Source organism: Mangrovibacter sp. MFB070 (genome assembly GCF_000705335.1).
GTDB lineage: Bacteria > Pseudomonadota > Gammaproteobacteria > Enterobacterales > Enterobacteriaceae > Mangrovibacter > Mangrovibacter plantisponsor.
Map to the genome: position 1 here is coordinate 56,759 of NZ_JJMI01000034.1, position 57,671 is coordinate 114,429.

A 57,671-nucleotide genomic window follows, 5' to 3' on the forward strand; every position below is an offset into this window, starting at 1 on the left:
CTGACGATTTCGCCCATTGTTTCACCCGCGCTTTCAACCAGTACCGAACCGGTATCAACACGTGAAACAGAGTCATCAATCAGCGACTTAATCTCTTTAGCTGCCTGAGCACTACGTTGTGCCAGATTGCGAACTTCCCCGGCAACCACTGCAAAACCGCGGCCCTGCTCACCCGCTCTTGCCGCTTCAACTGCCGCGTTCAACGCCAGAATATTGGTCTGGAACGCGATGCCATCAATCACACTGGTGATATCGGCAATCTTGCGTGAACTGGTGGAAATGTCCTGCATGGTCGACACGACGTTTGCCACTACCTTGCCGCCCTTCTGCGCCGTCTCTGACGCGTTGAGAGCCAGTTGCGATGCCTGGCGGGCATTCTCCGCGTTTTGTTTAACTGTCGCTGTCAGTTCTTCCATACTGGCGGCAGTCTCTTCAAGCGCAGACGCCTGCTGCTCTGTGCGAGAAGACAAATCTGTATTACCCGCAGCAATTTCAGATGTACCGGCATAAATGGCATCAGACCCATGGCGTACTGTTGTGACTGTGCCAATCAGTTCTGTTTGCATATGCCGGACTGTATCCGTCAGTTGGGTTATCTCATTACGGCCCGCCACAACAATTTTGGTGGTCAGATTTCCCTGAGCAATTTCGCGGATATGTTCGATAACCTGGCTGAGTGGTTGTAACAAGATTCGGCGAATACCGAACCACACCAGGACAATCACAGCGATCAGCAATACCGCCAGGGCCACCATTTGCCATTTGGCAAATAAGTAACTCGACTGCCCCTGCTCCCATGCGCTCTGGTACAGGCGGTCATTTTCATCAATGTAGTGGCGGTATGCTTTTTCCATGGCATTCTGGAAACCCTGGGTGGGTTGCGCGAAATAGGCATCCATACGCCCATTCTGTAAATCATCCACCAGTTCAGCCAGTGCCTGATGATACTGGCGATATGTCTCATCCACGCCTGCTACCGCGTTATCCACATCAGGAGCAATGCTGCCAACATTTTTAAATGCTGCGTAGTGCGCTTCCACCTGGGTTAACGCTTGTTTGGCACTTTCCAGCAAGGCGTTTTTGGCACTGCTTTGCTGATTATTGGGATCCATCATCATGCGTGCAGACGAACGGCTCAGGTTAATACGTGTTTGTAGCATTAACACCCACGCCTGGCTGAGTTCAGATTGCTGCTGGCGTAATGCCCGATATGTTGCGAAATCGTCCTGGTTATTTTTTAAAGCAGAAAAGAAAAAGCCACCGGAGATGAACTGCAGGCAGGCAAACACGCCCAAAACAGCCATCAGCAAAGTGACAATACGCATCCGGTTAAACATAAAGCAAACACCCTTTTACATTCTTGTTAAGGGGGTTATCGGCAATGGTGGCGGGAACTTTACGTTAGGGAACAGGGAAAAATACGCGTTCAGTGTGTACGGACAAAGGCTTAGTTGAGATTACTTATCCAGGAATTACTCCCTCTCAGCCCCTGCGTTACAGAGAATTTTCGCCTCCTGCTTACAAAAAGAACAAAACGTAAAAATATGTTGTATAAGTAAGCCTTATACTTCAATTTATATCACTGAAGCAGCATGATTGATTATAAAAACAGCAAAATGTCAGCATGTTGTATTATTGTTAAATATGATGGGGTAAATTTCGTGGCAAGTAGTAACAAACTGACAATGTTTATTGTCCTGTTTATGATTGCGGGCATCCTGTGTGGTGCGGCAGTTCATGAATACGCTTCAAATGACAGCATTACCGCCTGGGCAACCAATATCACTCTGTTTACCGACATTTTTCTGCGGCTGATAAAAATGGTGATCGCACCGTTAGTGTTCAGCACATTAACTGTGGGCATCATGCGTATGGGGGAAACCTCTACCATCAGCCGGGTGGGAAGCAAAGCAATGGTGTGGTTTATCTCCTCATCTGTGCTCTCCATTCTGGTTGGGTTGCTTGTGGTTTCACTGGAACACCCTGGTCGCGGGCTTAACCTGACAGTACCCGCGGGTAGTGTAGAAACGGGCCTTGCGGTCAGTGGCATGAGCCTGAAAAACTTTATTGCGCATTCCATTCCTACCAGTATCGCAGATGCCATGTCCCACAACGAGATCCTGCAAATTGTTGTGTTCTCAATGTTCTTTGGGATTGCCGGCGCATCATTAGGTGAAAAATTTAACGCACCACTGGTTGCCGCGCTGGATGTGGTTTCCCACATTATGCTGAAGGTCACAGGTTATGTAATGCTGGTTGCCCCTCTGGCAATTTTTGCTGCTATTTCCAGTGTGGTGGCGACTCAGGGGCTGGGTATCCTGCTGAACTACGCTTCTTTTATTGGCGGTTATTATGTTGCCATCTTGCTGACTTGCCTGGTGTTGCTGAGCGTCGGTTATATGGTATTGAAAAAATCCACCTTCACGCTGCTGAGCATGCTGAAAGAACCCGTGCTGGTTGCCTTCACTACCAGTAGTTCTGAAGCCGCTTACCCCAAAACTCTTGATGTTCTGACGCGTTTTGGTTGCTCACGCAGTATCGCGTCTTTCGTTCTGCCCATTGGTTATTCATTTAACCTGGTCGGTTCTATGGTGTACTGCTCATTTGCATCCATGTTTATTGCCCAGGCCTACAATGTTCATCTGACTTTCTCAGAAATTGTGGTTCTGATGCTGACACTGATGCTGGCCTCCAAAGGTATTGCCGGCGTTCCCCGTTCTGCACTGGTTGTGCTGGCGGCGACTATTCCCAGCTTTAATATCCCGGTTGCGGGGATTTTGCTGTTAATGGGTATTGACCATTTTCTTGATATGGGCCGTTCCGCCATCAACGTATTAGGGAATGGTATTGCCACTGCAATGCTGTCCAAAAATGAAGGTGAACTGGATGCCGCTGCGGCGAACACCGCCACGGAGCAGGAAACTCAGGTTGAAGCCTGACAGTAAACACTGAACACTGATGACAAAGGGCCGCAATGCGGCCTTTTTTATTGATAAAAAAGAAGGTAAACGTTGGGTTGGTAGCCGAAAATCAATGAATTGATTTCCTGTGTTTTTTGGGTGGCATCTTCTCGTGGCGTGCGCACATGAGGCGCATAAAAGGCCTGCCAATAAAAACAAGCCCCCCGGGCACTAAAGCACGGAGGGCTATGCAGGCAGCCAGTACCAAGTGTTATCAGGCAACCCGGGCGGCAGCGTTATCCAACAGCGCCATTTCTTCGCTGTTAAGCAGTTTCTCGATATTCACCAGAATCAGCATACGCTCGCCTACTGCGCCCAAACCGGTGAGATATTCGGTTGACAAGGTCACAGCGAATTCAGGCGCCGGGCGAATTTGGTCTGATGTCAGTGACAGCACATCAGAAACACCATCCACCACGATACCTACCACGCGTTGCCCCAGTGTCAGAACAATAACAACGGTGTTTTCGTTGTAAACAACATCGGATTTGGCAAATTTAATCCTCAGGTCAACGATAGGGACAATCACACCGCGCAGGTTAGTTACCCCTTTGATGAACGGTGGTGTATTCGCGATACGGGTCACCTGGTCATAACCACGGATTTCCTGCACCTTCAGAATATCAATGCCGTACTCTTCATCACCTAAGGTGAAGACCAGGAATTCCTGCCCCGAAGGTTCGCCATCCAGGTTTGTGACATTATTTGTTTCGGCCATGTTGGTACCTTTCTCTAAGCCAGTGGAAATCAGGCGGCAGTTTGCGCCACACGTTGTTCACGGTTTAACCCTTGCAGCGCTGAAACATCAACAATCAACGCTACGCTACCATCGCCAAGAATTGTGGCTGCGGAAATACCAGGAACCTTGCGGTAGTTACTTTCAAGGTTTTTCACCACAACCTGGTGCTGACCAATCAGTTGGTCCACCAACAACGCATAGCGGCGACCTGCGCTTTGCAGAATAACGACGATGCCTTCCGTTGCTTCCGTTTTCGCATCATCAACTTCAAATATTTTCCACAGTTCAACCAGCGGCAAATATTCACCGCGTACTTCCAGTACCCGCTCACCACCAGCAAGTGGGTAAAGGTCTTCTTCCCGCGGCTGGAGAGATTCCATAACCGCATTCAGCGGCAGAATAAACACTTCGCCACTCACTTTAACGGACATGCCATCAAGAATTGCCAGCGTCAACGGCAGTAAAATACGAATTGTCGTTCCGGAGCCCTGTTTCGATGCAATCTCAACATGGCCGCCCATTTCCTGGATATTTCGCTTCACGACATCCATACCCACACCACGCCCGGACACATCAGTAACCTGTTCTGCGGTGGAGAAACCGGGTGCGAAGATAAGCATACCAACTTCTTCATCAGACATATTATCGTGAACAGGTAACCCGGAAGATGCCGCCTTCGCCAGAATACGCTCACGGTTCAGGCCCGCACCATCATCGGTCACTTCAATACAAATATTACCGCCCTGATGCTCAGCAGATAACAGCAAGTTACCCATCACAGGTTTACCTGCCGCCACGCGTTTTTCAGGTGACTCAATACCGTGGTCAAGACTGTTACGCACCAGGTGCGTTAATGGGTCGATAATGCGCTCAATCAGGCTCTTATCCAGTTCAGTAGAACTACCAGAAAGTGTCAACTCAACTTGTTTACCGAGCTTACCGGCCAAATCACGTACCAGGCGAGGGAAACGGCTGAATACATATTCCATCGGCATCATACGGATGGACATAACCGATTCCTGCAAGTCACGCGCATTGCGTTGTAACTGACTCATACTGGTTATCAAATCACCATGGATAACCGGGTCAAGTTCGGTGGAACGCTGTGCCAGCATAGATTGAGTGATGACCAGTTCACCAACCAGGTTAATTAACTGGTCCACTTTTTCAACTGCTACACGAATACTGCTATTTTCACCGCGAGCAGCGGGTTTGGCACCCGAATCTGCTTTCGCCGCCGCACGGGGGGCTGGCGCTTTTGCTGCTTCCACTGGCTTAACCACAGGAGCAACGGGAGCCGGAGCCGGGGCAACAACTTCTTCTGCCACGGCAGTCTCTGATCCAGACGAGGCTTCAACCTTGATCTGGTCCGTATCAATCACAAAACAGAGTACCGCGACGATGTCGTCTTCACTGGCTGTGGTGTCCAGCACCACATTCAGTACATCACCTTGCTGTTCGCTGTGAACCACTGTCCCCAGATTGCCCAGTTCCTCAAGCAACAACTCGTGTTCTTTTTCTTTCAACTTGCTCAGAACAATGTGAAGACCTGCTGGTTTACCCGCGGCCGCCGGAGTACTCTCAGCAGGCTGCCCTGAGTCAGTTTCGACAGATTCGGCCGGGCTTGCTGCCGGGGCGGACAAACCTTTAGCTTCCAGCGCTAACTGGCGCAACGCCTGGCAGATATACTCGAACGAGGCGGCATCAGGCTCCTGGGAGCTTTTATAAGCGTCAAGCTGTTCCTGCATAATATCTTTGGTTTCCAAAAACAGGTTGATGATATCGGTGGAGAGTTGCATCTCACCACGTCTCGCGTCGTCCAACAGGTTTTCCATTAAGTGGGTCGTTTCCTGCAGGATTTTGAAGCCAAATGTTCCCGCGCCCCCTTTAATAGAATGTGCTGCCCTGAATATGGCATTCAGCTGCTCGGAATCTGGCGCCTCAGGCGACAATCCCAGTAAATGCTGCTCCATATCCGCCAGTAACTCATCGGCTTCATCGAAGAATGTTTGATAAAAATCGCTGATATCCATACTCACGCTATCACCTCGTACCTGATTGTGGTGGTATTGAGTTCGCTGCAGGAACCGCCGTTGTTGGTCCAGTCGCCGCCGGTGGTGCTGCCGGTGTCGGGGCCTGCCCCGCTGCCACAGGTTGCGTTGCCGCTCCTTGTGGTGATGCACTTTCCTGCGCGCCAGGTGGCACCGCAGGTGTTGCTTCAACCGGTGTTGTTGGCGCAGCATTTGGTGATGCTGTGCCAGCCTCTGGTGTTGCCTGTTCCTGTGGCGGCGTTTCCTGCTGTTTCAGAACACTTACTGGCGCATTCTGGCTCTCAGCGTTCTCATGAAGAATCGACTGTTCAGTCTGTTTATTCAGAACTAACAGGCTGATTCGACGATTCATTGCATCCCCCGCGGTGCTGCCAGGCAAACGCATTGTTGCGGCCATACCCACCACACGTAAAACCTTACCTTCATCCAGACCTCCTACAACCAATTCACGCCGGGATGCATTGGCGCGGTCGGCAGAAAGCTCCCAGTTACTGTATCCCCGTTCACCCTGCGCATATGGAATATCGTCGGTGTGTCCGGAAATACTGATCTTGTTCGGGATTGAATTCAGAACCGGGGCAATACCACGTAAAATGTCCCGCATATAAGGCTCCACTTCTGCACTACCCCGCTTAAACATCGGCCGGTTCTGGCTGTCGATAATCTGAATTCGTAACCCTTCCTGCACGAGGTCAATCTTCAAATGTGGACGCATCGCTCTTAGTTTTGGATCAGCATCAATCAGTTGGTCCAAATCGCCTTTCAGCTTCAAAAGACGGCTGCGTTCCATCTTATTTTTCAGTTCGTCGATGTTTGGTTCTTTTTTTACTTCACCCTGTTTTTGAGTGACATCATCACCACCCCCGGGAATCGGACTGGAGCTGTCAGCTATACGTTGACCTCCGGTAATTGCCTGCGCCAGCGGTGTTCTAAAGTATTCGGCAATCTGCGTCAGCTCTTTAGGGCTGGATATTGATATCAGCCACATAACCAGAAAAAAAGCCATCATGGCGGTCATGAAGTCGGCGTAAGCAATCTTCCAGGAGCCGTGAGAACCTTCATGACCTTTATGTTTTCGTTTCTTAACGATAACAATCGGATGCTTATCATGCTTCATGCGTCTTCAGTCGCTTTTTGTTGGTTAGGTGAACGCACTGCACGCATATGTTCATCCAGCTCAACAAAGGATGGCCGCTCAGTGGAATAGAGTGTTTTACGCCCAAATTCCACCGCGATTGGCGGCGCGTAGCCATTGAGGCTGGATAACAATGTCACTTTTACGCATTGCAGCATTTTTGTTGTTTCGGCACTGCGCTGGCGCAACACACTCGCCAGAGGCGAGATAAACCCATATGCCAGCAAAATCCCAAGAAACGTCCCTACCATCGCATGAGCAATCAAAGCCCCCAGTTCCGCAGCAGGCCGGTCAGCCGAGGCCAGCGCATGCACCACCCCCATCACCGCCGCGACGATACCAAAAGCCGGGAAGGAATCACCCATTGCAGCAATACTGCCTGCCGGCACGTCACTTTCCTGCTCATGCGTTTCGATTTCCTCATCCATCAATGCCTCAATTTCAAAGGTATTCATGTTGCCGCTGATAATCAGCCGGAGGTAATCGACAATGAAATCTAACATGACGTGATCAGCGAGAATCCGTGGATAACTGGCAAAAATCTCACTCTCTTTGGGGTTTTCAATATCGCGTTCCAGAGAAAACATGCCTTGCTGGCGTGATTTCGCCATCAGCCGGTACAGCAGTGCCAGCAGATCCATATACATGCTTTTGGTGTATTTAGAACGACTGAACAGGAGCGGCAGTGCCTTTAGAGTGCCTTTAATTGCTTTGCCGTTGTTGCCGACAATGAATGCGCCGACCCCTGCCCCACCAATGATAATAAACTCAGAGGGCTGGTACAGTGCGCCGAGGTGCCCACCCGTCATGGCGTAACCTCCAAAGACGGTACCAAGCACAACAATATAACCGAGTATAATTAGCACGACATCACCTTTCCGCTGTGTTAAAAGTCAAGGATAACAGTAGGTTGCGCTGCATTCAGGGTAAAAAAAAGCAGCGGCACTTTCGTGTCCGCTGCTGGATTTACTAGCCTGTTCCGTTACACAGCCTGTCCGATCTGTTCATCCAGCAGTTGTGGAATAATATCGGCAGCATTTTCGGAAAGTTTACGCCTTTTTACTGCTCTGGAAGGCGGTTGGCACAGGCTGCACACAAAGCTGCCCACTGGCTGATGCGCATGGGTGATAAATTTCCCTTTGCAGCAATTACAATGGGATAGCTCTAACATACCGCTTTCAACAAACCGCACTAATGTCCATGCACGAGTCAATGCAAGTAATGGGCCATTTTCATCCTGAGGACATTGCTCCAGGTACAAACGATAAGCCTTAATGACAGCATCAACACCATTACACAACCCGGTTTTGAGCAAATACTGCCATGCGTTACAAAACATAGACGCATGAATATTTTGCTCCCAGGTCATAAACCAGTCGGTTGAGAAAGGCAGCATTCCCTTGGGAGGCGGGCTACCACGCAACTCTTTGTACAACTTGATAAGGCGACCCCGGCTCAGGGTCGTTTCGCTTTCCAGCATCTGAAGACGCGCGCCGAGCGTGATAAGCTCCATAGCCAACTGAATTTCACGCGCTTCCTGGACAATACTTTTATCACCCATAATCAGGCCCTTCTTTTCCGGGCTCCGTCTTCACCGGAGGCCTCACTCAGCAAACGGCTCGAAAGCAAAATTCCAGTGTGGACTTGTTGTAAATCATCGACACGTGAATCCTGGGTAAGACGCGTGATTGTGCTGTGATCGCTGAAGCGGAACTGGCACACCAGTTGGTTGGTTTCAGCCAGCTTGACCATTTGTGGCAATGTCAGCTCTCCCAGAGTTTGGGCCATTTCCTCGGTTACACCGAGACGGAACATTGCAGAAGCTTTGTCCTGGGCTATCAAACGCTGAGCAAGCAGCAGATAGGATAAGTTGATATCGTAGATATGTTTCAGCAACTCGGATGTATGCATTTTTCCCATCCCGAATAACCAATTATTATGTTATGCGGTAAATCCGCACCCCGTGATGTCGCCGGGTAAACCCCGGAAAAATAAAAAAAATATAAAAGGCTAAAATGCATTTATTGAATCAGGCTCTGACACCGCGCTCCCAGGTTGAAAACACCTGCCTTGCAGAGTGCGCTTCAGCCATCTTAGTTCGCTCCGAAAAGAACTAAGAATTTTCCTAATCCAAGGAAACTGTACTCGTCAGATTCCAATCACACAATCTGACTTGAGGCTACTTTTGAAAAAAATGTGACACACATCACACTTTTTATCTTAATATTTACAATAAATCAATCAGCATCACTTTTATGTTGCTCAACAAATAACCAAAAATATTTTTCAACTCACGCAATTCTGCGAATACCCATTCACCTCTGTGTGCAGTGCGTCATAAAAAATTAATTGAATAAACATCCGCCGTTAACGCTTAGCAGGCATATTTTTACCCTGGATATTAACTTCTTTTATTAGTAAATCCATTTTTAATCAGATAGTTAAATCACTACTAACGGTACCATTCTCAAACGATATACATTTTCATTTATCTATTACAAGAAGGCATGTAAACGGTTAACGGAGGTTTATGGTCACTCTTTTTATGCAGAGCAATAAAAGCCATTTCATAAGAAACATTAATGTTTACACCATAAATTCACTTTTTGCGTAAAATGCGCAGTTGAAATTTCGAATTGAAAAATAGTATTGCTCAGCAATGCCATACGTAAACGTTTGCGTCCACCCCAGACAGAAACCAGCTGGTAACAATTCCCCCGCAGGCAGCATGGCGTGCACAGTGAGTCTCTATGCCCACTTGTTGATGCCCCGCACTTAAGTGCAAAGCGAAGCAATACATAGCCAGAAGCAGCGTCATAAAGGAGAATTAACAGGCGAGACCGAATACAGGGTAGTAAAACAACGTGGAAGAGCCTTCCCTGGCTCGCGGTAAATTAACTCAGGCGTTGAACAGCCAGTGATGCTGGAGTGGAATCATTCTGCGCACTACGTGTCTTTACTTGCTTTAGATCCCGAATAAAGGCCTCCTGCCAGGCGTTAATGTCCTGGTGACGTAACACAGCCATCATTTCGCTGTGCCGCGCAATACGTTCTTCTTTGGGCATAATCAGTGCCCTGTGCAACGCGTTGGCGACGTCATCGCGGTCATAAGGATTCACCAGCACCGCAGCAGAAAGCTCATTAGCCGCGCCGGCAAATTGAGATAAAACCAGCACGCCAGGATCACGCGGATCCTGAGCCGCAACATATTCTTTCGCTACCAGGTTCATGCCATCACGCAGCGGAGTGACCAGGCCGACGTTGGTGTGACGGAAGACTTTCAGCAGCACTTTGCGGTCAAAATGTTGGTTGAGATAATAGAGTGGTGTCCAGCCAAGCTGGCCAAACTTACCATTGATTCTGCCTGATTCTGTTTCGAGTTGGTGGCGAATATCCTGATAGGCCTGCACATCCCCTCGCGAAGTTGGCGCTATCTGGGTATAACGAATTTTCCCAATATGCTCAGGGTACTTTTCCAGTAAAGTTTCAAATGCCAGGAAACGCTCTGGCAGCCCTTTAGAGTAATCCAGACGCTCTACAGAGAAAATATTCTGTACCCGCCCCAGTTCAGCTTTAAGCTGCGCCAGCCTGGCAGGTAGCGGCCCTTTGGCCTGCTCGATGACATCTTCCGTTTCAATCCCAATCGGGTAAACATGGGTCTGGAAGGATTTTCCCCCCGCCATGTGGTGGCCATCCATGTAGGTTGTTACCTGGGTTTGTAACCCCAGGCTGTCGATAAACGCCTGGCGGTCGGCTTCAGTCTGGAACCCTAACAAATCATAATCAGTCATTTGTTCCAGCAGGGTTTTACAAGGCGGCAACGCCGTGAATATCTCAGGCGTCGGGAAAGGAATATGTAAAAAGAAACCGATACGGTTATTAACCCCCAAACGGCGCAGTTCACTGGCCAGTGGCAACAGGTGGTAATCATGGATCCAGATAATATCACCGCGTTGAACCAGGGGTGCCAGTTGCTTTGCCATGGCAGCATTCACTCGCAGGTAACCTTCCCAGGCCTCACGGGTAAAGTCCACCAAATCCAGCCGGTAATGAAAGGCCGGCCAAAGAACCCCGTTTGAGAACTGGCAATAATACTGTTCGTAATCCTCTTCACTGAGGTTGAAGGTCGCCCATTGAATGTTACCCTGGCTAACCTTCTTTAGCGGGTCACCAATCTCCCCGGTTTCACCGCTCCAGCCAAACCACACTCCGCCTGAATTCTTCAATGCCCCAAGGATACCGACAGCAAGCCCACCTGCCCCATTTTTCTTCCCATCAGGCAAAGCGACCCTGTTAGAGACTACGACCAAACGACTCATAATCAGTCCTCCTCGACGTTATTGCTCGTTGTTGTTCAAAATAAGCGACCTGGCCTGATAACCAGGACCAGACAGCGGGTACGTCTTCCAGCCGCCAGCGCGCACAGGTTGCTTCCTGACCAACTTTGATGCTGACACCATGATACTGATTGACTGCGTCAAACCCGGCTTCATCGGTTAAATCATCACCCAGAAAGACAGGTATCCGCCCCGAAAACGGTGGCTCAGCCATAAACTGGTGCACCGCCTCGCCCTTATTAACCCTCCCAGGTTTAATTTCCACCACACACTTACCCTGTTGCAGAGTCAAATCGGCGTACTGCGCGGTAATAGCCTGTGCGCAATTATGCACCAGAGGCTCACTGCCGGGCGCGTGCCGGTAATGCAATGCAAAAGCCATCGGTTTTTCTTCAATTTGCACACCATCAATATCACCTAATGCGGCCTGCAATTTCTGGCGGATTGCATTCATCTGGTTTGCAGGAAGTGAAAGTGTGAATTGCTGACCATTGATATCACGACGTTCCGCACCGTGAACCCCTGCGAGCGGGTAGCGTTCAGGTTGAGTGAACTTATCCAGTTCGTTGATTGAGCGCCCTGAAATCAATGCCAGTGCACCATGGCTAAGATCAGCCAGTTTGCGTAAATGATACTGTACGTTATCCGGAAGTGAGACTTGACTGGGATGAGGTTTCAGTTTGGCCAGCGTGCCATCAAAGTCGAAGAAAAATGCATACTGGCCGGTCAGTAATGGCGGTTTATTTAATGCAGCTTCCACCCTCTGCCCTCCTTTTAGCTGTTAGTACCTTTTATATTCCAGACTACTTTTTGTGCTTTGCAGCCACACCTGCAGACTGGATTATTAGCGGTATGAAATTTATGCGTATTTATCACCTGTATAAATGATTAGCCATGTAAGTATAGCCAGCATGATGAGAAATGCCACCGGGTGAGTAGCTGCCCCACCCGGTAACGGTGCGAAACAAGGTCAGATGAAACCCGCAACCAGTGCGGAAATCGCAATGCAACCCATCAGCAGAACAAACAGGTGGCTTTTACCCTGACGCCAGCGCGACATAGCAGGAACGGTATAGAGTGCATAGACAGGCATGATAAATAAAATAGCGGCTATCACTGGCCCACCCAACGATTCAATAATACTTAAGATCCCCGGATTGAGCGTTGCCACCAGCCAGACCGAACCAAAGAAAAACAGCACAATCGCGCGCCGGATAATAGTTTCATTGATACCCACGCCACGCAGCTGAGCCAGTTTAACAACCACCCCATGCAACCCCTCACGCGCCCCCAAATAGTGCCCAAAAAACGAGCTCGAAATGGCAAGAATTGCAACCAGAGGGCCAAAGAATGAAATTAACGGGTTATCAAACTTATTCGCCAGATAACTGAGCATAGAGATATTTTGCGCTTTTGCCGCTGCCAGGTCATCGGGAGTGACACTCAGTACACAGCTGAACACAAATAACATAACAAACAGCAGCAAAATACCCGATGTATTGCGCAATATGCGGCTGGCCTGTTCATCTGCTGTGTCCGGGTATTCCTTCCCCGCCGCCAGAGAAAAAGATGAAATAGCCGGTGAATGATTAAACGCAAACACCAGTACCGGGATTGTCAGCCACAAAGTTACAGAGAAGTCCTGTAACGCAGGCACCTCTTTAATAGCAGCCAAATTCCAGTGAGGGATAAGATACAGAGAAAGGAATATCAGAATGGCAACCAGTGGGTAAACAAGCCAGGTGGTAATGCGTAACATCCGCTGCTCATCAAGTAGCATCACTGACATCAGCAACCCGACCAGCACAAAGGACAGCAACGCTCTTGGCAAAGATGCCATTCCTAACTGGTTCACAATTAGCGAATCAACGGTATTAGTAATACCCACCCCATAAATAAGCAAAATGGGATAAATAGCAAAGAAATAGAGCAACGTGATTAGAATACCGGCACGCTGGCCAAAATGGGCTTCAACCACCTGTGTAATATCACGGCCCTGGGTTTCAGAAGATAAAACAAACCGGGCGAGACCACGGTGTGCAAGCCATGTCATTGGCCCAACCAGCAACGCTATCACCACTAACGGCCAGAAGCCTCCCATACCAGCATTAATAGGGAGAAACAGCACACCAGCCCCTACAGCTGTGCCAAACAGACTTAACGTCCAGGTGCGTGCAAAACGGTGTTGGGGGGGTTGTGTTGAAGGGGGGTTTTGATACTCGAGTTCCTGAGTCATTGAAATATATCTCCATGTAAAATATTGCATGCGGAAATTTATTTCAAAACAAATAAATATAACGTGATAAAAAACTAGTTTCTCACCAAAAATGCAGAATTAAAGCAATGAAAAACGCCAGCTGTTTAGCTGGCGTTAATCCAAAGATATGCCACTACTATACCACTACTGTGCCACTACTCAGGATGCGCGTTGAGACTTCTGTTTGTAACGGTCAAAAATAACCGCCGCAAGCAGAATCAGGCCACGAACCACATACTGTGCGAAAGGAGAAATGTTCAGCAGGTTCATGGCGTTTTCCACTGTACCCAGTATCAACACCCCCGCCACCACAAACGAAATTTTACCAATCCCACCTTTCAGTGAAACCCCACCCAGAACACAGGCTGAGATAACGATCAATTCATAACCAATTGAAGTCATTGGCTGCCCACTGGTCATACGGGATGCCAGAATTATCCCTGCGGCTGCCGAAACCAGGCCAGACAACACGAAGATGATAATTTTGGTGCGAACTACAGGTACCCCGGCAAGGCGGGCCGCATCTTCGTTGCCACCAATAGCCAGTGTGTTACGCCCAAATGTGGTTTTATTCAGTAAGAAACCAAACAACACAAAGCAGGCAATGGTTATCCAGATAGGTGCCGGGATCCCAAGCCAGTTAGCGTAACCCAGTTCGAAGAAACGCTCATCTTCAATCCCCACCGCTTTACCATCAGAAATGATATAGGCAAGGCCGCGGACTATCTGCATTGTGGCAAGTGTGGTGATCAATGCATTGATCTTCAAACGGGCGATAACAAAACCATTCACAAACCCACTGACAGCACCCAGCAACAGACCCGCAAAAACCCCGATCCACAGGCTTTCGGTCAGGTTAATCACCACAGCGGTGGTTACACCGGCGCAGGCAATAACCGAAGCTACGGATAAGTCAAAATCACCTGAAGCAAGGCAAAACAGCATACCGCAGGCCACCATACCTGACATCGATACAGCAAGTCCAAGGCCTTTCATATTGATAAAGGAGGCAAAATTAGGCACAAAAATCGCACATGCCAGAAACAGCACAGCAAATACCACCAGCATTCCATACTGATCCCAAATCCGGGAAACTGACAACCCGGTGCGACCGGTTCCTGATGTAGTTAATGAAGACATAAAAAAACTCCTCAATTAGGCAACGGCCTGGCTGGCTTTCGGCATAGCAAGGCTCAGCGCCTGCTTTTCCGTCGCCTCATCATGTGTTAACTCACCCGCAATCTCGCCTTCACACATCACGATAATGCGGTCTGCAACGCCCAGAACTTCAGGCAGGTCACTCGATGCAAACAACACCGCCACTCCCTGAGAAGCCAGGGTATAGATAACGTTGTAGATTTCATGTTTTGCGCCAACATCAATCCCGCGGGTGGGTTCATCAAGCAGGATCACTTTCATCTCCTCAGACAACCAGCGGCCGAGGATGGCCTTTTGCTGATTCCCGCCAGAAAGATTCATGATCAGTTGATCAGCACCAGGGGTTTTAATATTGAGCGCTCGAATATGGTGACCTGCGTTTTCACTTTCCCAGAGTTTATTGATAAGGCAGCCAATACTGATATGCTTGCGCCGTGCACTGATATTGATGTTCTCCTGCACCGAGTGCACAGCGATAATGCCGTCTGCTTTGCGGTCTTCAGGGCACAACATCATGCCTGCTTTTATGGCATCTGAAGGCTCGCGAATCGTGACCGGATTGCCGTCAATCAGCACTTCCCCGCCGGTAATGCGTGTACCGCCAAACAGCCCTTTCATCAGTTCGCTGCGCCCCGCGCCTACCAGGCCAAACAAACCAACGATTTCGCCACTTTTCACCGTTAAATCGACCGGTTTGCGTACACCCGGCGCTTTAACATTATTAAGTGCCAGGCGAACCTCGCCATAAGGCCTTGGTTTCCAGCCATAGATATCGCCAATATCACGGCCAACCATCGCCTGTACCAGTGCGTCATGGTTGACCTTCTCCATATCATCGAAGGTGCATACATAACGCCCATCTTTAAACACCGTGATGGCGTCACTCAGTGCAAAAATCTCTTCCATGCGGTGAGAAACATACAAAATGACCCGGCCTTCTTCACGCAGTTCACGAATAACCCGGAACAGGTTTTCGATTTCGCGCGCAGACAGTGAACTGGTTGGTTCATCAAACGCAATAACCCGGGCATTGCGAGCCAGCGCTTTGGCGATCTCCACCATTTGCCACTGGCCTATCGATAAATATTTCAACGGCGTTTCAGGGTCGATATCCAGACCGAGATGTTCCAGTTGTAAACGTGCCTCGTAGTTAAGGAGCGACCGGTTTACAAAGCCGCCTTTGTGCGGGAGCTGACCAAGATAAATGTTCTCAGCCACACTCATTTCCGGCACTAAATGGAGTTCCTGGTATATGATGGCAACGCCTGCGTCCAGCGCTGCGACCGTATTGGCAAATGTAACTTCCTGGCCTTTTAAGGTAATAGAGCCGGTTGTTGGCGCGTAATTACCACTCAGAATTTTTAATAGTGTGGATTTCCCTGCGCCGTTCTCCCCCATCAGCGCATGCACCTGGCCGCTGTAGCAGTCAAAGCTGATATCCTGTAGCGCTTTCACGCCCGGAAATGTCTTTCCAATACCACGGAACGAGAGATACGGTGTTTGTTGTTGCATATAGCCTCCAAACCTTCCCCGGTAAACGGGCGTGCAGCACGCCCGTTATCTACCTGGAACAATTACTTGCCGCCCAGGCCTTTTTTAGCCAGTTCTTCTTTGAAGTTGTCGCGTGTAATCAACACAACATCGGTGACTTCGGTAAATTTCGGTGGTTCAACACCTTTGGTAACCCAGTTGTAAAGCATTTCGCTGGATTTATAACCATGCACATCCGGGCTGGGTAACAGGGAGCCGTAGAAACCAGTCGCTTCTGCTTTTGACAGTTCGTTGACGGCATCAACCCCATTGATACCAATACCAATTACATCATTCGCTTTGAAACCCTGGCCTTCAGTTGCACGCACACCACCCAGTACTGTGTTGTCGTTCATCCCGACAATCAGCCAGTGTTTAACTTCCGGGTGTTGTACCAACAATGAGTTACCGGCATCAAAGGCTCCCGGGATGTCATTGGATTTTGTTGGCACCTGGTAGATTTGTTTGGCAGGGAACCCTGCAGCTTTGAGCGCTTCCATTGAACCTGAGGTTCTGCGGCGTGCGGTATCCAGTTCATTAGCAGTGATTGCCATCACCCCAGTTTTACTGACATCCCAGCCACGTTTTTGCATCTCTTTGTACAGTTCTTGCCCCTGACGCTCACCAATTTTGGTTGCCGCCATCATCACCAATGGTACAGAGTCCATCGGTTTACCTTTGGCATTAACAAACTGGTCATCCACAGCAATCACTTTCATCCCGTAGCCGCGTGCTTTAGCAACAATGGCAGAGCCGAGCTTGGGATCCGGGGTACAAATAACAAAACCTTTCGCGCCATTTGCTGCCAGGCTGTCAATCGCATTCAGTGTTTTCTCGCCATCAGGCACAGCAATTTTAATCACATCAAAGCCAAGATCCTTGCCCGCCTTGTCTGCAAAACGCCACTCAGTCTGGAACCAGGGTTCTTCAGGTTGTTTAACCAGAAAACCCAGTTTCAGATTTTCCGCCATAGCGGATTGTGACATAACAGCAGCAAGGCCAATTGCTGCCAGCGCTTTAGTAAATTTGTGCATGGTAAACTCCAGCATTTATTTTCTTGTGTGCAGGGTAGTGAACAGAAAATGTTCTTTATTTCAAACGTTAACAGCAAACCAGGGTTTTTATGCCCAAAATACTGAGAACGCAAAATAGTTTTAGCGGGAAATTAAAAATCCATAGGAGAGCAAAATCACACGGCTGAATTTTAGTAAATCTGTGCATAGATTCAGCAAATAAAGGCATAAAAAAGTGCTAATATGTATGATGAATCAGAACAGGATGAGCAGAAAAATCCATATGACCAGCAACCAAATCCTTGTTAAGTGATCGCCTCACACCAGGAGTAATCTGCTGCTTGTCTAAGATGAGGTTTACCGGCAGTTGGCCGCCAGCGGGTGGGAAATCTGTACAAAGATACATCTCAAAAATATTTAATAAAACTGTCACAGTCAGGCATCTCTGATACATTCCTAATCATTTTCGATTCATTATATTTTTTATCAACAGCCTTTCTGTTTCATTTTATAAGAAAAACACTACAACCCGGTTCCGGTCTCATACAGAATAATAATGTTAACCAGACTGAATTCGTTAATTACAATGGCTAAATCATGTTAATAATAAATAAACAACAAGTAATATCCTGACTAAATACTCAGGAATACTTTGACCAGAAAGCAAAGAAAGTAAACCACATATCAATAAGATAGCAATCCCTTCATCAAAGTCTTTTTATGTTCATTTATTAGCCAGCAAATAGTACACTGAATCAATAAAGTAAGTAAGCGTAAAAATTTTCACTAAGAGTATCCTTATTTTTATTCTGGTTGTATGCTAAAAATAGTTAACAAGGAATAACTGCGGGTAAACATTGCACAGTTATGTTGGAAACAATGCTATTGAGAACGGTTACGTTCCAAACAGTATTGTTTAATACAATGGAGTTCATGGCACGGTGTTTAAAACAGTGCCGTACAAAATAGATACAGGCTGGTGATAAGTTTGCAGCATTTATTCAGTTTCTTCGTGAATTAACAAAATCACAGGTTTCCAGAAAATAAGGATATTGTTATGGCCGTAACTGATATTGTTTCGAAGTTGAATGTACAAATGAACCGAGAGTTTTACTCATCTAACCTCTACCTGCAATTAAGTGCGTGGTGCATTGAGCACAACCTGCACGATACCGCGCACTTCCTGCGAACGCAGGCCCAGGGGACAGTAACACTGATGATGCGTTTTTTCGATCATTTGAAAAAAATGGGAGAAAACCCGGTCGTGCAACCACTACAGAATGGCCTGACGCCTGGTTGCAACTCACTGGCTGTGTTGTTTGAGAAAATGTTGAATGACTACCGTTTTCGTGCTGAAAGCCTGATTCAATTGCAGGATGAAGCAATCAGCATCAATGATTTGTCCACACTGTTATTTTTACAGCAAATTGAAAAAATCCAGCGTAAAGATGGTGCCGTATTAGTAAAAATGCTGGAAATGGTACGCGAAGCCGATGCATCAGGGATGTGTCTCATGCAAACTGACCATATTCTGGCTAAAGCTGCAACAGCGTGATGCCAGGCCAGTAAATTCCTGCCCGCAAAGCGTAAAGCAGCCCTTCACTTAATCCTGGCAGGCCTTCCCCGCTGAAATATTGGGGTTGGCCTGGTTACTTCCCACCAACCCTCTGTACCAAAGGCCGTTAGTGAGCGTCGTTTTGGCGGGTAAATTTCAGCTCAATCAATGCAACGGCCTTTTGTACCGCACGCAACGTAACCGGATCAGCTGAAGGGTGGCCGGCAAAGTCAATAGAACGGAGTTGGGTTGCCATTTTCTCGCGAACTTCCACCGGAGCGATAACATCAATGACATCCAGTATTTGTTTAATCACTAACTGGCATGCAACCACATCAGAGACCAGCTCATCTTCCTTGCTAAAGGATCCGGACATTTTTCTCTCCTCATCAAAAACGCATATGGTACCGGGATACAGCCCGGAACGGTAGCCCGGCGGGAGAAATCCATGTAAAAGCTGGCTTCCGATGGTATTTGTTTGAAGCAGTTCGCTAAAAAGTGTGTGGAATATCGGTATCTTTTATTCCCTTAAAAACTAAAAACACGTATCGCTACTATATCTTTGAAATAAAAAAACTCAGCACACGTCTCATATTCATCACTTCTTTACGTAAAAAATGACTATTAGTGACACCCTTCACATTTCAATACACAAATTCAAATTATAAGAACCGTAATATCTAAAAAAATGAAACAGAGGTTCAAAATGAATTCTGGTAAAACGTCTCCCCTGAACATGACGGGGCAGCGGCAGGTCAGTTTGCGGCATCAATTGGCCTACGGTGGGGGAAACTTACTCGGTAGTGGCGCGCTGGCAATTAGTGGGGCATGGCTGCTCTATTTCTACACAACTTTTTGCGGCCTGACACTGATTGAGGCTGCTTTTATCTTCTCTGTTGCCAGTATTATTGATGCCATCAGCAACCCACTAATGGGTTATTTGACCGATAATTTCGCCCGGACGAAACTGGGTAAACGCTTTGGACGCCGCCGCTTTTTCTTAATGCTCGGCGCACCATTGATGATGTTTTACCCTTTACTTTGGGTTGAAGGTTTTGGTTTTTGGTACTACCTGGTAACTTATGTCACCTTCGAGCTTATCTATACGTCTGTGATGGTCCCTTACGAAACTCTGGCAACAGAGATGACAGACAATTTCACACTGCGTTCTAAACTGACCGGATACAAAGCAATTTTCGGGAAGCTGGCAAATTTCCTCGCTGCCTTTATTCCCGGCCAGTACATTCTTATCTTTGGTAAAGACTCTGCTCAGCCGTTCTTCCTGACTGGCCTGACTTACGGGGTCATTCTGTTTGTCGCGATTGGTTGCCTTTACACCAGCACCTGGGAAAAAAGTAACCCGGCGGAACAGGACAACAACGATAATGCACCACGGACAGTGACCGGTACATTACTGTCACTGGCAAAAGATATGTCCTCAACATTCCATTTACGGGTTTTCCGTAAACACCTCGGCATGTACTTATGTGGATTTGGTGCAGAATGGTTGTTTGCATCGATATTTACTTACTTTGTGATTTTCGTATTACAACATGATCCAGCAATGGTTGCCGGGCTGAATAGCCTCAACTCAATTCTGCAACTCTTCTCCACCGCGCTGTTTATTGGTGTATGTGTTAAGTATGGTTTCAGCCGCCCGTATATTATGGCGCTGAGCGTGGTTATGGTGGCTGTGCTGTTTTATACCGCACTGTGGTTTTTCCACTTACCGGTACACAGTGCCACTATTCTGATGTTTGCTATTACCGTTCTGTTTGGCCTGGGCACTGGTGGTGTGTATTACATCCCCTGGACGGTGTATACCTTCCTGGCTGATGTCGATGAAGTATTTACCGGCCGTCGCCGTGAAGGGATCTATGCTGGCGCGATGACATTTGCCGGGAAAATACTGCGTTCGGCAATTGTTTTTGTGATGGGCGCGATTCTGAGCTACTACGGTTTTCAGTCTAAAGCTCACACTCAACCAGACAGTGCAGTAACTGCCATTGCAGTTGTCTTCTGCGTTGGTGTGATTATTCTGGCTCTGGCAGCCGTAATATTCAGTAGCCAAATGAAACTTAACCGCCGCACACATCTGGTAGTTCTGGAAGAAGTAAGCCGCGTGAAAGCCGGTGGGAAACTTGAAGATATCAGCCCGGAAGCCCGCCGTGTAATTGAAGAGCTTGTTGGTCACCCTTATGAAAATTGCTGGGGTAACAGTAAATTGTTCAGTAAAGACAAGGCGGATACAACGGATTCTGCAGTCGTTGCTGCACCGGCTGCTTCAACACGCCATTAGTACCGCACGCTGTACGCCGGACATAAAAAAACCTGCTTCGTTATGGAGCAGGTTTTTTTTATCAAAACATTGCGCCCGGCGGGACGTCTTTGAATGTTTTGCAGTAGTTTTCAAACATGCTTTTCAGAATGCGACGCAGTTTCATGGTCAAACCTCATGTATGTTATGCAGGTGTTGCTCAACTTGGGTATATAATATGACCACCATCACAAAAATCAACTGTTTTGTGAGCTGCATCGCAAAATAATCCTGGTAAATTTAAAATTTTGTTAATAAGCAACGTATTGTAACCCTCTCCTCTGCAGCTTTTTGCTTGCCACGTATGAGTCCCCCGCACTGGCACAGGGAAACAATACAGTTGTTACCACGTGGAGCACTGGGGAAAGGCGATAAGGTATGAGCGCATGTTAATCGCGTTGATGTGGTAGCAATTACGTCACACGGGTGATGAGACAGGCCAGGATCTGTGAAGATGTTGTGTCGGTCACTCAACTATCCGTCTGGCCATAGACGAGGAAGTTACATCTTTTCGGGGAATACCCTTAGGGCACTCTATTGACCGCTGTTGACGCCGGTCGAACTTCGCGCTTAACGTTTGGGCCACCGGGGAAAAGCCTTACCTGCCAGATGTTCTTGTATGTGTGCCTGCTACCTATTCTGGCGCATAAAAAAAGCCAGCATAAGCTGGCCTTCGAAATTCTAAGCGTTGTTAGTTAGCCAAGGAGCTCGCGAACAAATGCTTCAATCTCTTTATCCTGGCAATGTTCAAAGAAGCATTTCTGGAAACGCTCGCCAGAAACAGCTGTTTTAACCAGCTCGCGGTCAACCGCACGTAAACCTTCCAGGTAATCCTTAACCAGAGCACCTTTTACCTGGTTCAGAATACCAGCGTTGCGCACTTGTGGCTCTTTACGCTCTGGCGGGTAACCCTCCCCTTTACGTCCAGTGAACGCTTTTTCAAAGATAAAGCGTACGTTCAGTTCTGCGCCCCAACCAAAGCCTTTAGCAAAAGGTAAAGAAAGCGCGTTGCCATTGTTGATCTGGGCAAACAGGAAAGCATCTGCCGGGTCAATACAGTAACCACACACTACACCCGGGTGGATGTTCAGTGACATCAAAGCGCCCTGGCCTGTGCCACACCCCGTCACAACGAAATCAACAGCTTTTGAATTCAACAGCAGGCTTGCCATAATGCCTAAGTGGATATAAGTCAGGTGGTGGTCCTGCTCATCGCTCATACCCACGTTGAAAACTGACAGGCCTTTTTCATCAGCAACCGCATTCAGCTCTTTAAGGACAACGGCATTCTTACTTGCCTGACTGTTTTCCATCATCAGTGCAACTTTCATTCTATTCTCTCCTGAATCGTAGCGTGGTTTACCCACCAGATTTGCGACTTGATGCGCTAACAATACTATCCTATGAACATACTTTCAAATTTAATGAAAACTTGTTTTAAAAATTACAGTCTGGTTCACAATTTACTTTCTTATTGCCGGTAAAGCACATCATGAACACAGAGCAGAAAGCCGGATTGCCAGCCCTGGTCACTTAGGGTTCACAGCCGCGGCATCATGCTTATCTGGCAAGTCGCAACCTGGTGGTATGCTGGCACAGACTTCACATATTGAGTAATAACGCACTGGCAGCGCCCTTTTCCCCTTTATTCAGCCGATTGCCCTGGTCACCAGTCACCTACAATCTGATTTATTTGTCACAGGCACTGGGCATGAGAACAATAATTTTAGCGGTTTTATGTGTGTTGGTAGCGGGTTGTACCATAACGAAGACACCTGAATTTGTCGGTGGTGACCGAAATAGTGGTGTTGTCCGCCTGGCCTACGACCTGCCGCCTCTGCAAAATGCTCATGTAGACCAGTACATGGCGCAGAATAATGCAAACCGGGCTTGCCAGGCCTGGGGTTACGCCACAGCACTGTCATTTGGTGATCCAATTACTACCTGTACCACAACCAGCGCATCTGAGTGCCTGAACGAGCAAGTGACCACCTCCTGGTTATGCCAGGGGCAACTGATTCAGAGTAATACAGCAGGCTATTAAGCAGAGAATGCCCGGTAACGGGCAATCTCCTGTGGCTAAGCGACACTATTACGCAGGTTAGCCACATTTTACAAAGAGCACCCGTGCGTCTGCGTTTACCCGCAGAGATGGCAGCAATGCTAAAGCCATTTTTTTATTCTTTATTGTGCGCCCTTCAGACGAATATTGCGCACGGCATCTATACTTAACCCTGTCCAGGTTAGTCGTTTTTCAGGTCTGATGACATTAAAAATATCATTATGTTACAAGCCGTATTACGGCCCGGATGACGACATGAATGAAGATAACGAACGCCAGAAACTCTACTTACGCGAAGGGAATAAGCTACTTTATGGCAATGCCTTTAATGGGCTTGCGATTAGCGGGCTGGCCGCCATAACCCTTGCGCTCAGCTTTCTTACACCAGAAACCCGGGCCGGGAAAATCACCTGGCTTACCGTTATGCTGGTTATCCTGGGTTTACGCTGTGTTGATATTTTTATCTGGCGCCACCTTCCCAGTGAACAGCAGGGCAAAGGCCGCTACCACCGGCGCTTCAGTATTGGCGCATTAATCACGGCAGCCGTCTGGTCTGCTTACAGCCTGTTTTTTTACCCCAGTTTCAGCCCGGAAGAATTCACCTGTGTGGTGATTATTTTGTCCGCCATGGCGGCGGGAGCGACCTGCATTCTTTCCGGCCATCCCCTACTGGCAACGTTGTATTCCTGCATTATGTTACTCCCCTGCTCACTTATACTGTTGATGCTTTCAGACAGTTACAGGGTTCATTTAGGTATTCTTGGTATCTTCTTCACACTGGCAATGGTGTTTTCAGCCCTCACGGTGTCCCGTTATATTCGCAACGCAATTTTTCTCAAGTACAAAAACCTGACCATGCTGGAACATATGGAAGACCTGGTACGCCAGCGCACTCAGGATTTATACAAACTTTCACGAATGGACCCACTGACTGGCTTGTATAACCGTTCAACTTTTCTGGAACAGGCAAACCAGCTAACTGAGCGGTTCCACCAGCAACAAATTAATGGCTACAGCGTCTTTTTTATTGAACTGGATAGCTTTAAACAGATCAACGACACGTTGGGGCACACATACGGTGATGCACTCCTGCGCAAGTTCAGTGGGCGCCTGCGTGAATTCTCTGATGACAACACCTGGTTTTGCCGCTGGGGCGGCAACGAGTTTATCTTTGCCACCGCGCTGACCGACCCGGGTGAATTATACTGGGTGGCCGATGCCATGCTGGTGAGGCTTGGTATGCCTTACCGCATTGACGAAGAGCAGATTACCCCTCGTTCAACGATTGGTATCGCCATCTGCCCTGAGCATGGCGACAGCATGAGTAAACTTATTCAACTGGCCGATATTGCAATGTATGCACAGCAAGACCAGGTCCATGAACGTATTGCGTTCTACAACAAGGCACTGGAGCAGAGCCTGTTACGCCGTACCACGTTACTTGAAGCCCTGCGCTCTGCACTGGCCGCTGGCGCGCTCAGCCTGGCATTGCAACCTATCGTGACGGCAAACAGCCAGCGTATTGCTGGCTTTGAAGTTTTGCTGCGCTGGAATCATAACGGCGAAAACATTTCTCCTGCGGAATTCATTCCACTGGCGGAACAAAGCGGGCTGATTGTGCCTGTTGGTTATTGGGTGCTGGAGCAAGCCTGCCAAATACTGACAGAGATGCCTCACACCACCGCCAGTCTGTCGGTCAATGTTTCGGTTATCCAGATGCAGGACCCACAGTTTGTCGCCAATGTGGCTCAGGCGCTGAGCGAACATCAGATAGCACCCGGTCGGTTACACCTGGAAGTGACAGAAACTTTTTTTCACCAGGAGCAACAAGGTGTGAAAGAAACCATAAGTCGGCTACGCTTGCTGGGTGTTAAAATTTCTATTGATGATTTTGGCACAGGCTATTCAAGCCTGTCCGTGATACAGAACCTCAATATTGATTACGTGAAAATCGACCGTGCCTTTGTGGCCAATATTTTTGATAAAGGGCAGTCGATAATCGCTGCGGTAATGACCATTGCCCACGGGCTCCATTTCCAGGTCGTTGCTGAAGGTGTGGAAACGCCGGAACAGGCTGCACAATTGGCTAAATTTGGCGTCCATTTTATGCAGGGTTATTACTTCAGCAAACCACTGCCCCCGGAACAGGCGCTGGCGCTATTACCACATAAAAGACAAGACAGCGCCTGATACAGATTGTTGATTTGGTGACCAGACGCGCCGTGATAGCATGTTGAGGAGCAGATTTGTGTTATATTTCACACTCTTTATTGTCAGCGTTATTGGCTTTACTTTCCGAATGACGCGCTGTTTTATGGCATGACGCAGCTATGCAAATCTCATCACGCACTAAAATTGTCGTTCATTTATGTGGGTTTTTAGTCCTCCTTTATAGTCTTTCCATGATCCCTCCCATGCTGCTGGCCCTGATTGATAAAGACCGCAGCCTGTTCGCTTTTTTAACCACCTTTGTCTGTTTTTCTGCGCTGGGTGGTTTTTGTTGGGTTACCACGCGCCAGGAAAATGTACAACTTAAAACACAGGACGGTTTCATCATTATCGTTCTGTTCTGGTTACTGTTTTCAGTTATCAGCGCCATGCCTTTATGGCTTAACGACAGTCTGCATATCAGCCTTGCCGATGCACTGTTCGAAGGTGTTTCCGGAATAACCACCACCGGTGCTTCAATATTCAATAATGTCAGCCTGTTACCCCGATCCATACTGTACTACCGCGCTCAGTTAAATTTCGTTGGCGGTTTAGGCGTTATCGTACTCGCTGTCGCCGTACTTCCGTTACTGGGGATTGGGGGCATGAAACTTTACCAGTCGGAAATGCCCGGGCCATTTAAAGAAGAAAGGCTGACACCGCGGCTGGCGGATACATCACGTAACTTGTGGTTTACCTATTTACTGCTCGGGCTGGCCTGCACCGTTGCATATATGTTTGCCGGGATGCCGTGGTTTGACGCTCTGTGCCACGGGTTGTCCACGGTCTCGCTGGGCGGTTTTTCCACCCGAACAGAAAGTATTGGTTTTTTTAACAGCCAGCCTGTCGAACTGGTGGCGGGTGTGTTCTCACTGCTGTCAGGGATTAATTTCACACTCTATTTTGTGGCCATAATACGCCGCAGCATTCAGCCTTTTCGCCGCAACCCTGAACTGCGTTTTTACTTTATTGTCGCCGCTATTCTGGTTGCCATCGTGGCCCTCGAAGTGTGGCGCGCCGGGATGTACTCACCTGGCGAATCGCTGGTGCATGCCTTTTTCCTTACCAGTTCCATGCTCACAGATAACGGTCTGGCTACCGGGGACTATGCCCACTGGCCCACGCACACAATCGTGTTACTGCTCAGTGCCAGCTTTTTTGGCGGATGTGTTGGCTCAACCTGTGGCGGGTTAAAAATGATGCGCCTGCTGATTTTACTCCGCCAGAGCCGCCACGAAGTACACCAGCTCGCCCACCCGCGTGCGCTAATCAGTATTAAAGTGGGGAAAACAGTGATGAGCGACCGGGTTGTTCGCTCAGTGGGGAGTTTCTTTTTTCTCTACGCAGCCTGTACTGGTCTGTTTATTTGGTTGCTGAATTTAATGGGCTACGATCTGCTCACTTCATTTGCAACCGTCGCGGCCTGTATCAACAACATGGGGCTGGGTTTTGGGGCAACAGCCAGCGGGTTCGGCGGGCTGTCGGAAAGCGCCAAATATTTAATGTGTGCGGCGATGCTGCTTGGCCGCCTGGAAATCTACCCGGTTCTTATCTTGTTTTCACGTACCTTCTGGCGCAGTTAACCTGCCGACTGGCTCTGAGTAGCCAGGGGAAGCGTAAAGCGGAAACAGGCCCCCGGGCAGGATATCAACTCAATCCGGCTACCATGTAACTGCAGGATTTGGTGAACCACCATTAACCCCAACCCGCCCCGGGACAAGCTTTCACCTTTCAGCAATGCCGGGCGGGTAAACAACTGGCTGCGCTTCTCTGGCGGTATGCCGGGCCCGTTGTCGGCGACCTCCAGAATCATATTTTCTGACGCCGGCCAGGCGCGAACAGCAATGGTGCTCCCCTCAGGTGTATGGCGAATCGCATTATCCAGCAGGTTCGTCAGCACGCGTTCAATCATGCCCATATCTGCACTGACCACCGGCAACCCGGCCAGTGGCTCAACCTGCAAACGCTGGTTACGTGTTTGCGCTGCCAGCGTCATTTTTTGCATTACATCCTGTACCAGGTCTTCCAGAGAGAACAGTGTTTTATCAGGTGTTATCACGCCGTATTCCAGGCGGGCCAGCTCAAACAACGACTGCGCCATTTGGCTCACCTTGCGGCTTTCGGACAGCGCGATTTCCAGATACTGGCGTTTTTCTTCATCCGAAAGATTGTCACTCAACAACAGAATGGATTCGATATAACCATGGATGGCGGTTAGCGGTGTGCGTAGATCATGAGAGACCGTTGCCAAAAATGCCCGACGCTCCTGGGTTTCCTGGGCAAGTTCAGCCCACTGGCTGGCAATTTTTGCTTCCATAAGGGTGACCCCTTGCGACAGGCTTACCAGTTCCTGGGTCATACTGCGCGTATCAGGCACTGCCTCAACAGTAACGCGTGGTTGCGCCAGGCTAATTTGCCTGACCCGGCGCTCCAGTGCCCTGACTGGCCTGGCCACCCAATGAAAAGTCGCGCCCCCAAGAATCAGCAACATAATAAGCAGTAACACCAGGGACGCGGCAACCATGACACCAATATTATGCTGCCAGGCCATGGCATGCAGCGCGCTGTAATGTTCCCCTTGCAGGATCACATAGACATACCCGCGAACTTTACCCTGGGAAATAAACGGTGCTGCACTGAATACCTTTTGCCCGTGTAGCTTGCGGGGATCATCGCCATAAACCGGGAACGGGTCGCCATGCAAAAAAGCGGTTACCGGCTCAACAGACACTTTCTGGCGTTTAAGATGCCCGGGAGGTGCGGCATCGTTAATGATCATCCCCTGAGGGTCAATCAGGTATAATTCCACATTCGGGTTAACCGCCATCAGGTTATTAAACAGCGCCCGGGTTTGCTCCCCTGCCATACCTTCATCCGCAAGGCGCGGGTACTGGCGAACCAGGTGCTGAGCCAGGCCAGCAGACAGTTGCTGGACAACCGCATTACCATAATTACGCGTCAGAGAAACCTGAATACCCGCCAGCAATGCGCCGCCAGACACCAGCAACAAAAGAAATAGCGCAGCCAGCCTGCGCGGTAACGTGCCAAATAGCCGTGTCACTCTCAGCCCTCACTGCCTGGCGGCAGAAACTTATATCCCTGCCCCCATACAGTCACAATGAGCTGTGGCTGTGACGGGTCAATTTCTAATTTAATACGCAGGCGGTTAATGTGCGTATTCACCGTGTGTTCGTAACCTTCATGCTGGTAACCCCACACCTGGATCAATAAATCCAGCCGGGAAAAAATTTCCCCTGGGTGGCGGGCAAAGAAATAGAGCAAATCGAATTCCCGGGGCGTGAGATCCAGTACCTGTTCATTCAAGATTGCATGCCGGCTGAGAGGGTCAACGGACAAGCCCGCGAAATGCAACACCCCGGCATCGCGTTTGAGCGTATCGCTCATGGCTTGCTGGCGACGAAACAGCGCATTAAGGCGGGCTAACAATTCTGGTGCCGAAAACGGCTTGGTCACATAATCATCTGCCCCCAGGTTCAGACCCTGAATGCGTTCAGTTTCGCCTGTGCGGGCACTGACGATGATAATGGGCATATAACGAGCCTGAGTCCTGGCCTGGCGGCAAATCTCAAGGCCATCCACCTCAGGCAGCATCAGATCGAGAATCAGCGCATCCCACCCGCCGCGGTTAAGTAACTGCACGCCACGCGCGCCTTCAGTTGCGAGCGTTGTTTCATAGCCTGCGTTGCGCAGATGTAGTTGTAACAAACGGGCAATATGTGGGTCATCTTCAATGACCAATACGCGCCTGGTCTCACTCATGAGGCCTCCTGCTCACTGATATTCCCTGAGTTTACACAAATCATCACCGCAGATTTATCACATTTTATTTAACTTTATGCCAGACTGCGCATGCCGTTATCTGGCGAAAAAAATACGCTTTTCCCCCTGAGCTGCCGGGTAATAAATGCATCTTATTCTCTTTTCATTTTATGAGTAATTATCAGTCCCACAGAATAAGATTAAATACCGTAATTACAATTGCATACAACTATTTAACTAATTATATTAGTTTGCTGAAAACATATTACCAGGTACGCAGGAGATCAAAACATGTTAAAAGAAGAGATGGTTAGCCACCTGAATGACCAAATGAATCTGGAACTTTATTCTTCCTTGCTCTACCAGCAAATGAGCGCCTGGTGCAGCTACCACAGTTTTGAAGGGGCCGCGGCTTTTCTGCGCCGTCACGCACAGGAAGAAATGAGCCATATGCAGCGCCTGTTTGACTATCTGACCGATACCGGCAATTTACCTAAGCTCGCCGCTATTCCGGCCCTTACCGCAGACTATGCCTCTCTGGATACGCTGTTTACTGCCACTTATGAGCATGAACAATTAATTAGCAGCAAAATTAATGAACTGGTGCATGTGGCAATGACCACGCAGGATTATCCGACATTCAACTTCCTGCAATGGTATGTTGCCGAGCAGCACGAAGAAGAGAAGTTATTCAAATCTGTTATTGATAAACTGCGCCTTGTTGGCAACAGTGGTGAAGGGCTGTATTTCGTAGATAAAGAACTGGCCACACTGGATACCCAGGCCTGATTTATAACACAACACGATGCCGGTAAGCTTAAACTTACAGGCATCGTAGTTTTCCAGGAAATGTGCCCATCACTTTTTTTGCGTTAATGGCATGCTTAATGCTGGCAAATTTTATCCGGGCTTGTAGTAAACCCCTGCCCTTCATCAATAAACTTCCCTTTCTGCGCCAGAAAAGCCACCAGGGCTTCGGCGTCAAGGCCACTGGCTGAACAGGTGTGATAACGTGCCTGCTCACCAAATTTCTCTTTAATTGCTGCTGCAAGCGTTGCCGCAGTCCATGGGGTTTCCGCTTCCAGCATCATCTTCAACACTTCATGCCCGTGAACAGATTCCATCTAATACACCTCAGTTAAAAGAGAAAGCTTACGTAATATCACCGGCTACAGTGTTGAGCCAGAACAATGAATGAACAATTGAATAAAGCATGTCGATGAGAAAAATCACTTCGGAGTTATACAAAACGAAAGAAGATATTTGGTGGGAATTTTAAATAAAAAAAACTGGCAGTTCGACATCGAAACTGCCAGCCAATTACGAGCAGAGATCTTGAATAGGTTCTTCCTTAAGTCGAATTCTTTATACAGGTTGCACCCATTCAAGTTCAACAAAATATTTTCACCTTACGGTTAAATTAATCTAATTAAAGAAATTTAACCTTAAAAAACATGAAGTTGAACATAAAAAATAATATAGGTAATACTCTATAATCAATAAGGGGTATTTTAAGCGGCACTAATATTTTACGTGCCACTATAAGCACTGATTTATTTAGCAGGAAACCAGTAATGACATAATATTTAATCTGCAAGTAATCACAGATGGTATCATTTTAACCGTTACTTAATGTACCCCAGACTGAAATTATTCAGGGCACCAAAGTACCCTGGTAAACGGAGTGACATCAGTTACTTTACCACTGAAGCCTTTCCATCACTGCCCTGATTTCAGCCAGTGCATTTTCTGCCACAGGTTGAAGCGGCCTGGGAAGGCCATCGCAAGGGGTTAGCCCGGCAAGAAGTGCCATAGCGGCGACCACTCTCAAACTACCGTGCTGGCGGAACAACTGCCATACTGGTTCCAGCTGTTTATTTATTTCGCCACTTTCTGACTGCGCACTGCGAAGCAATGCCTTGCACATCTCAGGATATAACCCGGCAAGCACGGAATACCAAATATCAAACCCGCCGGCTATCGCAGCCCACGCATAAGCATCGCCACTAATTCCCAGTGAGACTTGTTCAGGTAACTGACTACGCCAGTATTGTGCCAACCGTGCGGCTTCACGTTGCTCTGCCGCCACACCCGGAAATTTAACGGAAGCAATATTGGGCAAACTGGCAATATGGGTGAGCAGCGCATCACTAAAATCAAAATGTGTGGTTCGAGGGTTAATATAGACACAAACAGGCACAGATGACGCCTGGCTTACTGCTTGATACAACCCGAATACTTCGCTATCGGATAAAGGCTGGTAGGAAAGTGGCGCCAGTAAAACAGACGCAGCCCCAGCCTGCTGCGCGTCGTCAAGGTGTTGTAAAACATCACGCTGGCGATTGGCGCCAATTCCCACCATCACCGGGATACCTTGTGCGGCTTCAACAGCTAACTTCGCTAATAGTGCCCGCTCTTCGCGGTTAAGGTAGGCATAGCTTCCCGTCGAGCCCGCCACACAAATGCCATCAATTTTCGCGGCAGCGAGCCGCCCAATTATCTGCGTAAAAGCCCCTAAATGAAGTTGTTGTTCATCAAGCGGTGTTAATGGAAATGCGTACAGACCTGACAGCATAGTAACCCCTCATTAAAGGTTAGCATTCATCAATACGGCGAAAGGAAATCACATACAATTGCTGCTCTCCCGGATATATCTGGCTGATAACAGCCTGCAATTCTGCCAAAGACATATTTTCCTGCCGCGCATGGTCATTTGTTAAATCACCGGGTGCGACAGACACAACTGAAATGACTTCGATAGTGCAAAAAATATCATTATTGTCTTCATAACCCACGCGTAATTTCTCGCCTGGGTTAAAATGTGATTCAGCCTGATTGCGAATAGTAATTGTTTTCTTATCGCTTAATATATCAGCAGCAAAGCGCCGATAAAATGTTATATCCGGTTTCATAGTTACCCTTTCAGCCTGTTCTGTACATTCCTGTACGTTTTATTGCGCAATTACACTATGTTACGTCATTTTCGCCATGGGCGACGTGCAAATTATGTAAATAACAATGCTCCATATTGTTAAAATAACCATTATTTTTGTGAGGATGTTCACGGTTATCCTAGTGTAATCCCTTTACATTGCGTGGGCATGTTCAGCCAGCGTTGCTGCTATAAGGCAAAAATTCTCATTTAAAACAGTGAGCTGTATGGCTATTGTTGCAGTGCAGCAAGAGCCGCGACTCATTTTTGTAGCAGCATCCCAGCCTGTGATTTTTGTTAACAATGGAAGGTACCGCTGTCTGTGCACCACGTAATTACTCTCAATAATGAACAGGGGAAGATCAATGTCGACATATTATTTTCTGCCCACCCGTAATGTATTTGGTGAAGACAGTGTTCAGGAAGCCGGAATTCTGGCAAAAACGCTAAATGTTAAAAAGATCCTTATTGTTACTGATGCTTTTTTAGCAAAGAGTGGGATGGCAGATAAAGTAGCAGCCATCTACCAGGAATCAGGGATCGATGTACATATTTTTGGCGGTGCAGAACCCAACCCGACAGATAAAAATGTGGAAGAAGGCATTATCTGTTATCGCGAACATGGGTGTAACGCCATTGTTTCCCTTGGTGGCGGTTCTTCTCACGACTGCGCCAAAGGTATTGGCTTGCTTGCTGCAAATGGTGGCAATATTCGTGATTACGAAGGGGTTGATAAATCCAAAAACGACATGATCCCATTAATGGCCATTAATACGACGGCAGGTACTGCTTCTGAAATCACACGTTTTTGTATTATTACTGATACACAACGTAAAGTGAAAATGGCGATTGTTGACTGGCGTGTTACCCCGCAAATTTCCATTAATGACCCGGTACTGATGGTTGGCATGCCTCCTTCACTCACGGCTGCAACCGGGATGGATGCCCTGACCCACGCTATTGAAGCTTATGTTTCTACCATGGCAAATCCGCTAACAGATGCAGCCGCACTGAAAGCCATCACCATGATCACGCAGTACCTGCCTAAAGCTGTCGCCAATGGCGAATATATGAAGGCCAGAGACAATATGGCCTATGCTCAATACTTGGCGGGTATCGCTTTCAATAATGCCTCTCTGGGATACGTGCATGCAATGGCTCACCAACTGGGTGGTTTTTATAACCTGCCACACGGTGTATGTAACGCTATCCTGCTGCCTTATGTTGAGTCGTTCAATTTGATCAGTAACCTGAACCGGTTCCGTGATATCGCTGAAGCGATGGGGGAATGCGTGGAAGGCCTTTCTACAGATGAAGCGGCGGCAAAAGCCATCACAGCAATTCGCCGTCTGAGCAAGCAAGTTGGTATCCCGGATTCACTTAAGAGCCTGGGTGTTAAACCAGAAGATTTCGCCATTATGGCAGAGAACGCGAAGAAAGATGTTTGCCAGTTGACTAACCCGCGTAAAGCCACCAAAGAACAGGTGATTGAACTGTACCGCCAGGCATATGAAGGCGAATAACCAGAGTTCTGTGCGGGGCTATTAACCCGATGATCGCAAGACCTGATGCCTGGCATCAGGTCTTTTTCTTATATAACACCCCTTCCGATACCAGGCTGTAATATACCGAACAGAATTTCAGGCATAAAAAAACCGCCTGCCTGGGCGGTTTTAACGACACTGCTTTTCATTGATTTTATTCTTGATTTCCCCATGGTACCCGGAGCGGGACTTGAACCCGCACAGCGCGAACGCCGAGGGATTTTAAATCCCTTGTGTCTACCGATTCCACCATCCGGGCAGGGAAATTGGAGGCGCGTTCCGGAGTCGAACCGGACTAGACGGATTTGCAATCCGCTACATAACCGCTTTGCTAACGCGCCGAATTTTTGCCTTTACAGCTGATAACCGCTTTCGCCATTACCGATAACTGGAGCGGGAAACGAGACTCGAACTCGCGACCCCGACCTTGGCAAGGTCGTGCTCTACCAACTGAGCTATTCCCGCATATCGAAATAAGTTAATCACTTGATTTTCTTACTAACCGGCGAACCGTGCCGCCGTTCGATGCGTTGCATTCTACTTACCTGACGCACTGAGTCAACGAAATTTTCTCATTCCCTGATCGTTTGCTGAATTTTGCGCCGAATAGATCACGGTTCGAGCAAATCGCCGCGTGCTGCGTCCAAATACTGGAACATTGACCAGAAAGTCAGAATGGTGGCAATGAACAGCAACCCAATACCGGTGTATTCGATCCAGACATTTGGCCGCCAGAGCATGCCAATCAGTGCCAGCATTTGCGCGGTAGTTTTGACCTTACCCACCCATGAAACAGCAACACTACTGCGTTTGCCAATTTCGGCCATCCACTCACGCAGGGCAGAAATAATAATTTCCCTGGCTATCATCGTCGCCGCAGGCAGTGTCACCCACCAACAGTGGTAATATTCGGCCACCAGCACCAGTGCTGTCGCCACCATCACTTTATCGGCGACAGGGTCAAGAAACGCGCCAAAACGTGTGCTTTGGTTCCAGCGACGGGCAAGAAAACCGTCGAACCAGTCGGTCACAGCTGCCAGACAGAAAATAAATGCACACAAAAATGGCGCCCATTGGAACGGCAAATAGAACGCCAGAACAAAGAACGGGATCAGGATGACACGAAACAGCGTCAATAGTGTTGGTATATTAAATCGCATAGCGTCGCTAACTGTTTGTCGTAAGTGAGAATTTGCTCTATGTTGCTACAGAGGCCCTAATGTTTCAATGCATAGAAAATCTTTTCTGCCAGTGCGTCTGAAATTCCTGGCACTTTTGCGATCTCCTCTGCTGACGCATTACGCAAAGGCTGTAACCCACCCATAAATTTGAGCAGCATTTGCCGCCGTTTAGGGCCGATCCCTTCAATAGATTCAAGGCTGCTGGTACTTTTTACTTTCGCCCTTTTTTTACGATGCCCACTAATGGCGTGATCGTGTGACTCATCACGAATGTGCTGTATCACATGCAATGCCGGTGAATCCGGTGGCAACGAAAAACCTTCCCCTTCGGGTTCGAAAAACAAAGTTTCCAGGCCCGCTTTACGATCACTTCCCTTTGCCACGCCCAACAGTAATGGGTGCGTTTTATCCCATGGGACATCCAGTTCAGCAAACACCGTTTTAGCCTGGCGCAGCTGCCCTTTCCCGCCATCAATAAAAATTACATCGGGAATTTTGCTGTCATCAATCGCCTTACCATAGCGCCGCCGCAGTACCTGGTTCATAGCGGCATAGTCATCGCCTGGCGTTATACCGGTAATATTGTAGCGCCGGTAATCAGCCCGTAGTGGTCCATTCGTATCAAAAACCACACAGGATGCGACAGTTTGTTCACCCATTGTGTGGCTGATATCAAAACATTCCATCCGCCTGATCTTAGGAAGCTTAAGAACCTCAGCCAGTGCAGTAAGGCGCTGGTGAATGGTTGACTGCTGCGACAACTTAGTAACCAGGGCTGTCGCGGCATTGGTACGGGCAAGTTTCAAATAACGGGCCCTGTCACCGCGTGGGCGCGTTTGTACATGTATTTTTCGCCCGGCGAGCTCAGACAGTGAATCGCTCAGTAAACCGGGTTCGGCCAGATTGAAATCCAGCAGTATCTCGCCAGGCAAAGTGCGCGACTGGCTTCCCTGTAGATAAAACTGCCCAACGAAAGTTTCCACCACTTCGCTAAGTTCTGTGCCACCTGGCACTTTCGGGAAATAACTACGGCTTCCCAGTACCTTGCCCTGGCGAATAAATAGTACATGGACACAGGCCATACCAGCATCGAATGCCACGCCAATTACATCTAAATCATCGCCAGTATTAGAAACAAATTGCCTTTCAGTTACCCGGCGTACAGCCTGAATCTGGTCTCTTAACCGTGCTGCTTCTTCAAATTCAAGTGACTGGCTGGCAGCCTCCATACGCGCCACCAGCATCCGGATAACCTGGTCGTCTTTGCCAGACAGGAACAAACGCACATACTCAACTTGCTGAGCGTAATCTTCATCGCTGACAATGCCTTTAACACAAGGCCCCAGGCAGCGGCCAATTTGGTATTGCAGGCAAGGCCGCGAACGGTTGCGATAAACATTATTTTCGCACTGGCGCACAGGGAATACTTTTTGCAGTAACGCCAGAGTCTCGCGAACAGCATAACCATTCGGGAAAGGTCCGAAATACTCGCCTTTAGCATGCTTTGCACCACGGTGCATCGCAAGCCTTGGGTGGTGATCGCCGCTCAGAAAGATAAAAGGATAGGATTTATCATCACGCAACAGTACGTTGTAACGTGGCTGATAAAGCTTAATGTAGTTGTGTTCAAGAAGAAGAGCTTCGGTTTCTGTATGGGTGACGGTGACGTCGATTTGGGCTATTTGAGCGACCAGCGCTTCGGTTTTGCGGCTGGAGACCTTAGTACGGAAATAGCTGGATAACCGTTTTTTCAGGTCTTTCGCTTTCCCGACATAAATGACAGTAGCCTGGTCATCATACATCCTGTAGACACCAGGCTTGCTGGTCACGGTCTTTAAAAAGGCTTTTGCGTCGAAATGTTCACTCACTGACTTGCCAAAGGCTCCGTGTTACAAAGGCCATGACGAATCGCCAGATGGGTCAACTCGACATCGCCACTAATATTAAGCTTACTGAACATCCTGTAACGGTAGCTGTTCACTGTTTTCGGGCTGAGGTTGAGTTGTTCTGAAATTTCATTCACCTTTTGGCCGCGCGTTATCATTAATATGATTTGCAATTCGCGCTCAGATAAAGAGGCAAAAGGTGATTCTGTTTTCTCTGGCTCTATCTGGCTCAGCGCCATTTGCTGTGCAATATCTGAAGCGATATAGCGCTGCCCTGAGTGCACCAAACGAATGGCGTTCACCACTTCTTGCGGCGCGGCACCTTTGCTCAAATAGCCGGAAGCCCCTGCCTGCATTACTTTTGCAGGAAGTGGATTCTCAGTATGGATCGTTAACATGATGACTTTAACTTCAGGCGTGGCGCGCACAATTTTGCGGGTGGCTTCAAGACCACCAATGCCCGGCATGTTCATGTCCATCAGGACAACGTCCACCGGATTTGCGCGGCAGAACTTCACAGCATCTTCACCACAGGCTGACTCACCTGCAATACGAATGCCTTTGACATCTTCCAGAATGCGTCGTATCCCTGCGCGCACCAGTTCATGGTCATCAACAAGAAACACGTTGATCAAGGGAGTATCTCCAGAAAAGGGATAACGCTTCATGCCCTTCACATTTCCAGTTGCTGCGGGTCAGTGCCACCAGCACACAGGCGCTGGTTCTCAGCAACTCGATTTATTCCGGGTATATACATCATTTACTGTTTCATAGTACCGGGTTTTACAGCAACTTGAAATTGCTAAAAGAGACAACATCAGTTTTTTACGCCAATTGTGAAATTTTATCATGAGGCTAAAGATAAAAATGCAACATAGTGGTGAAAACCAACACAATTATGTAAGTCTGTAACACCGGACACAGATTTGCTCTGTCAGGCTTTACCCTGCTCTTTATTTCCTGCATCCCGGTAAATGTTTCGCTGGTTGGCATTCGCCTCTGCGTTCATTTATTCGTCAAAATGAAAGAAAACGATTATCGTTTATTGTATTAAACACGTTGCAATACAGTTTTCCTGACAGAGGGAATATAACTCGCATAAGCTATGCTATAATGCGCCCCTTTCGTCACACATTGTGATTGATACATTGTATCATTTTAATGAGGTATCCAATGAGTCAGCCTGATTTATCCACTAATGAAAATCTCCAGGAAATTGCCCTGGAAATCACCTGTCTGAAAGCGATGGTCACCCAAATGCTGAAAGCTCTGGGCCAGGCCGATGCTGGTCGGGTGATTATTAAAATGGAAAAACAGATTGCAGAAATGGAAGATCCGGCTCAGGCAGCCGTATTTACCAACACAGTTAAGCAAATTAAACAGGCTTACCGCCAGTAATCATTTGCAATAACAGAAAAGGCCGGTGGATATTCAGATATCTCACCGGCCTTTTTACTTCCGTCTGCACGCAGAACAACCTTGCCTTTCAGATAAGCCCTGTAGCCGCGGCATAACAGGCTATTTGAGTTTTATTCGGCGCATTAAACTTCTTTTGCATATTCTTTTGATGGAAATTCACCGTATTCTCAGAGATAGATAAAATCATGGCGATTTCCGCCGAGGTTTTACCTTCTGCTGTCCAAAGTAAAATTTCCCGTTCTCTTTTGCTGAGCTTATACTCAACAGACTGCACTGCCTGTTCATCAAGACGATTAAGGGTAACCATGCTCAATTCAGTCAGTAACTGAAGATGTAACGATGTTTCATCATCGCTTAAAGCCTGTTTACGCTTACATTCCGTTGATACAGACAAGAACCCAATAGCCCTGCTCGGTGCTATAAGGCATTGTGTGACACCAAATCTCAGACCGTGCGCCTGCGCAGAAGCCCAAAAATCAGGGACATCCCTGAACAGTGACTCATTCCACGGCAGATAGCCAAGATTATAGTTTTCCGGCCGTAACACCGGGTCTATTTCAAAGTAGTTATTCGAAATATATTCATTCTGCCATTCCTGACTGTAAGTTGAATAAACAGTTAACTTAGGTCTGGTAAAAGGAACCGGATAGCGAATACACAAAGCGAAACAATCATAACCAATCAATTGAGTCTCTTCAGTTAACAAGTCCCACAGTTCCTGAGTTTGTTGTACTGAATTAAACCGAGACTTCACTTCGCATCGCCAACTAAAGAAGTTGGTATTTCCCATTATTTTTCTACATCTCCTAATCTGGCACCTGGACCGACATGGATAAAATACCATACAAATAGGAAAACGTTAGTGTAAAAGGCAATTTTCTCAGGAAAAATCTTATTGATTATTGGATGATTGTGCTACTCGCTTGTATTGACAGCGTTTATACCCATCACGCTAATAATTACCCATATCGATAGTATAAAATTACTTAAGAATTATCTTACCATTGCTTAATAATCACTACGCGCTGCAGGGTATTTGCATTATGGGTGGCGATAGTTTCAGAATAACTAGTGGGAATAACCCCGTTGGCAGGGAGCCCGGTATAAGAAGGAAACCGGCAATGGAAACGATACAGAAGCGGTACTGCAGATAACGCCGGCGCACCAACCAGTACGCCGGCAGAACAGATTAATTGACTAAAAACTTCTCAAGAAACTGACGGGTTCTGGGGTGTTCCGGACTGGAAAACAACTGGTGCGCAGGCCCCTGTTCAACGATGTTTCCCTGATCCATAAATATCGCTCTGTCTGCGACATCCCGGGCAAAAGACATCTCGTGGGTAACAATCACCATGGTGCATTTTTCTTCAGCCAGCGCACGGATAGTCGTTAATACTTCCCCTACTAACTCCGGGTCCAGCGCCGATGTCGGTTCATCAAACAGAATCACCTCGGGTTGCATGGCCAGAGCCCGGGCTATTGCTACCCGTTGCTGCTGCCCACCACTCAGGCGTTTAGGGTACTGGTTTTCTTTACCCGTCAACCCGACTTTTGCCAGCAGCTCACGGGCAACAGCAATTGATGACTCCCGGGACTCCCCTTTTACAATAACCGGCCCTTCGATAATGTTCTCAAGAACAGTACGGTGAGGAAACAAATTAAAGTTCTGGAAAACAAACCCAACATGCTGGCGCAACTGGCGTATTTTAGCCCGCTGGCGGCTGATGCCGGTCTGTGCATCAATCAGAATATCGCCGACTTTGATTGTGCCGCTGTCTGGTGTTTCCAGTAAGTTGATACTACGCAACAAGGTCGTTTTCCCGGAACCACTTGGCCCGATAATAGCCACGACTTCCCCGGGGCGGACATCAAAATCGATACCATGTAACACAGTCTGACCATGAAAGGTTTTGACCAGTTTTTTCACTTCAATGGCGCTCATTTAGGGTCTCGCTCCTGGCGGTTTAACTGGTTTTCAAAATAGTTCTGCAGCGAAGACAGTACCGTAGCCATAACCCAGTAAATAACAGATGCGGCCAGGTACATAGTGAATACTTCCAGAGTGCGTGAAGTAATCAGTTGCGCTTGGCGGAACAGCTCTGGTACCTGAATGGTGGCTGCAAGAGAGGTATCTTTTACCAGGCTGATAAAGCTGTTACTCAAAGGAGGCAAAGCAACCCTTGCCGCCTGGGGTAAAATTGCACGGCGCATGGTTTGCCAGCGCGACATCCCAATACTGGCCGCAGCTTCCCACTGCCCTTTATCAATGGAACCAATAGCAGCGCGCAATGTTTCTGCGGCATAGGCTGCCGTGTTGAGCGACAGGCCAATCATCGCGGAAGGCACAGGGTCCAGCTCAATGCCAAACTGAGGGAGGCCGTAATAAATCATAAATAGCTGTGCAATCAGCGGAGTACCACGGAAAATGGAAATATAAGCCCGGGCAAGCCAGGACACAGGCCATACTGGCGACATTCTCATCAGTGCCAGAACAAACCCCAGAACCAGGCCAAAGAACATGCCACCGATACTGAGCTGAAGTGTAAATACCGCGCCTTTAAGTAAATAAGGCAGGGATTCCAGTATTAACTGCAGACTTTCTTGCATTATTATTGTTTACCCTGAAAAACGTTATACATGAGGATGATAGGCAAATAGCGCAGGCGCACCACCGGTGTGAATAAACAGTACCGGGCCGTCATCTTTAAAGCGTTTCTGGCTGATGCCGTCAATCAACCCGGCCATTGCCTTGCCGGTATACACCGGGTCAAGCAAAATCCCTTCCAGCTCAGCCACCAGCTTCACTGCATCATTGCCTGCCTGGTTTGGCATGCCATATTGCGGCGCAAAATAGTCATCCCACAGTAAAATATCATCACTGACCCGGGCGTCCAGCAACGCGGCCACTTCTTGTTGCAGTTTAACGACTTTAGGCTTCTGTTGTTCCACGGTGCGCGAAACCGTCACACCAATCAGCTCTGTACCCGGCATTGCCAGTTCAAGCCCAACAGCCAGGCCAGCATGAGTGCCGGCACTCCCAGAGGCAACCACCACTGAAGAAATGCGTGCGGCTTCATCACACTGCCCGGCGATCTCCAGAGCGCTTTCAACATAACCCAGAGCGCCCAATGCATTAGAACCGCCAACGGGTACAACATAAGGGCGAAATCCCTGAGCTTCCAGGCGTTCAGCGATTTCCGCCAGTTGTGCGTCGGGCGCATCCAAAGCGGCACACATTTCCACCTGCACATTAAAGAGATCCAGCAACAGCCGGTTGCCGTTTGTCAGGTAGTTTTCAGCCTGAGTACCAATAGGGTTTTCCAGCAACGCAACACAGTGCAACCCCAGTTTTGCGGCAACGGCAGCAGTCTGGCGAACATGGTTGGACTGAATGGCCCCGGCAGTCACTAATGTGTCGGCACCTTCGCGCAGAGCTTCTGCTGCCAGAAACTCCAGTTTACGCAATTTATTACCCCCCATCGCCAGCGGCGTGGTGTCATCACGTTTGATAAAAATTTCCCGGCCCAGATGGTCAGATAAACGTGGCAGGTATTCCAGTGCAGTTGGCGCACCAATCAGTTCAAGGCGAGGAAAACGTGTAAGATTTTGCAGGGACATATTTTGCATGGACATAGTGCCTCCGGGTTACCGGTAAAAGAATCATGCTATTGATTATGCTACAGGGATAAGCTGACCAACAGTTTCACAGCCAGAAACGATAAAAAAAGGTGCCAGAGGCACCTTTCAGGGTTAATTCAGGCAAACATGGTATTACTTCGTAACGTCTGCACCAAACCATTTTTCTGACAGCGCCGGCAAGCTGCCGTCTTTTTGCATATCGGCAATCGCGCTGTTAATTGCTTTGAGCAAATCTTCATTGCCTTTACGCAACGCCACGCCAGACTCCTGGCGGGAGAACGGCTGCCCGGTCACGGCCAGAGTATCGTGAGTTTTCTTCACCAGATCCAGTGCTGCCAGGCGGTCAACCAGAATGGCATCAATACGCCCTACACGCAGATCCTGGTATTTGGTCGGATCATCATCATAGGTACGGATATCAACACCCGGTACATTTTCACGTAACCACTGTTCGTAGTTAGTGCCCAGGCCCACGCCCACTTTTTTGCCTTTGAGATCTGCGGCAGTTTTAATTTCGCCAGCATTCTCTTTTTTCACCAGTGCCTGAATACCAGAAACGGTATAAGGAGTGGAGAAGTCATATTTTTTCTCACGCTCTGGCGAAATCGTAACCTGGTTAATGACCACATCAATACGTTTTGCATCCAGTGATGCCAGCATGCCATCCCATTTGGTCGGTTTCAGGTCTGCTTTTACGCCAAGGTGCTGCGCCAGCGCTTTTGCAAAATCCACTTCGAAACCGGCAAGCTTGCCATCTGCATCCTGGAAACTGAATGGAGGATAAGTGCCTTCCAGCCCGACACGCAGGGTGCCGCGCTCTTTAATGGTGTTGAGCAGGTTTTCAGCGGCAAAAGTTTTCACACTCATACCGGCCACCAGCGCAACTGCCATCATTCCCATCAAAGCCTGTCGGCCAAAGGTTGCTAATTTCATTATTAATCTCTTCCCAATGTGTAAATTGTGATGCAGTTTAGTGCCTGATTCAGATAAATCAAACACGCTCTGCTACAACTTATGCCTTTTTAATATATAGCGGAAGTCGATTTGTTTTCAGCCGGGTTATCCGGCAGTTGGTTTTTTTGCCGTAAATACTGCGCATACTTACGCAAAGCGATGCGGTAATTGTTCGGGCTGGTTGCCGGTAACCACTGCTCAAGGGCTTCATCCGGCGTGAGGTCGCAGGCCAGCTCTTTCGCAACACCCTGCTCAGCCAAATGCGTTGCCAGGCGGCGCAGGCGCACAACATACTCGCGAATGGTGCCGTGGCTCATATCAGTTTGTTCAAAAAGATACTGCTTGAAGCCAATGATATCGAACCAGTCATTATGTTCATTGCAATGCAGATCACTGCAAAAGCGGCACAATGCAATCCAGTCCTGCTTGATAATTTGCCATGTCGCTTCATCAATCAACGTATCCAGTTGAGCGATGGCGGTTTTGTTGACGATTTCATCACGCCTGACCAGTGTTATCCTGTCCAGCAACTTGCCACAGTGAGCACAGTGGGTCTGCGAGTGTTTGAAATCTTTAAGATAGCGGCTTAGCGGCCGTCTTTTGGGCTGGTGCACCGTCATGATAACTCCCTGGTATTAAAGGTCTGTGGGGCGGCTCTACCAGGATCATGACGGTGTGTCAGAATCTATAACTTACCCAGCTTGGTGCGTAATCGTTTAATCGCCTGACTGTGCAACTGACTTACCCGTGATTCGCCGACTTCCAGTACCGCACCAATCTCTTTGAGGTTGAGCTCTTCCTGGTAATACAGCGTCAACACCAGCTGTTCGCGTTCCGGAAGTGATTCAATGGCCTCAGCCACACGCTCCCGTAAATCGCTGTTCAACAGTTGTTGCAGCGGGTTCTCTTGCTGGTGATCATCGGTCACCAGCTCGATGCTATCGCCATGCTCTTCACGCCACTCATCATAAGAAAAGAGTTGGCTGTTGTTTGTGTCGAGCAGCATCTGACGATACTCTTCGAGCGAAATATCCAGGCGTTCTGCAACTTCAATTTCGGTTGCGTTGCGCCCTAACTCCTGCTCCAGTTGCCCAATCGCCTGCGCGACTTCTCGTGCGTTGCGCCGAACACTGCGTGGGACCCAGTCCCTGCTGCGCAGTTCGTCCAGCATAGCGCCACGAATACGTTGCACTGCGTAAGTGGTAAAAGCCGTTCCTTGCAGGGCGTCATAGCGTTCAACCGCACTCAACAACCCGATGCCGCCCGCCTGCAGCAAATCATCCAGTTCAACGCTCGCCGGCAATCGCACCTGGAGGCGCAATGCTTCGTGGCGCACCAGAGGTACATATCGCTGCCACAGCGAGTGTTTATCCATTACACCATCAGCGGTATAGAGTGAATTCACGATAAACAGCCCTGCGTTAATGAGTTATCGGCACCATTATCTGATTCTGGAGGGCATTTAATCCGATGAATAATGGGTTAAATGGGGTTTTATTTGCGCCTTCCAGGGCGACGCAAACAAATTCGCCTCACAATCAGCTAATTACCTGAACATGACGAGTTAAATAACTGACTAAATCATATCCGTCCCAAAGCAATGAAAATTGCATGCTTTGCCCCAGTGGAACAAATCTGTCTACTCCCCGGGGATGTTCTTGAGACATAAAGCTATAAATATCTTCTGGCGCAATGCCAAATGTAGTGACTGTCTGGCATTTTTCACCACACAGTGGTGCAATATCATCCAGCGATTGAGCCACATATTCATAGAAATACCCGGCCTGATGATGAGTAATCAATTTTTCAGCATCCGGGTGGTCCAGTTCGACACGAAACACCATATTTTCGTGCGGGTTGACCAGATGAGTACCAGAGCTTAGAGCTGCATCCTGGCAAAAATGGGTGAGATTTTTCACTACATTAGCCGCAACCAATGTGTATTTATCCTGCAACCAGTCGGTATACATCTCCCAGAACATTGCGCGCGCCTGGGATACCCGGTTGCCTGACCACACAACCAGCTTGCTCGCTGAACAAGCCTGTTGGTCGGTCAATAATGTATCATTATAGAAATCTTCCAGTACGCGTGCTTTATTTTTCGCCTCCAGCCAGGCGTCAGCATTAATGACTGAAAATGAATAACGGTCGGCAAAAGCAATATCGATAGCGCGTGGTGGTATTGGCGAGCGACGAATAGCCGCAATAGTCTGGTCCCCTCCCCAAATTAATCTGGCCTGGCACAAGCCAGAAAAATAGTCTGTTATTTGTGACTCATGACCATAATTGACCAGAATAACCCGATGCTGCTGGCGGGGGAATTCAGCCAGACAACGGCGCCACGCATCACAAATTATTTCGACCTGAACAAAGGGTTTCGAAGGAAGACGTACGATATTCGCATTGCCCGTCAATAACCCGGCAACTAGTGAATAGGCAAAATTAACCGCAACATTTGACGGGGCGATATGAAAAGCAAGGCCCCGTCCTGTTTGGTGTTGTGTGCCCGTGAATACCCCTTGTTGTTGCCTCAACGAGGCCTGGCGGCACCAAAATGCAAGGCTCATTACATCTGGCCATTCACGTGTCCGGGTATCTTCTCGCAGGCAAGCGGAAAAACGCGACAGCAAGGCAATCGTTTCTTCGCTGAACGGACGGCAAGGGTGCGCAGCAAGCGCCTGGCTGAGCTGGTCCTCTCCCCCGATGCGAAAAGTAACACCTTCAAAATTGTGCGGCATACGTATCACTGCATCCTCTTAATTCAGCCTGGGGTAAACGCCCAAGGATTCGGAAATACTTCCCTGCACGCCCGCACGGGCAGTCATCTTCACCGAGCAAAATGCCTTCATCTTCAGTCAGCAACGAATGCCCGGGGTAGGATTCCGGGATAACAGACATCACCTGGACTATCCCGGGTTCACCCGCCGGGCACACAGAAAAATTACGGGGATCCCGAATGATGATGTCGGAGAACACACTGGCATGAAGATGCCCGTGCTCACACTGCATGTAAATACAGCCTGTTTGTTCCACCATTCCGTAATAATCGCACACACGGCTAATACCGCTTACAGCATGGAGCCGGTTGGCAAACTCATCCGGTGTAACAGCCTGGTTGTGTAACTTTTTCCAACCACCACCATGAATTAATATGCCTGCGGATAAATCAACTTTATTCCCGGAGCCAGCCAGAGCCTGGTAAAAGTGTTGCCAAACCATAAAGGTGAAGCCGAATAACAGTACGGGCTTACCTTGATATTTTTCTGCAAAGGCTTCTACTGCCTCCAGGTTTAACGTCATGTCATCATTCAGCGCCCAGGTGCGGTCAGCACCAAAGATAGAAAAACCCAGAATACCCGCCCCCCGGGCCGAGAACATATTGCGGTCTTTCATTACCGAGGGTGCATCAATAATCAGCATTGGCATACGGGCAGCCCCGGTAAACGCGCTGACAATTTTCACCAACACTTTTTGCTGGTTCGCCGCGGTAAGTTTATCAAGATAAATCTTTGATACGGCCTGGCCTGTTGTGCCAGAAGATGTCATGGTTTTGACAATGTCGTGTTCTGCAACACTTGCCAGCGACAGCTGTTTGAATAATGAAACAGGAATAAACGGAACGGTTTCTGGCGAAACAAGTGACTGAGACGAAACACCCAGCCCGTCAAGGATCCGCTGGTACGGCTGGCAGGCTGTATAATGATGTGCGGTCAGCGCCTGCATTCTGCTGGTTATCCAGGCGCGTTTCTCATCGCGCGTTAGCGAAAATGGCGCATAGTTCAGCCAGTGCAGGTCATCCACTATAAAGCCTCCAGTTGCGCGTACAGCGTCTTGCCTGAGGCATTTTTCGGGATAGTCTCTATTTGGCGAACATCGAAAGCTGAATGATGGAACTGAAACGTGCCGGTCAGAAACTGCTTGATTTCAACCGGTGAGTACGCCCCGGTTACCCACACCCGTATATGGTCATCTTCTCCACCAACCGCACATTCAATGCCCGCGAAACTGGCTTTAAGACGATGTTCAATGTCATCAAGCCCAACGCGGTTACCGAAAACTTTTAAGAACCTTTTTTTGCGCCCAACAATGGTATAGATACCCATGGTATCCCGGCTTGCCATATCCCCCGTGACAAGACGCCCCTGGTTATCATCACCCCGGGCTAAATCTTCACGACAGATGGCATAGCCCAGTGAAACATTGTCGCCATAATAAACCAGCTCACCCACCACATCATTTTGGGTAATAACCTCGCCCTGCGCATCAAGCAGTTCAAAACACCCACCGGGAATGGCCTGCCCCATGGCACCGTTTTTCTCGATACACAAATCCGGGGGTAAAAAACCCATTCGTGAGGTCGCTTCGCACGCCCCATACATGACAAAGAAGCGTTTATTTTCTTGCTGTGCCCAGTGAGCAAACGCGTCCTGTAAAACAGGCGCCAGCTTTCCGCCTGCCTGAGTTAACGTGGTCAGGTGTGGTAATGCCATACGCATAAAACGCAGTTTATTCAGCATTTCGAAGGTATAAGGCACCCCAGAGAGAGATGTAGCCTGGTGAGTTTTAACAAATTGCCAGAACGGGCTTTGCAATGGGCTGGCTTTAGTCAGCAACAGCGTCGCACCCACTGCCAGGTGGCTATTGATAATCGACAACCCAAAAACATAATTCATAGGTAAATAGGCAACTGGCCGTTCATGCACGGTGATATCCAGGTAATCGACAATGCTGTCGCAGTTTGCCTGTAAATTACGGTACGTCTGCCTGACAAGTTTGGGGCTTCCCGTTGAACCAGAGGTGGTCATCAGTAACCCTAATTCATCCGGCATTTCTGGTGCCTGTTCACCCGTTTCTACCAGAACATAACCAGCATGACGCAGCACCACCTCACCAACTACCGCCCGGCTCTCTGGCTGCCACACATAACCTGGCCTCCAGACCGCGAACAGGTCCCGTGCAAGAGTGGCATCCAGCGCGTTATCCAGCATTAATGGCACAGCCCCGGCCCGCAGGCACGCAAGGTACCCAACCAGCGCACCGGGTGTATTCTCACATAAACAAAACAGTAAGGTACGCGGGCTCAGGCAGGCTGCCAGCCGGTCAACCAAATCAGATAATTGCAGGTAAGAAACCTGTTGGCCGTCATCGTCTATTACCGCTGCCCGGTGATTAAATTCACTCGGCCAGTGCCAGAATGGGGGCTTACTCATAGCAGGTGTCCTGTATTTTCCTGCTGACATGGCTGGGTGTCAGCCCATGTTGTTCCAGCATCCATTGGTAATCACCTGCATGCCCATAATACTGCCCGATACCGACAGGAAGCACTCTTGGCCCATGGGCCTGGAAACTACGCCATTCAGCAACCGCGCTCCCCAGGCCACCAATTGTACTGTGCTCTTCAACCGTTACCAGCCAGTTAAAATGCTGGAAAGCGGCCAGAGTCTCTGTATCAAGGGGTTTCAGGGTATGCATATCAATCACTGCGACATGCTTCCCTTGTTCTGCAAGGTCTTTTGCAGCACCCAGTGCAACGGCAACCATACTCCCGGTAGCGACAATCGCAACATGCTCACCCTGCTGGAGAATATTGGCTTTGCCCGGAATAAATGTCGCCGGCTCGCGATACACCACCGGTGCCCGCATTCCACCGGTTAAACGCAGGTATACTGGCCCGTTCAGATTAGCGGCGACTTCGGTTAACTGTGCCGTCGCCGTTGCATCTGCAGGTGATAAAATCGTCAACCCTGATATGGATCGCAGTGTTGCAATATCTTCAATGCCGTAATGCGTTACCCCAAACATCCCCATCGCAAACCCGGAAGCCAGCCCCACGACTTTTACATTCTCCTGGAGATAGCCAAGATAGTGGCGAACCTGTTCACATGACCGCAATGCGGCGAAATTGGCAAAAGTAGTGGCAAACGGAATCGTTTGTTGTGATGCCATTCCGGCAGCAACCCCAATCAGGTTCTGCTCTGCGATCCCGACATTAAAAAAACGCTCCGGGTACGCCGTACTGAAACGCTCAAGGCCAGAAGTCAGCGCCAGATCAGCGGTCAGGGCTACAATGTCTGGATTTTCCGCCGCCAGCCGTTGCAAGGCCATGCCAAACGTCCCGCGGGTTCCCATCATCGACCAGGCGCGAATATCTGCAGGTGAAATAGCCAGGCTCATTGTGTGCCTCCTAATTCCTGTAGTGCCAGGTCATACTGAGCACGGGACATTTTATTGCGGTGCCAACCGTTGTTATGCTCCATAAAAGAAACCCCCTTCCCTTTGACTGTTCTGGCAACGATAGCTTTGGGTTTCCCGTGAGATGGCGTAGCCAGTGCGCTCAGAAGCGCATCAAGATCATGACCATCACATTCAATCACATACCAGCCACAGCCTTGCCAAAGTGCCGGGAAATTCATCTCGACAGTTTCTTTGCAAGACCAGTCAGACTGGAAGCCATTACAATCAATAATCGCTGTAATGTTGCTTAATTTTTGGTGTGCTGCAAAAAGCGCACTTTCCCAAATAGAGCCTTCATTGCACTCACCATCGCCCAGTACCACATAGTTATGCCAGGGTTGCTGGCGCTGGCGCTGTACCAGAGCAATCCCACAGGCGTAACCGATGCCATGGCCTAACGAACCGCCTGCGAAATCAATACCTAATGCCGGATTCATTGGCGTCAGTGCGGGTAACAACGAACCACTGTGGTCGAATGTGGCAAGTTGTTCATCAGACAAAACACCGTAGTGGTGTAAGGTGCAATACAACGCCAGTGCGGCGTGGCCTTTACTTAACAGCAGACGGTCACGCTCCGGCGAACCCATGTCAGACACCTGATAACGCATCACTTGCCCATACAGTGCCGTGGCGATTTCCACCATGGATAACGCAGGCCCCAGATGAACGCCATCAACGGGAGCCTGCCAGGCGGTATGAATAATCGACTGGCGGATTTGTTGTGCCGCAGCTTGCAACACATCTGCTGTTTTTTTCATCGTAGACCACCATCCACTCTGATAACCTGCCCGGTGATGTAACTGGCAAGGTCTGATGCCAGAAACACAGCGGTTTCTGCAATTTCTGAAGGTAACCCGGCACGGCGTAGATCCGCCGCATTTTTCGCCTGCTCAATAATGTGTTCTGGCATGGTAGACAACATATCGGTATCCGTGATGCCAGGCGCGATGCAGTTAGCCCGAATACCTGATTCACCCAGTTCTGCCGCTATCGATTTGGTCATCGCTATCAGTGCAGCTTTAGACGCACCATAGGCTGACTTCCCGGGGTTACCATCCTCGCCTGCCGTTGAAGCAATATTCACAATACTGCCGCGCTTATTTCTTACCATCAGTTTGCTGATGTACTGGCTGAATAAGTAAACAGAGAAGAAGTTCACCTCAAACTGCTGGCGCAACTGTGTCTCACTGGTCATCTGAAACAGGCTGTTGAGCGTGATACCCGCATTATTTACCAGAGCGTCAATCGGCCGCTTGTCAGCCATAATTTGTTTAACCGCCAGTTTCATCGCGCTGGTGTCGGTCATATCAAAGAACAGTGGGATGATTTGCACACCGTAACGTTCTGCCGTCAGCGCCAGTGACGCGATATGCTCGCTGTCTTCTTCACGCGCGTGGGCATAAATGGTGGCGCCATTGGCGGCGAATACATCAACCATTGCCCGGCCCATGCCGCGCCGGGTGCCTGTAATAATTACCGTCTTCCCTTGCAAAAACATGAATAAATCCTCCGGGTTATGCCATGCCGCCATCAATACGAATTGTCTGCCCGGTAACATAACTGGCGGCATCGCTCGCCAGCCACACCAGCACATTGGCAACCTCTTCCGGCAACCCTAACCGCTTCAGTTCACAACGGCTTAACTGCCGGGACATCGCCTCTTCAGGTAAGTCTTCAGTCATGGCGGTTTTGATTACACCGGGCGCAACCGCATTAACCCGGATCCCCTGCGGGCCGAGTTCCATAGACAGTGTTTTGGTCGCAGCAAGCCACGCAGCTTTGGAGGCAGCATAGGCCAGTTGCCCACTGTTGCCATCCAGCGCCGAAATGCTGGAGATATTGATAATGCTGCCACGCTTATTCCGTAGCATCAGGCGAGTCATATATTGCGTAAAAGCAATTTGCCCAAAGAAGTTAATCGCAAATGTCTTTTGTAACTGCGCCTGTGTCATCATGGGGAATAACGCATCAAAATTAGCCCCCGCGATGTTAACCAATATATCCACGGGAACTTTACTTTTCTGAATGACGCCTGCCGCCTGCTTGATTGCCGAATCATCCAGTAAATCGAAAATAACTGGTGTGATAGTGACGTTACAGACTTCAGCGAGCGCAGCCATTTCTGCAAAAAATTGTGTATCCTCGTGCTGACAACAGGCGAATACATTCGCTCCCTGCTTTGCAAAAGCTTCAACGGTTGCTCTACCAATACCTTGTAAGGCACCGGTAATTACTGCATGTTTACCAGCCAGTAGCATGTGACACGCTCCCGTTTATCAGGCAATTTCGACATCGTATTTCTGCAGAATTTCTTTCCCTTTCTCCCAGGAGGAGAAATCGATGATGTCATCGGTATCCATCATGATGTCGAAAGCATCTTCCAGCGCGGCAATCATGGTCATATGCCCCACTGAATCCCAGGCTGGCGTATCCTGGTATTTGTAGCCTGGTAGCATTTCCTCTGTGACTTCAAAGGTTTCAATAAAGATGTTGTTGTACTTCGCCAGATTGCTCATGGTTAACTCCTGAAAAATGACTCACCGCTGTGGTGAAGATTTAAAAACTTTGCCCTGATCATTGTTGCGCATGGCGCGTGCCGGGTTTCCCAGCACAATCGTGGACTCACTCACCGGGTTAAAAACTGCCGACCCCATTCCGATAATCGCGTCATGCCCTATCGCGGTTTTCTCTTTGATGGCGCTGTTCATGCCAATAAACACGCGGTCCCCGGTAATGCAGCCACCAGCCAGCATCACCTGGCTTGATACCACACAGTGCTGCCCTATTTTTGTGTCATGCCCAACACAGGCTCTTGGCTGAACTAATGAATTTCGCCCCAGAACGACATTGCAGGAAATAAAAGCGCCGGTGCACACAATGCACCCCGCCTCAATCACCGTAGTCTGAGGGACAAACACATCCGGGTGGATCAATGTAGCCAGTTGAAAATCTGCACTGAGTTTGTCTGCTAACTGATGACGCAAAGACGGCTCGCCCAGCGCGATAATAATTTCTGTCTCTGTGGGGATATCGCCAAAACGCAAGACCTGGCTGCCATTGACCTGTTGCTCTGCGGTCACATCATCAATAAAGAACACGGAAGACCAACGGCCTGTGCGCGCATTGATTTGTAACGCAAGTTCCCGCACTTCTCGCCCCAAACCACCGGCGCCATAGATACCCAGATTCATAACGTGTGCCCTGTTGAATGCACTGCCGCCGGGTCACTGGCACAACTAATATGAGCAGCCTGACGTAATACAGCGACCACCCGGTCCTGATCTTCGTGGGTGAGATCCGGGTAGATGGGCAGGCACAAAATGCGGGCAGCGATATCTTCCGCAACTGGCATACGGCCCGGTTGAGCAGAAGGCAAATGCCGGTACATCGAAAAAGAGCTTATCAGTGGGTAGAAATAGCGACGACTGTAGATATTTTCCGCCTTGAGCGCATCGTAAAGTGCGTCGCGGCTTACAGGGAAATCAGGAGCAACCAGTACAGGGAAATAAGCATGATTCCATTCAACGTTAGCCGGTGCATTAAAAACACTCAGGCCGGGAATAGTTTCGAGCGCATCACAATAACGCTGATGAATGGCTGCACGCTGCGCAAGCGCGGCGTCAATATGGTTCAGTTGAACTAACCCAAAAGCGGCCTGCACCTCATTCATTTTAGCGTTGATGCCTGGTGCAACTACTGTGGTCTCATCTGCAAAGCCGAAGTTTTTCAAATAATCAATCCGTGCTTTCATCCTTGCATCAGGGCAGATGATTGCGCCGCCTTCAAAGGTGTTAAACACTTTGGTGGCGTGAAAGCTGAGAATAGATAAGTCGCCACAACGCAGGATACTTTCGCCATCTTTTTTCACCCCAAAGGCGTGGGCTGCGTCGTAAATCACTTTCAGCCCCCAGGCGTCAGCAATTGACTGGATCTTGTCCACATTACAAGGGATACCGTAGCAATGAACCGGTAAAATGGCAGTCGTTTGCGGTGTGATTAATGCTTCAATTTTTGCCGGGTCAATATTGCAGGTGACGGGGTCTATATCTGCAAAGACCGGGGTCAGGCCATTCCACAGCAACGTATGGGAGGTCGCCACAAAAGAATAAGGCGTTGTGATAACCTCACCACTGATACGCAATGCCTGGAGCGCCGTCAGCAACGCTAACGTTCCGTTAGAAAACAGGCACAGGTGCGATACACCCAGATACTCTGCCAGTGCCGATTCCAGTTGCTGATGAAAAGTACCACCATTGGTGAGGTAGCGGTTTTCCCAGATTTTTTCCAGGTAAGGCGTAAACTCCTCCAAAGGAGGTAACAGCGGGCTGGTAACAAAAATATTCTTATTCATGATGTTCTACCTCAGCCTTACAACGTCGGGGCCGCTATTAGTTCACTGAACGTAAAAGAATGAGCAGGAACGCCCTGGCGATACAACTGCCACACCTGGTTCAACACCTCGCCCAGCATCACACCGGTTTCATGGCGTTGCTGGCTCAGTGCCCATACACGCTCACGTAATTCGCGGCGAAGCCTGGCAAGCTCATTTGTTCGCCCTTTCCACTCCAGGGCTTTTTTCTGGTAATCATCAACAGAATCAGCAATAAAAGACTGTAGATGATAGCCTTGCATGATATCCACACCCTGGCGAGCAGCCATGGTTTCACCTGCAAGTGTTAATGTCGGCACACCCATCCAGGCCGCATGGTTGGTGGTTGTACCCCCGGTATAAGGGAACGCATCCAACAACAAATCCACTTCACTGTGCATTGCCAGAAATTCTTTCATTGGCACTTTTTCGCGGAAAACTAACTGCGATGGGTTCACACCTTCGCGCATAAAACGCTGAGTGAAGTCATCAATCATTGACTGGCCAGACATAAACGCAATTAGCATCTTGCTGTCCGGTGCCGCTTTAAGAATACCCGCCCAGCAGGCAATAACCGGCTGGCTGAGTTTCATCGGCCGGTTAAAACTGGCAAAGGTAAAGAACCCGTTTCTGGCAAAAGGCGGTTCACTCACCGCAGGGCTGTCAAGCTCTGGGGTAAACTGTGTCGGGAAAGGAACATACAGCAATTTTTCAGTGAACTGGCTGTCAAGGAAACCTGCAGGAGCAATGCCCGGGCTGATGATTCGATAATCAATTTCCTTAAGCCCACTGGTGCCCGGGTAGCCTATCCAGGTCATCTGCACCGGTGCCGGGCGCATGGCGAACACAGGCAGGCGGTTAAATGCTGTATGGCCAGACAAATCAATCAGGATATCAATTTCATCGTTTTTAATTATCTCAGCCAGCTCGCGGTGGCTGTTTTTGATTACTGAACGAAACGCTACGGTACCTGTTGCCAGGCGATCCGTCATCTCATCTTGATGAGGCGAGGTGTTGTAGGCATAAACATCAAATTTACTGCGATCCAGGCTTTCCCAGAATGGCAACAGGAAATAGGCTACTGGGTGCTTGCGGAAATCACCGGAAACGAAACCAACACGCAAGCGCTCATGCTGCGGATGCGCACTGTGGCTCTCTGGCTTAATATTTTGCTTACGCATCCAGTCATAGACATGTTGCCCATAGGACAGGTGTGTTTTATAGAGTTCACCAGGCGACACTTCTGCACGGTGTGCCAGTTCAAACAGTAATGACGTCCAGGTATCGAAATTATACTTGTTCAACTCCAGCGCTTTGCGTAATAACGCTATCGCTTCTTCTGTTTTCAGTACAGAGGTACTGACAGAAGCTTTATTCACATAGATAGTTTCATTTTTATCATCCAGCGCCAGTGCTTGTTCATAGCAATAGTTGGCAAGGTCTGAACGGTTCACCAACGAATGGAGTTTACCCAGCAAATCCCAGGCCGAAATGCTGCGCTTGTTGTTGCGCAGCACCGCACGCATGATTCGCCCACACAGCCAATAATTTTTACGGCGGACCAAAAATATTCCCAGGTCTGCATACAATTTCCAACTGGCGGGTTGCATAGCAATCGCCCGGTAAACTGCATTAAAACCCGGTTCTTTATTGAAGGTGCGTAAGTAAAAATCTTCCAATAAATACAAGGCGTGAACTTTATTGGGATTGTCTTCAACCAGTGACAGATAGAGTTGTTCTGCCTGTACAAACTGCCCGGCGTCAACTAACGCTTTGGCTTTTTTCTCAGTTGCCGGTGCGACAGGTTGCAGGTCTGGCTGTACCGCGCGCGGATTTTCTCTGCTGAGCTTTTGTTGCGCCTCATCCAGAAATCCACCTTGTTCTGGTGCTGCGGAGAACAGAATAATGGCACTAACCATACGGATACGATGCATGTCATCAGAAACGGCAAGCAGTGACTGTAAATAACGCTGCCAGGCAAAAGGCTGGGCACTGAATATGCCTTTATAGCGCAAAGCATCGTGCAGGCTTGCTGATTGCGCCGTTACCGACAAATCGCCTTCTGCCAACCAGCTACGTTCATCTTCCGTGAGCGATACCGGTTCATTCCACATGTTTATTGGCAACGGATTTTGCCAGCCAGGCACAACAGCCAGTTGAGCCGTTTTTGTCAGCGGTTTTGGCTCAAAACCGGGACGGCGGAAATGCAGGCCCGGGACACCTTTTTCGAATAAAGCATTCAGTGAGCGGCCCAGGTTTTCACGATGGATATAGAGCGGATTATCTTCCGGCACATCTGGCAGGCGAATTTGTTGCCATACTTGCTCAAGGGTGATACTCAGCGGCCAGGCTTCCCCCATGATATCCAGTACAGACAACGTATTTTCATCATTAATTGTAATGGGGGTATCATCATGGATACGTACCGCAGTACAAACGTCGTAACCTTCCATTATGCGGCGGAAACTGCCCGCCCAACGCATCTCCATCAGCCGCGCTTTATCCGGGAAAACTGCCATGCCTTCAGTCTGGGAGCGGTGGCCCAGAACGCTGTATCGCTTACTGCGCTGGCAGGCAAAATCCAGGTACTGCTGGCTGAGGATCTTATGGGGCTGAGGGCAAATCGCAGACAGCATTTGCGCTGTCTGGGAACCATAATGTTCAGGTAACTCAGTCCATGGTGCCAGGTCGCCCACATACCCCAACCCCATTTGGGTTACGCGCCCATGATATTCCAGAAAATATTGCCCTTCGTTCTGCCCGAGCAGGTAGTGGTCAACCAGCATTTTATCTGAGTGATGCTTCGCTGCCTGTAAGGCATCCTCAACATCCTGCCCAAGCGTTGTTGAACTGCTGGTCATGGAAAACCAGGCCAGCATGGCATGCATACAATCCTGTTGCTGGCTGGCATTGGTCGCCATCGCGGCATGCATTTGTACCGCATCCCGGATTACTTCCTGGTTTTTCGCCCCCGGGTTGCACGACCATGCATGAGTAATCAACCCCTGGCTGGCAAGATGCATCTGGCAATATGCCAGCACCTGGTCAATACGCTGGTTGCTGAGCAGGCTGAAAGTGCCATGAATAATGATGTAGTCAAACTGGCCAATATCTGTGGAAAGCAACTCTTCAAGGGAAGCGCTGCAAATGGACAAATTTGCCGGTCCGCCCATGCGAGTAAGGATCTGCGTCTGTGATGTATTGAGATTCTCACAAGACAGTTCCACCCCAACCCATGATGACTCAGGCCAGCGCGCTGCCTGGCTTGCAAGCCAGGCGCCGTCACCACACCCCAGTTCCAGCACACGGGCATTCACCGGAGCTACGGCATCAAAACCATACAGCCATGCTACAGAGCCGATATAATCGGGTGCGCAGGATAACTCCAGCATAGAGGTGCCTGACCCCTTGTTTACGGCGTTGTGCACAGCGTTTTCCTTCATTTATTGATCTTTTGTTCACGATACAGGGCGAGGGCAAAATTAATGGCGGGAGAAAGCGGGCAATTTTCCTTTAATTCGCGGAATTTCATTTAGCTGAGGCAAAAAAAAAAGCCAACCCGAAGGTTGGCTTTTGATGTACTTTGATGCTTACTGCAGCAGTGACAGTGCAGTCTGCGGTACCTGGTTGGCTTTGGACAGCACGTTGGTACCAGCCTGTTGCAGAATCTGCGCACGGCTCATGTTAGACACTTCTGTCGCGTAGTCGGCATCCTGGATACGGGACTGTGCAGCAGACAGGTTGGTCACAGTGTCGTTCAGGTTGCTGATGGTAGAGTCGAAACGGTTCTGGATAGCACCGAGGTCAGAACGTTGGTTATCAACTGCTTTAATCGCTTTATCGATATCAGCCAGAACAGTTGAAGACAGTACGTCGAAACCAGTGCTGTACACAGCTACAGAACGGTCGCCAGTAGAGATAGTGGCAGTAGTACCAGTTGCAGCAGTAGTGGTTTCAGAACCAGCAGTTTCTGCACCCAGTTTGTTCCAGCTAGAGTTAGCATTGATGGTGATAGAGATGGTTTCACCGTCGTTTGCACCAACCTGGATGCTGATGTCAGTGTCAGTAGTGTTGCCAGACAGTACTTTAATGCCGTTGAACTGAGTCTGCTGAGCAACACGGTTGATTTCAGTCAAACGTTGGTTAACTTCAGACTGAATTGAATCGATGTCAGAAGCTGAGTTCGTGCCGTTTGCAGCCTGAACCGCCAGCTCACGAATACGTTGTAAGTTGTTGTTTATCTCATCCAGAGAGCCTTCAGCTGTCTGAGCGATAGAGATACCGTCGTTTGCGTTACGAGCGGCCTGGGTCAGACCGTTGATGTTGGAGGTAAAGCGGTTTGCAATCGCTTCGCCAGCCGCATCGTCTTTAGCGCTGTTAATGCGCAGACCAGAGGACAGACGCTCGATAG

General features: G+C 48.8%; 52 protein-coding genes and 3 tRNA genes (2 of these 55 running past the window's edge). 9 read left to right on the forward strand and 46 right to left on the reverse strand.

Annotated elements, in window-relative coordinates; all coding sequences use genetic code 11:
* Positions 1–1,337 carry the 5' portion of a methyl-accepting chemotaxis protein gene (locus DT73_RS16580; RefSeq protein ID WP_036111812.1) on the reverse strand. The gene continues 346 nt to the left of window position 1, outside the view, so the window shows 1,337 of its 1,683 coding nt (coding positions 1–1,337); its start codon is at positions 1,335–1,337; its stop codon lies beyond the left edge, outside the window.
* Between the two features lie 324 nt (positions 1,338–1,661).
* On the opposite strand from DT73_RS16580, the gene DT73_RS16585 reads away from it, so the two are divergent.
* Positions 1,662–2,939, forward strand: coding sequence for a dicarboxylate/amino acid:cation symporter (locus tag DT73_RS16585; protein WP_036112002.1), 1,278 nt, complete (start codon positions 1,662–1,664; stop codon positions 2,937–2,939).
* Between the two features lie 235 nt (positions 2,940–3,174).
* Here DT73_RS16585 and cheW read toward each other — a convergent pair whose 3' ends face one another.
* The 12 genes from cheW to DT73_RS16645 form a co-directional block, all read right to left on the reverse strand.
* Positions 3,175–3,678, reverse strand: coding sequence for a chemotaxis protein CheW (gene cheW / locus DT73_RS16590; protein ID WP_036111816.1), 504 nt, complete (start codon positions 3,676–3,678; stop codon positions 3,175–3,177).
* Positions 3,679–3,707: 29 nt separating this feature from the next.
* Positions 3,708–5,732, reverse strand: coding sequence for a chemotaxis protein CheA (gene cheA / locus DT73_RS16595; RefSeq protein ID WP_036111818.1), 2,025 nt, complete (start codon positions 5,730–5,732; stop codon positions 3,708–3,710).
* A gap of 10 nt (positions 5,733–5,742) precedes the next feature.
* Positions 5,743–6,867 (reverse strand): flagellar motor protein MotB, encoded by a 1,125-nt coding sequence (motB, locus tag DT73_RS16600; RefSeq protein WP_084172305.1) that lies wholly within the window; start codon positions 6,865–6,867, stop codon positions 5,743–5,745.
* On the reverse strand, positions 6,864–7,751 hold the full coding sequence (gene motA, locus DT73_RS16605) for a flagellar motor stator protein MotA (RefSeq protein WP_036111822.1): 888 nt from the start codon (positions 7,749–7,751) through the stop codon (positions 6,864–6,866). Before motA ends, motB begins: the two co-directional genes overlap by 4 nt.
* 116 nt (positions 7,752–7,867) lie before the next feature.
* Entirely contained in the window at positions 7,868–8,446 is a 579-nt protein-coding gene (flhC, locus tag DT73_RS16610) for a flagellar transcriptional regulator FlhC (RefSeq protein ID WP_036111824.1), read from the reverse strand.
* A gap of 2 nt (positions 8,447–8,448) precedes the next feature.
* Positions 8,449–8,796 carry a flagellar transcriptional regulator FlhD gene (gene flhD / locus DT73_RS16615; protein WP_200874798.1) on the reverse strand — a complete coding sequence of 116 codons (348 nt, stop codon included), beginning with the start codon at positions 8,794–8,796 and terminating at the stop codon, positions 8,449–8,451.
* Between the two features lie 983 nt (positions 8,797–9,779).
* Positions 9,780–11,204, reverse strand: a complete 1,425-nt coding sequence (gene otsA, locus DT73_RS16620; protein ID WP_051691426.1) for an alpha,alpha-trehalose-phosphate synthase — start codon at positions 11,202–11,204, stop codon at positions 9,780–9,782.
* Positions 11,179–11,982 (reverse strand): trehalose-phosphatase, encoded by an 804-nt coding sequence (gene otsB, locus DT73_RS16625; RefSeq protein ID WP_036111829.1) that lies wholly within the window; start codon positions 11,980–11,982, stop codon positions 11,179–11,181. Before otsB ends, otsA begins: the two co-directional genes overlap by 26 nt.
* A 210-nt stretch (positions 11,983–12,192) precedes the next feature.
* Complete coding sequence (locus DT73_RS16630; RefSeq protein WP_036111832.1) at positions 12,193–13,458, reverse strand: aromatic amino acid transport family protein; 1,266 nt, start codon at positions 13,456–13,458, stop codon at positions 12,193–12,195.
* A gap of 180 nt (positions 13,459–13,638) precedes the next feature.
* The gene (araH, locus tag DT73_RS16635) at positions 13,639–14,619 is read right to left on the reverse strand and encodes an L-arabinose ABC transporter permease AraH (protein ID WP_036111836.1); all 981 of its coding nucleotides are present in this window, start codon (positions 14,617–14,619) and stop codon (positions 13,639–13,641) included.
* Between the two features lie 15 nt (positions 14,620–14,634).
* Positions 14,635–16,149 carry an L-arabinose ABC transporter ATP-binding protein AraG gene (gene araG / locus DT73_RS16640; RefSeq protein ID WP_036111839.1) on the reverse strand — a complete coding sequence of 505 codons (1,515 nt, stop codon included), beginning with the start codon at positions 16,147–16,149 and terminating at the stop codon, positions 14,635–14,637.
* Positions 16,150–16,211: 62 nt separating this feature from the next.
* Positions 16,212–17,201, reverse strand: coding sequence for an arabinose ABC transporter substrate-binding protein (locus DT73_RS16645; protein ID WP_036111842.1), 990 nt, complete (start codon positions 17,199–17,201; stop codon positions 16,212–16,214).
* A 1,036-nt stretch (positions 17,202–18,237) separates the two neighbouring features.
* Between DT73_RS16645 and DT73_RS16650 the strand changes: the two genes are divergently transcribed.
* The gene (locus tag DT73_RS16650) at positions 18,238–18,735 is read left to right on the forward strand and encodes a non-heme ferritin-like protein (RefSeq protein WP_036111845.1); all 498 of its coding nucleotides are present in this window, start codon (positions 18,238–18,240) and stop codon (positions 18,733–18,735) included.
* Positions 18,736–18,862: 127 nt separating this feature from the next.
* On the opposite strand, the gene DT73_RS16655 is transcribed toward DT73_RS16650, so the two are convergent.
* Positions 18,863–19,111, reverse strand: a complete 249-nt coding sequence (locus tag DT73_RS16655) for a DUF2766 family protein (protein WP_036111849.1) — start codon at positions 19,109–19,111, stop codon at positions 18,863–18,865.
* A 360-nt stretch (positions 19,112–19,471) separates the two neighbouring features.
* Here DT73_RS16655 and DT73_RS16660 point away from each other — a divergent pair, with 360 nt between their 5' ends.
* The gene (locus tag DT73_RS16660; RefSeq protein ID WP_036112008.1) at positions 19,472–21,034 is read left to right on the forward strand and encodes an MFS transporter; all 1,563 of its coding nucleotides are present in this window, start codon (positions 19,472–19,474) and stop codon (positions 21,032–21,034) included.
* 61 nt (positions 21,035–21,095) lie between these two features.
* Here the strand turns inward: DT73_RS16660 and azuC are convergent, their stop codons facing one another.
* Entirely contained in the window at positions 21,096–21,179 is an 84-nt protein-coding gene (gene azuC / locus DT73_RS26250; protein WP_110026387.1) for a stress response protein AzuC, read from the reverse strand.
* A gap of 568 nt (positions 21,180–21,747) precedes the next feature.
* On the reverse strand, positions 21,748–22,383 hold the full coding sequence (locus DT73_RS16665; protein ID WP_036111851.1) for an RpiB/LacA/LacB family sugar-phosphate isomerase: 636 nt from the start codon (positions 22,381–22,383) through the stop codon (positions 21,748–21,750).
* 380 nt (positions 22,384–22,763) lie between these two features.
* Between DT73_RS16665 and yecR the strand changes: the two genes are divergently transcribed.
* The 3 genes from yecR (at position 22,764) to DT73_RS16680 (ending at position 26,905) form a co-directional block, all read left to right on the forward strand.
* Positions 22,764–23,096 (forward strand): YecR family lipoprotein, encoded by a 333-nt coding sequence (gene yecR, locus DT73_RS16670; RefSeq protein WP_036111853.1) that lies wholly within the window; start codon positions 22,764–22,766, stop codon positions 23,094–23,096.
* Between the two features lie 219 nt (positions 23,097–23,315).
* The gene (locus DT73_RS16675) at positions 23,316–25,304 is read left to right on the forward strand and encodes a bifunctional diguanylate cyclase/phosphodiesterase (protein ID WP_072006985.1); all 1,989 of its coding nucleotides are present in this window, start codon (positions 23,316–23,318) and stop codon (positions 25,302–25,304) included.
* A 140-nt stretch (positions 25,305–25,444) separates the two neighbouring features.
* Positions 25,445–26,905 (forward strand): TrkH family potassium uptake protein, encoded by a 1,461-nt coding sequence (locus DT73_RS16680; RefSeq protein WP_036111857.1) that lies wholly within the window; start codon positions 25,445–25,447, stop codon positions 26,903–26,905.
* Here the strand turns inward: DT73_RS16680 and DT73_RS16685 are convergent.
* Positions 26,902–28,383: a sensor histidine kinase KdpD gene (locus tag DT73_RS16685; RefSeq protein ID WP_036111860.1), complete on the reverse strand. Its 1,482-nt coding sequence runs from the start codon at positions 28,381–28,383 to the stop codon at positions 26,902–26,904. The two genes, DT73_RS16680 and DT73_RS16685, sit on opposite strands and share 4 nt — an antisense overlap.
* Before the next feature lie 2 nt (positions 28,384–28,385).
* Positions 28,386–29,102, reverse strand: coding sequence for a response regulator transcription factor (locus tag DT73_RS16690; protein WP_036111863.1), 717 nt, complete (start codon positions 29,100–29,102; stop codon positions 28,386–28,388).
* Positions 29,103–29,393: 291 nt separating this feature from the next.
* On the opposite strand from DT73_RS16690, the gene ftnA reads away from it, so the two are divergent.
* Positions 29,394–29,891 carry a non-heme ferritin gene (ftnA, locus tag DT73_RS16695; protein ID WP_036111866.1) on the forward strand — a complete coding sequence of 166 codons (498 nt, stop codon included), beginning with the start codon at positions 29,394–29,396 and terminating at the stop codon, positions 29,889–29,891.
* A 95-nt stretch (positions 29,892–29,986) separates the two neighbouring features.
* Here ftnA and DT73_RS16700 read toward each other — a convergent pair whose 3' ends face one another.
* The 3 genes from DT73_RS16700 to yqfB all read right to left on the reverse strand — a co-directional run bounded on the left by DT73_RS16700 (position 29,987) and on the right by yqfB (position 32,014).
* The gene (locus tag DT73_RS16700; RefSeq protein ID WP_036111870.1) at positions 29,987–30,226 is read right to left on the reverse strand and encodes a YecH family metal-binding protein; all 240 of its coding nucleotides are present in this window, start codon (positions 30,224–30,226) and stop codon (positions 29,987–29,989) included.
* Between the two features lie 575 nt (positions 30,227–30,801).
* On the reverse strand, positions 30,802–31,677 hold the full coding sequence (locus DT73_RS16705) for a dihydrodipicolinate synthase family protein (RefSeq protein ID WP_036111873.1): 876 nt from the start codon (positions 31,675–31,677) through the stop codon (positions 30,802–30,804).
* 19 nt (positions 31,678–31,696) lie between these two features.
* Positions 31,697–32,014: a N(4)-acetylcytidine aminohydrolase gene (gene yqfB, locus DT73_RS16710; RefSeq protein WP_036111876.1), complete on the reverse strand. Its 318-nt coding sequence runs from the start codon at positions 32,012–32,014 to the stop codon at positions 31,697–31,699.
* A 385-nt stretch (positions 32,015–32,399) separates the two neighbouring features.
* Here yqfB and DT73_RS16715 point away from each other — a divergent pair, with 385 nt between their 5' ends.
* Positions 32,400–33,557: an iron-containing alcohol dehydrogenase gene (locus DT73_RS16715; RefSeq protein WP_036111879.1), complete on the forward strand. Its 1,158-nt coding sequence runs from the start codon at positions 32,400–32,402 to the stop codon at positions 33,555–33,557.
* A 193-nt stretch (positions 33,558–33,750) separates the two neighbouring features.
* Here the strand turns inward: DT73_RS16715 and DT73_RS16720 are convergent.
* The 6 genes from DT73_RS16720 to uvrY form a co-directional block, all read right to left on the reverse strand.
* A tRNA-Leu gene (locus DT73_RS16720) sits at positions 33,751–33,837 on the reverse strand.
* Positions 33,838–33,845: 8 nt separating this feature from the next.
* Positions 33,846–33,919: transfer RNA gene (locus tag DT73_RS16725), tRNA-Cys, on the reverse strand.
* A 48-nt stretch (positions 33,920–33,967) separates the two neighbouring features.
* Positions 33,968–34,043 (reverse strand) — tRNA-Gly (locus tag DT73_RS16730).
* Positions 34,044–34,189: 146 nt separating this feature from the next.
* Positions 34,190–34,738, reverse strand: coding sequence for a CDP-diacylglycerol--glycerol-3-phosphate 3-phosphatidyltransferase (gene pgsA, locus DT73_RS16735; protein ID WP_036111882.1), 549 nt, complete (start codon positions 34,736–34,738; stop codon positions 34,190–34,192).
* Positions 34,739–34,794: 56 nt separating this feature from the next.
* The gene (gene uvrC / locus DT73_RS16740) at positions 34,795–36,627 is read right to left on the reverse strand and encodes an excinuclease ABC subunit UvrC (protein ID WP_036111886.1); all 1,833 of its coding nucleotides are present in this window, start codon (positions 36,625–36,627) and stop codon (positions 34,795–34,797) included.
* Entirely contained in the window at positions 36,624–37,280 is a 657-nt protein-coding gene (gene uvrY / locus DT73_RS16745; RefSeq protein ID WP_036111889.1) for a UvrY/SirA/GacA family response regulator transcription factor, read from the reverse strand. Before uvrY ends, uvrC begins: the two co-directional genes overlap by 4 nt.
* 538 nt (positions 37,281–37,818) lie before the next feature.
* Between uvrY and DT73_RS16750 the strand changes: the two genes are divergently transcribed.
* Entirely contained in the window at positions 37,819–38,043 is a 225-nt protein-coding gene (locus tag DT73_RS16750) for a DUF2594 family protein (protein WP_036111892.1), read from the forward strand.
* A gap of 88 nt (positions 38,044–38,131) precedes the next feature.
* Here the strand turns inward: DT73_RS16750 and sdiA are convergent, their stop codons facing one another.
* The 19 genes from sdiA to DT73_RS16845 all read right to left on the reverse strand — a co-directional run.
* Positions 38,132–38,854, reverse strand: a complete 723-nt coding sequence (sdiA, locus tag DT73_RS16755) for a transcriptional regulator SdiA (protein ID WP_036111895.1) — start codon at positions 38,852–38,854, stop codon at positions 38,132–38,134.
* Between the two features lie 399 nt (positions 38,855–39,253).
* Complete coding sequence (tcyN, locus tag DT73_RS16760) at positions 39,254–40,006, reverse strand: L-cystine ABC transporter ATP-binding protein TcyN (RefSeq protein WP_036111898.1); 753 nt, start codon at positions 40,004–40,006, stop codon at positions 39,254–39,256.
* Complete coding sequence (gene tcyL / locus DT73_RS16765) at positions 40,003–40,671, reverse strand: cystine ABC transporter permease (RefSeq protein ID WP_036111902.1); 669 nt, start codon at positions 40,669–40,671, stop codon at positions 40,003–40,005. The genes tcyN and tcyL overlap by 4 nt, the downstream gene beginning before the upstream one ends.
* Positions 40,672–40,695: 24 nt before the next feature.
* Complete coding sequence (dcyD, locus tag DT73_RS16770; RefSeq protein WP_036112014.1) at positions 40,696–41,682, reverse strand: D-cysteine desulfhydrase; 987 nt, start codon at positions 41,680–41,682, stop codon at positions 40,696–40,698.
* Positions 41,683–41,835: 153 nt separating this feature from the next.
* Entirely contained in the window at positions 41,836–42,636 is an 801-nt protein-coding gene (gene tcyJ, locus DT73_RS16775) for a cystine ABC transporter substrate-binding protein (protein WP_036111904.1), read from the reverse strand.
* 89 nt (positions 42,637–42,725) lie between these two features.
* On the reverse strand, positions 42,726–43,277 hold the full coding sequence (gene fliZ, locus DT73_RS16780; protein ID WP_036111907.1) for a flagella biosynthesis regulatory protein FliZ: 552 nt from the start codon (positions 43,275–43,277) through the stop codon (positions 42,726–42,728).
* Positions 43,278–43,342: 65 nt separating this feature from the next.
* Entirely contained in the window at positions 43,343–44,062 is a 720-nt protein-coding gene (locus DT73_RS16785) for an RNA polymerase sigma factor FliA (protein ID WP_036111910.1), read from the reverse strand.
* Positions 44,063–44,195: 133 nt separating this feature from the next.
* Positions 44,196–45,395, reverse strand: a complete 1,200-nt coding sequence (locus DT73_RS16790; protein ID WP_036111912.1) for an acyl-CoA reductase — start codon at positions 45,393–45,395, stop codon at positions 44,196–44,198.
* Entirely contained in the window at positions 45,379–46,461 is a 1,083-nt protein-coding gene (locus DT73_RS16795; protein ID WP_036111915.1) for an acyl-protein synthetase, read from the reverse strand. The genes DT73_RS16790 and DT73_RS16795 overlap by 17 nt, the downstream gene beginning before the upstream one ends.
* Positions 46,458–47,867, reverse strand: a complete 1,410-nt coding sequence (locus tag DT73_RS16800) for an AMP-binding protein (protein WP_051691429.1) — start codon at positions 47,865–47,867, stop codon at positions 46,458–46,460. The genes DT73_RS16795 and DT73_RS16800 overlap by 4 nt, the downstream gene beginning before the upstream one ends.
* Positions 47,860–48,831 (reverse strand): transketolase family protein, encoded by a 972-nt coding sequence (locus tag DT73_RS16805; protein ID WP_036111918.1) that lies wholly within the window; start codon positions 48,829–48,831, stop codon positions 47,860–47,862. The genes DT73_RS16800 and DT73_RS16805 overlap by 8 nt, the downstream gene beginning before the upstream one ends.
* Positions 48,828–49,649, reverse strand: coding sequence for a transketolase (locus DT73_RS16810; protein WP_036111921.1), 822 nt, complete (start codon positions 49,647–49,649; stop codon positions 48,828–48,830). The genes DT73_RS16805 and DT73_RS16810 overlap by 4 nt, the downstream gene beginning before the upstream one ends.
* On the reverse strand, positions 49,646–50,389 hold the full coding sequence (locus tag DT73_RS16815; protein ID WP_036112021.1) for an SDR family NAD(P)-dependent oxidoreductase: 744 nt from the start codon (positions 50,387–50,389) through the stop codon (positions 49,646–49,648). Before DT73_RS16815 ends, DT73_RS16810 begins: the two co-directional genes overlap by 4 nt.
* A 16-nt stretch (positions 50,390–50,405) precedes the next feature.
* Positions 50,406–51,149 (reverse strand): SDR family NAD(P)-dependent oxidoreductase, encoded by a 744-nt coding sequence (locus tag DT73_RS16820; RefSeq protein WP_036111925.1) that lies wholly within the window; start codon positions 51,147–51,149, stop codon positions 50,406–50,408.
* Between the two features lie 18 nt (positions 51,150–51,167).
* On the reverse strand, positions 51,168–51,407 hold the full coding sequence (locus DT73_RS16825) for a hypothetical protein (protein ID WP_036111927.1): 240 nt from the start codon (positions 51,405–51,407) through the stop codon (positions 51,168–51,170).
* 21 nt (positions 51,408–51,428) lie between these two features.
* A complete protein-coding gene (locus DT73_RS16830; protein WP_036111930.1) occupies positions 51,429–52,082 on the reverse strand; it encodes a NeuD/PglB/VioB family sugar acetyltransferase in 654 nt (217 codons plus the stop codon).
* Entirely contained in the window at positions 52,079–53,242 is a 1,164-nt protein-coding gene (locus DT73_RS16835; RefSeq protein ID WP_036111934.1) for a DegT/DnrJ/EryC1/StrS aminotransferase family protein, read from the reverse strand. Before DT73_RS16835 ends, DT73_RS16830 begins: the two co-directional genes overlap by 4 nt.
* 17 nt (positions 53,243–53,259) lie before the next feature.
* The gene (locus DT73_RS16840) at positions 53,260–56,688 is read right to left on the reverse strand and encodes a bifunctional class I SAM-dependent methyltransferase/glycosyltransferase (protein WP_160173977.1); all 3,429 of its coding nucleotides are present in this window, start codon (positions 56,686–56,688) and stop codon (positions 53,260–53,262) included.
* A 162-nt stretch (positions 56,689–56,850) separates the two neighbouring features.
* On the reverse strand, positions 56,851–57,671 hold the 3' portion of the coding sequence (locus DT73_RS16845) for a flagellin (protein WP_036111940.1). 79 nt of this gene lie beyond the right edge of the window; only the last 821 of its 900 coding nucleotides appear in the window; the start codon falls outside the window, past its right edge; its stop codon occupies positions 56,851–56,853.

Bases quoted from the DNA above. Each gene is read 5' to 3' on its own strand.
- cheW (WP_036111816.1), bottom strand. From the start codon at position 3,678: ATGGCCGAAACAAATAATGTCACAAACCTGGATGGCGAACCTTCGGGG.
- cheA (WP_036111818.1), bottom strand. From the start codon at position 5,732: ATGGATATCAGCGATTTTTATCAAACATTCTTCGATGAAGCCGATGAG.
- motB (WP_084172305.1), bottom strand. From the start codon at position 6,867: ATGAAGCATGATAAGCATCCGATTGTTATCGTTAAGAAACGAAAACAT.
- flhC (WP_036111824.1), bottom strand. From the start codon at position 8,446: ATGGGTGATAAAAGTATTGTCCAGGAAGCGCGTGAAATTCAGTTGGCT.
- flhD (WP_200874798.1), bottom strand. From the start codon at position 8,796: ATGCATACATCCGAGTTGCTGAAACATATCTACGATATCAACTTATCC.
- otsA (WP_051691426.1), bottom strand. From the start codon at position 11,204: ATGAGTCGTTTGGTCGTAGTCTCTAACAGGGTCGCTTTGCCTGATGGG.
- DT73_RS16630 (WP_036111832.1), bottom strand. From the start codon at position 13,458: ATGACTCAGGAACTCGAGTATCAAAACCCCCCTTCAACACAACCCCCC.
- araH (WP_036111836.1), bottom strand. From the start codon at position 14,619: ATGTCTTCATTAACTACATCAGGAACCGGTCGCACCGGGTTGTCAGTT.
- araG (WP_036111839.1), bottom strand. From the start codon at position 16,149: ATGCAACAACAAACACCGTATCTCTCGTTCCGTGGTATTGGAAAGACA.
- DT73_RS16645 (WP_036111842.1), bottom strand. From the start codon at position 17,201: ATGCACAAATTTACTAAAGCGCTGGCAGCAATTGGCCTTGCTGCTGTT.
- DT73_RS16650 (WP_036111845.1), top strand. From the start codon at position 18,238: ATGGCCGTAACTGATATTGTTTCGAAGTTGAATGTACAAATGAACCGA.
- DT73_RS16655 (WP_036111849.1), bottom strand. From the start codon at position 19,111: ATGTCCGGATCCTTTAGCAAGGAAGATGAGCTGGTCTCTGATGTGGTT.
- DT73_RS16660 (WP_036112008.1), top strand. From the start codon at position 19,472: ATGACGGGGCAGCGGCAGGTCAGTTTGCGGCATCAATTGGCCTACGGT.
- azuC (WP_110026387.1), bottom strand. From the start codon at position 21,179: ATGAAACTGCGTCGCATTCTGAAAAGCATGTTTGAAAACTACTGCAAA.
- DT73_RS16665 (WP_036111851.1), bottom strand. From the start codon at position 22,383: ATGAAAGTTGCACTGATGATGGAAAACAGTCAGGCAAGTAAGAATGCC.
- yecR (WP_036111853.1), top strand. From the start codon at position 22,764: ATGAGAACAATAATTTTAGCGGTTTTATGTGTGTTGGTAGCGGGTTGT.
- DT73_RS16675 (WP_072006985.1), top strand. From the start codon at position 23,316: ATGACATTAAAAATATCATTATGTTACAAGCCGTATTACGGCCCGGAT.
- DT73_RS16680 (WP_036111857.1), top strand. From the start codon at position 25,445: ATGCAAATCTCATCACGCACTAAAATTGTCGTTCATTTATGTGGGTTT.
- DT73_RS16690 (WP_036111863.1), bottom strand. From the start codon at position 29,102: ATGAGTGAGACCAGGCGCGTATTGGTCATTGAAGATGACCCACATATT.
- ftnA (WP_036111866.1), top strand. From the start codon at position 29,394: ATGTTAAAAGAAGAGATGGTTAGCCACCTGAATGACCAAATGAATCTG.
- DT73_RS16700 (WP_036111870.1), bottom strand. From the start codon at position 30,226: ATGGAATCTGTTCACGGGCATGAAGTGTTGAAGATGATGCTGGAAGCG.
- DT73_RS16705 (WP_036111873.1), bottom strand. From the start codon at position 31,677: ATGCTGTCAGGTCTGTACGCATTTCCATTAACACCGCTTGATGAACAA.
- yqfB (WP_036111876.1), bottom strand. From the start codon at position 32,014: ATGAAACCGGATATAACATTTTATCGGCGCTTTGCTGCTGATATATTA.
- DT73_RS16715 (WP_036111879.1), top strand. From the start codon at position 32,400: ATGTCGACATATTATTTTCTGCCCACCCGTAATGTATTTGGTGAAGAC.
- pgsA (WP_036111882.1), bottom strand. From the start codon at position 34,738: ATGCGATTTAATATACCAACACTATTGACGCTGTTTCGTGTCATCCTG.
- DT73_RS16750 (WP_036111892.1), top strand. From the start codon at position 37,819: ATGAGTCAGCCTGATTTATCCACTAATGAAAATCTCCAGGAAATTGCC.
- sdiA (WP_036111895.1), bottom strand. From the start codon at position 38,854: ATGGGAAATACCAACTTCTTTAGTTGGCGATGCGAAGTGAAGTCTCGG.
- tcyN (WP_036111898.1), bottom strand. From the start codon at position 40,006: ATGAGCGCCATTGAAGTGAAAAAACTGGTCAAAACCTTTCATGGTCAG.
- tcyL (WP_036111902.1), bottom strand. From the start codon at position 40,671: ATGCAAGAAAGTCTGCAGTTAATACTGGAATCCCTGCCTTATTTACTT.
- dcyD (WP_036112014.1), bottom strand. From the start codon at position 41,682: ATGTCCCTGCAAAATCTTACACGTTTTCCTCGCCTTGAACTGATTGGT.
- tcyJ (WP_036111904.1), bottom strand. From the start codon at position 42,636: ATGAAATTAGCAACCTTTGGCCGACAGGCTTTGATGGGAATGATGGCA.
- fliZ (WP_036111907.1), bottom strand. From the start codon at position 43,277: ATGACGGTGCACCAGCCCAAAAGACGGCCGCTAAGCCGCTATCTTAAA.
- DT73_RS16790 (WP_036111912.1), bottom strand. From the start codon at position 45,395: ATGCCGCACAATTTTGAAGGTGTTACTTTTCGCATCGGGGGAGAGGAC.
- DT73_RS16800 (WP_051691429.1), bottom strand. From the start codon at position 47,867: ATGAGTAAGCCCCCATTCTGGCACTGGCCGAGTGAATTTAATCACCGG.
- DT73_RS16805 (WP_036111918.1), bottom strand. From the start codon at position 48,831: ATGAGCCTGGCTATTTCACCTGCAGATATTCGCGCCTGGTCGATGATG.
- DT73_RS16810 (WP_036111921.1), bottom strand. From the start codon at position 49,649: ATGAAAAAAACAGCAGATGTGTTGCAAGCTGCGGCACAACAAATCCGC.
- DT73_RS16815 (WP_036112021.1), bottom strand. From the start codon at position 50,389: ATGTTTTTGCAAGGGAAGACGGTAATTATTACAGGCACCCGGCGCGGC.
- DT73_RS16820 (WP_036111925.1), bottom strand. From the start codon at position 51,149: ATGCTACTGGCTGGTAAACATGCAGTAATTACCGGTGCCTTACAAGGT.
- DT73_RS16825 (WP_036111927.1), bottom strand. From the start codon at position 51,407: ATGAGCAATCTGGCGAAGTACAACAACATCTTTATTGAAACCTTTGAA.
- DT73_RS16830 (WP_036111930.1), bottom strand. From the start codon at position 52,082: ATGAATCTGGGTATCTATGGCGCCGGTGGTTTGGGGCGAGAAGTGCGG.
- DT73_RS16835 (WP_036111934.1), bottom strand. From the start codon at position 53,242: ATGAATAAGAATATTTTTGTTACCAGCCCGCTGTTACCTCCTTTGGAG.